The organism is Paraburkholderia sp. HP33-1, assembly GCF_021390595.1.
In the GTDB taxonomy this organism is placed as follows: Bacteria; Pseudomonadota; Gammaproteobacteria; order Burkholderiales; family Burkholderiaceae; genus Paraburkholderia.
This window is the reverse complement of record NZ_JAJEJR010000002.1, coordinates 343920-401590: the sequence shown is the minus strand read 5'-3', so window position 1 is coordinate 401590 and position 57671 is coordinate 343920. Positions and strand designations below refer to the sequence as shown.

Genomic DNA, 57671 nt, shown 5'->3' with positions numbered 1-57671 from the left:
CCTCCATCGCGTCGCGGCTGCCGGCCGTGCGCTGCTGCGCATTGCGAGTCACCGGAATACCCTCGATGATGCCGACCTGATCGCCGGGCTTCAGCCGCTTCGCCAGATAATCGCCGACCTGCTTTGCGCCGTTGCGATTATTCGGTCCGACGAAAGGCACCGTGATGCCGGCGGCCGCTTGCGCCGCGTCGTCGAGCGGGTTGTCGATCGTGATCGTGATGATGCCGGCCTTGATCGCGCGCGCGACCACCGGAGTCAGCGCCTTCGAGTCGGTCGGCGCGATCACGATCGCGTTCATCTTCGCCTTGATCATCTCGTCGACCATGCGGATCTGCGCGGCGGTGTCGGTCTGTTTCACCGTGCCCCGAATCGTCAGATTGAATTGCGACGAGAAGTGATTCTGGTAATTGCGCGCGGCGTTGACCATCGCGACCGTGAACGGGTCCGACATCGATTTGAGCACGAGCGCGATCTTCGGCTTCGTGCCGGGCGGCACTTCGGCGCGGGCGACGCTGGCAAACCGCGCGATGCCGCTGAGACCGGTTGCGGCCAGCGCGCCCGCGAGCAGCACGCGGCGGCGCAGGTTCTGCGTCATGGCTTGACTCCTTCGCAGACGTGCCGATCGAACGACGCGACGCTGGCAGCGATTTCGTCGAAGAGCGGCCGGCTGTCGATGTCTTCGCTCAGACAACGCGTCTTCAATGCGGTGAGTTGCGCGGCGACGCGCGGTTCCGTATCGAGCCCATCGACCGCATTGCAACGCTCGAGCAACTCTTCCAGCAGACAGCCATACGCCCTCACTTCGAGCCGCTGCAATGCGACACCAAGCTCGCGATCGCCAACGTCATAAAACGATGCTGCGCCGAAATCGCCGAGCAGCGCGCGCTCCGCGCCGCCGTGCAGGATATTGTGGGCGTAGAGATCGCCATGCATCACGCCACGCCGATGCAGATGACTCGCGGCGTTCGCGATGCCGCTCGCTATACCCAGCACCGTCGCGAGGTCGAAGCTTGCGTCATCGCGATAGATATCGCGCGTGCACGATGCGAGGCTCGGCGGACCGGCGAGACTAGCGAAGCGCGGATCGATCAATCCCATCACGAGGCCGTGCGTGTCCGACGGATGCCCGATCACTTTGCCGAGCACCGGGATCAGGTTCGCATGCTCGCCGCCGCGAATGCAAGCGGCCATTTCGCAGTCGGGCAAACCGTCGCTCGTCACCGCGCCCTTGAACAGCTTGACGGCTACCGCACGCGGCGCAGGCTCGTTTTCCAGCTGCAGCGTCGCGCGATAGATCACGCCCGATGCGCCCATGCCCAACGGCTGTTCGAGCCGCAACGCATCCCAGCGGATGCCGCTGATCGGCGTGTCGCTGAGCGCCGCCTGTTCGAGCGCCGCGTCGAAAGGATTGCCCGCATACGCGAGCCACGAAAGCCGCGGCAGACGCAGCAGCCAACGCGGCAATACGTCGAAACGATTCGCCGCGAGCCGTAGCAATTCGAGCCGCGTGCATGCGGCCAGCTCCTCGGGCAGCGCGCGCAGCCGGTTGCCGGCGAGCATCAGCTTCTGCAGTTGTGTGCAACCGCCAATCTCCGCCGGCAAGCGCTCGATGTCGTTGTCGGTCAGGATCAGCCAACGCAGTCGCGGCGGCAACGCGCGCCCCGGCACTTCGCGGATGCGATTCGCCTTGAAGCCGATCATGCTCAGATGCGCGCATTCGCCGAGTACGGCGGGCAGTTCGGTGAACGGGTTGTCGGACGCGAACAGAATGCGCAGTTTGCGCAGGCGTGGCAGATCGTCGGGCAGCGAAGTCAGTGCATTGTTCGACAGGTCGAGCACTTCGAGCGTGTCGGCGAGATCGAAAATCTCGCGCGGAAATTCGCTCAGGCCGCACGCGAGCTTGAGTTCGCGCGCACCCGCCAGTTGCCCGGCCCGCAGTTGTTCTAAAGTCGTGGTCACAGTCGTGGGAAAGTAGATCGGGTTACGCATACGGCGCGTTGTTCCGAAGCTATCGATTTTACTGAGTCGAAGGCCTTCTGGGGTTCTCTGCGGTACAGTGACGTGAGCGGCGCGATGATCACAATCATCGCGGCCATGTCGAATGCGAATGAGACAGCAATATCCGGAGTGCGTTCAGGCGACGCGAGCCAGACACTATCGGATAACGGCGCAGCCTTCTTGCAGCTTTGCGCCTCCACCCTGTCAGGAGCCTGGAAAGTGACGTACGCATACAAGTTGATCGATTCGCCGGTCGGTCAGTTAAAGCTCGTGGCAAAAGGCGAACGCCTTGCCGCGATTCTGTGGGAGCACGACAAGCCGAACCGCGTGCGACTCGGCGAAATGACCGAAGCGAACGAACTGGCGGTGCTCGTCGAAACGGAGAGGCAATTGCGCGAGTACTTCGCGGGCACGCGGCAGACCTTCGACCTGCCGCTCGACTTTCAGGGCACCGAGTTCCAGAAGCAGGTGTGGCACGCGCTGCTGACCATCCCGTTCGGCCAGACGCGCAGCTATGCGGAGATCGCGCAGCAAATCGGCAACGTCAATGCCGTGCGCGCGGTGGGCGCGGCAAATGGCCGGAATCCGATTTCGATCGTCGCGCCATGTCATCGCGTGATTGGCGCGTCAGGCGAGCTGACGGGATTCGCCGGCGGCCTCGCGAACAAAATGCTGCTGCTTTCGCTGGAAGCGGGGCAGACGTCGCTCGAAGCAGCGGCGGATGACACGCAACGGCACGCTCCAGAGCGGGAAGCGACACAAGCGGCTCAAGACGATGCACCCGCGAAACCGTCGCATCACCTGCCCAGCCGAGGAACGCAAGGTTCGCTGTTCGGTATCTGACGCGAGACGCATGCCGCACTCAGGAACGACTGCCCGATAGCTCCAGCAGCATCGAAGCGGCGGCCGTCGCTGCAACCTGGCAGCCGAGCACGATATGCTCCTCGGCCGTGTCCTCGATAAAGTCGTGACTCACGCCGCCGATGCTCGGCACGAACATCATGCAGGCCGGCATGCAACGCGCGATCACCTGCGCATCGTGCGCGGCGCCGCTCGGCATGCGCAGCCACTGCCCGGGCGCGATCGCTTCGGCGGCTCGCGCGATGTGCTCCGCGAGCGTGGCGTCCATGCTGACGGGCTCGATCGGCTGGTCGATGGTCTGCAATTCGACGCTCACCGCGCTGTTTGCGTTGAAGTCGCGCACCAGCCCGGCGAGCGCCTGTCCCATTGCCAGAAGCCGCGCCGGGTTCGCGTCGCGGAATTGCAGGTACATGTCGGCCGCGCCCGGCACGACGCTCATCGCGCCCGGGTCGAGATCGATGCGGCCCACGGTCCAGACGGTATCGGCGTCAGCCAGCTTCGCGAACGCGTCGTTCATCCGCCCGATGAACGCGACCAGCGCCGCGCCCGCATCGCGGCGGATCGCCATTGGCGTCGTGCCCGCGTGATTGCGCTGCCCCGTGAAGCGCAGCCGCGATTCGCGCAGCCCGACGATCGTCGTGACGACACCGATCGCTTTGCCGATCGCTTCGAGCCGCCCGCCCTGCTCGATATGCGGCTCCAGATACGCGAGCTGGCGCCCCGCCTCGAATCGCGCGCGCGGCCTTCCCGCGAGTCCCGCGGCATCGAGCACGTCGGTGAGACGCTCGCCCTGCCGGTTCGTCGCGCCGCGAATCGATTCGTCGACCGCCTCGCCGGCGAAGCTGCGGCTACCGAGCAGGCCCGAGAACGTGCCCTCCTCGTCGATCCACGACGCGACGTCGACGGCGAGATGCCGCGTCGCCTCGTTCTCTGCGAGCGCGCGGGCGATTTCGAGCCCGTACATCACGCCCATCGCGCCATCGAGCCAGCCGCCGGTCGGCTGCGTGTCCGTATGCGAGCCGATCACGAGCGCGGGACCGCGATTGCGCGAGCGTCCGAACACGGTGCCCACGCCGTCGATGCGTGCGTCGAGCCCCGCCTCCGTCATCCTGCCGACCAGCCATTCGCGCGCCGCCAGATCGACCGGCGACAACGCCAGCCGGACCACGCCGGGCCCCGTCGCGCCAAAACTGCGCAGCCGTTTGAGGTCGGCCATCAGCCGGTCGGGATCGATCTTCACCACGTTGTCATCTCCTTGAATGGATTGCCGATGCCGCCGCGCGAAAATCGCCCGGCGACATATCTTAAGCATGCCTGAGCGTCAGATCGCGCTGGTTCCATCGTGTGCGCCCGCATGATAGCTGCGCCTGGCGACACCGTCATGAGCCTGCTGCCAGCGCATCAATGGGGCGCGGTCGCGAGCGGCGCCAGCAATTCCTCGGCTCTGGACAGGAACAGCTTCAACACCGGCGACGCGTTCGAGCGGCTGTACCCGATCACGAGATCGACGCTCGGCGCGTCGCCTGCGAGCGGCCGGCTCACCACCGACCACGGCAGCAGGTTGCGCGCGTACTCCGGCATCAGCGCGAGCCCGCGCGTCGACGCGACGAGCGACATCGCCATCGCGAGATTGTCGACACCATGTTCGACGGACACGTGCACACCGCTCTCGCGCAGGTAACGCTCGATCACGTCGTGCAGCACGCGCGCCTTGTTCGACGCCATGATGAACGGTTCGCCGACGAAATCGCGCGGACTGATCGCCGTACGCTCGGCGAGCGGATGGTCGCTTGGCATCAGCACGATCAGCTTCTCGCTGCTGACCACGCGGTAGTCGAGATCGAAGCCCGGCTCGGCCCGCAGAAACGCGAGGTCGAGCTTGCCTCGCGCGAGCGCATCGGCGAGGTCCGGCGAATAGTGGCTCGACACCGTGACGTCGGTGTTTGGCAGCTCGTCGCGCAGCAGTTGCATTGCGCGAGGCAGCCACGTCATTTCCTGGCCGGTCAGAAAGCCGAGCGCGAACACCTGACGCGCCGGCCGCGCGGCACGGCGCGCGGCCTCGATGGCGGCATCGACCTGGGTCAGCGCGAGCCGCGCGTGATCGAGAAAGGCCTTGCCCGCCGCGGTCAGTTCGACGCCGCGCGCGCTGCGGCTGAACAGTTCGGCACCGACCTCGTCTTCGAGATCGCGAATCTGCCGGCTCAGCGACGGCTGCGACGTGAACAGGCGCTGCTGCGCGGCCACGGTCAGACTGCCCGTTTCGGCCACGGCCAAGAAATACCGCAGATGTCGAAGCTCCATGCGCCTCCTCGTGAGTCATGCCTGGCAGGCATGCCCATGAGCCTACAAAGTCTTTTTCCAGCGCGCAAGACCTCACTACATTACGACTCATGCAGCGGCGCATCAGATTTCAGATACCGCCCGCTCCATGCCTCTCATCTATAGCGCAAAGGAACCGGACATGAACTCCCCGACCGTTTCAGACGACGTCGCAGTCGTCCGCCACACCCACCAGACCGCCCCGACCCAATACGTCGAGGCGAACGGCATCCGCTTCGCGTATCGCCGCTTCGGTAAGCCGGGCGGCGTGCCGCTTGTGTTCAACATCCACTTCACCGGCACGATGGATCACTGGGACCCGGCCGTGACCGACGGTGTCGCCGCGGATCGCGAAGTGATCCTGTTCAACAACGCCGGTATTTCAAGCACGTCCGGCGAGGTACCGGAATCGATCGAGGAGATGGCTGCGAATGCCGCCGCGTTCATCAAGGCGCTCGGCTTGACGACCGTCGACGTACTCGGCTTTTCGATGGGCGGCCTGATCGCGCAGACGCTGGCGATCGCTGAACCCGCGCTGGTGCGCCGCGTGATTCTGGTCGGCACCGGCCCACGCAGCGGCGAGGCGATGAACTCGCTGACGCCCGAAGCGCAGGACATTTTCGGCGCGACCTATGCAAACCCCGACGATCTATGGCTGCGCGTGCACTTCTCGCCGTCGGCGGCGAGCCAGGCAGCCGGGCGCCGTTTCCTGCAGCGCTTCCGTCTGCGCAGCGAAGGACGCGATCCCGAGGCCAACGACAAGGTCGCGCCGGCGCAGCTCGCCGCGCTCGCGAAATGGGGCGAGCCGCGCGCCAACCCGTTCGACTACCTGCGCGCGCTGAAGCAGCCGACGCTCGTCGTCAACGGCGATCACGACGTGATCATCTACTCGATCAACTCGTGGATCCTGCAGCAGAACCTGCCGAACGCGCAGTTGATCATCTACCCGGACGCGAACCACGGTTCGCAATATCAGTATCCCGAACGATTCGTCGCGCACGTACGCGAGTTCCTGGGCGAGCGCGACTGATCGACTCCCGCAAACGCACATACATCGAGCACACCCCGTTCACTGATCGCCTTCAAAGGAGCATTGCCATGAACAACCTCAACGGAAAGACCGCGCTCGTCACGGGCGCATCGCGCGGTATCGGCCGCGCCACGGCCCTCGCCCTCGCGCTCGCGGGCGCGCAGGTTCTCGTCCACTACAGCAGCGGCGAGCAGGAAGCGGAGCAGGTCGTCGCCGAAATTCGCGCGGCCGGAGGCAACGCGCAGAAGATCGCCGCGAATCTGCGCGACGCGGACGGCCCGCATGCGCTCGCGAGACAGGTCCGCGCGGTAGTCGGCGAACGGCTCGATATCCTGGTCGCGAACGCGGGCATTGCAAAAGCGGCCACGATCGAAGAAACCAGCGTCGCCGATTTCGACAACCTGTTCGCGGTCAACGTGCGCGCGCCATACTTCCTCGTGCAGCAGCTGCTGCCGGTGCTGCACAAGGGCAGCAGCGTGATCCTGCTGTCGTCGCTCGCGGCGCGCGCGGCCGTCGGCACGCTGCCGGCATATGCAGCGACGAAGGGTGCAGTCGATACACTCGTCAGGCATTTCGCGGCGGCGCTCGGCGAGCGCGGCATTCGTGTCAACGCGGTGGCACCGGGCGTCGTCGAGACCGATATGTCGAGCTTCACGAAGACCGACGCAGGACGCGAACTGACGCTGAGCATGCAGGCGTTGAAGCGGGTCGCGCAACCGGACGATATCGCCGGCGCGGCGGCCTTCCTGGCTTCGGACGCTGCGCGCTGGATTACCGGCGAGACGCTGCACGTCGATGGCGGCTCGAAGCTGTGAGCAGCCAGTTGCGCGCAAAGAAGCATGCCGGGTAAGCCCGAAACACGCTGCATAAGAAAACGGCCGCGCTGCAAAGCGCGGCCGTGTCACGAAAGCGCCACGACGGCGGACACCCTCATGAAGCGGACAAGCCGTCCGCTTCCGCCATTCACCAGCTCACTTCCACAGCGTGCGGCCGAAGAACGTCAGCGTACGATCCCACGCCTGTTGCGCCCAGACCGGATCGTATTGCGTCGCCGCAATGCGGCCCGGCCCGACCGCCTCTTCGTTCGCGAACGCATGACGCGCGAGATAGCGATGAAACTCGATCTCGACCTTCGCGTCGGTCAGTTTCTTTTCGAGCGCGTCGACGGTGTCGGCGGCAAAGAACTCGTCCTGCAGACCCCAGTGACCCATCACCGGCACCTTGATCTTCGACGCGTCGATATAGTCGAGCGGCGGGCAGCCATACCAGACGACGCCGGCCGCCGCTTCGGGCACATTGCACAGCGCGAGCAGCGTCAGCGCGCCGCCCATGCAGTAGCCGGTCACACCGACCTTCGCCGCGTGCTGCTGCAGATACTGGACCGCGCCGCGCACGTCCTGCGTCGCGGCGTCGCCGAAGTCGAGGCCGCTCATCAGATGGTTTGCCTCTTCCTGTTCAACCGTCGACTTGCCGCGATACAGATCGGGCACGAGCGCGAAGTAGCCGGCCTTCGCGAGGCGGTCGGCGACGCCGCGAATCTGGTCATTCAAGCCCCACCATTCCTGAATCACGACGACCGCGGGCGCGCCCGCGGTTTTTTCAGGCTTCGCGAGATAGCCCTGTAGCTGCTTGCCGTCGGGACGGTTGAACGTGATCATCGAACCTGCGTACTGTGTCATCGGTCGCTCCTCATGTGGACGAAACCGTTAGCATAGCGCCACCGCCCCGTCTTCTGTTCTATCGCAGTCGCCTCGCCGCAAGCGCGCTCCCGCTGATTCCGCGCGTTATTTCAATCCAACAATATGAGGATAAACCTACGGAAAAGTTTACTATTCCGTTCGTCGACGAGTGGTTTCACAAAATCGCTTTGCGACGTTATACTCAGCGCCATGCTTTCTGGTTCAACATCCCGATCGAAGAGCTATCGGCGAAACGGGTCATCAATTTTCTGTTGAAAAGCGTCGTTAAAGCGCGCGCAGATCGATCCATGCGTCGCGGCGGCAACCCGAAACCCCCTATTGGCGCCGCTTTGCGGGCCCATGTCTCTCAGGTTCTGGCAATCACCCTCGGATGCCAGAATCTTTAGGCCGACACTTTGTGTCGGCCTTTTTTTATTCGCGACGCCTTGTAATTTCGAACCGCGTGATATTTAACAATTCACGGTGCGCATTAAAAAATGTACGTGACATATATCAATAAAATAGGCATGCACCCACCTGATTTAACACACGCATGTAAGCGCTTTTATCCAATTAGTGGGTTAGTCCGGCTAAATCCATGGCGTATTGCGATGTGCGCTAGAAACGCTCCACCACGCCGAATTGCACGCCGGCAACCGGTGCGCCCGGATAGGCGACCGGTAGCCCGGTGACGTTGACGCCGCGCAGCGTGAAGCTCGAGTCGTCGTGATTCGCGAGATACGCGGCGCTGAAGTACAGCAGCAGCGTGGGCGACATGTTGTATTCGAATGCGGCGCTGAACTGGTCCGCGCTGCCGGCCGGCGTCGTGTAGTCGCGCACGTGCGCATAGCCGAGCGACGCGCGCGCGCTGGTCGAAAAACTGTACTGCGCCGACAGCGAGCCGCCCGCGCCGTGATAGACCGGCGTGCCGCCATCGCCGTTGAAAAAGGACAGCCAGACGCGCAGCTTGCCGAAGGCGTAATTCGCGCCGCCGAGATTCGCGCGCAGCGCACCGGCCCCGTGCGTCTGCTGATGCGCGTATGACAGGCGCAATGCGTCGAGCCGATACGACGTGGTCAAGTAGTAACCGTCGATGCCGTTGCCATCGTGCTCAGACGGATCGCGCGTCGCCATCATCAACGTCGTGCTGAAGCCGGCGATGCGCGGCGACAGATACGCGAGCGCGTTGTTCGCATAAGGCGTGATCTTCGACAGGTTGTTGAGCCCCGAGGCTATCGTGCCGGCGCCGAACGCGTCGAGATCGCCCTTGAACGGAATATAGATCGGCGAGTACTGGCGGCCGAAGCGCAGTTCACCCCAAATGCCGCTCGCACCGATCCATGCCTGCCGATTGAAGATCGAGCCGGGCACCTGCTGGGTGCCGTCGGTCGAGCTGAAGCCGTTTTCGAGCGTGAACACGATCGCGTTGCCGCCGCCGAGCGGCTCCGCGCCATGCAGTCCGACGCGCGAGCCGCGATACGCGCCGGAGTCCATGCGCGGGGTCCAGCCGGAACCGGGGTCGGTGATTTCGAGGCTCGTATCGATCACGCCGTACAGCGAGACGAAGCCGCTGTTGACTCCGTTGGCGACGTCGGTGCTGGTATCGATGTCGGTGGCGGCGGCCGCGCCGTGCGCGTAGAGCAGTAGCGCCGCTCCCCATGCGCACACCGGGATCGTCAGGGCTTCGCGGACTGTGTTGAGCGAGCAAACCGGGGCGTGACGCAGGATGAGGTCCTCCTCAGGCACATCGATCGGATATTGCGCGAGCGAACTTATCACGTTCGGGCCAGCCCGTGCGGCCTGTCCCGTTCGCTGGCGCACATGTGAACGATGCGGTTTTTTTTTGCACGACGGACAGTTTTAACTAAGGGAAAACCCGTATAATCCATCAAGAGGTCAGACAACTTGCGTAAAATCGCGATGATCCTGACCGCGAGCCGCCGTGCAGCGTCCAACCCGAACCGCCTTCCGCCCGATCCGTGAATTCCACCGCCTCCGCTAGTCCCGCCGTTTCTGCCCTGCCGTTTCGCCACGCGTTGTACGCGATGCTCGGCATCGGCCTCGTCAACATGCTGGTCGCGCTCGACCAGACCGTCGTCAGCACTGCGCTGCCGTCGATCGTCGCGGAGCTGCACGGCTTCGAATATTTCGCGTGGATCGCGAGCGCGTATCTGCTCGCGTCGGTAGTAACGGTGCCGGTGTTCGGGCGGCTCGGCGACTACTTCGGCCGCAAGCGCTTCGTGATCGCCGCGGTGATCACGTTCACGGTCGCGTCGGTGTTCTGCGGCCTCGCCAACAGCATGCTGTTTCTCGCGATGGCGCGCGGGCTGCAAGGCATCGGCGGCGGCATGATGGTCGGCACCGCGTTCGCGTCGATTCCCGATCTGTTCCCTGACCCGCGCACCCGCGTGCGTTGGCAGGTGGTGCTGGCCGCGGCCTACGGCATCGGCACGGCGGCCGGCCCGTCGCTCGGCGGCTGGATGACGGAGCACCTCGGCTGGCGCTCGACGTTTCTCGTCAATCTGCCGGTCGGCGCGGCGGCGCTCTATTTCATCTGGATGCATCTGCCGAATTTCCGGCGGCCGCACGAGGGCGAAGTCAAGATCGACTGGCTCGGCGCGGGGCTCGTCGCGGGCGTGCTCGGCGGCTTGCAGGCGTTTATCGAAGCGGTGCCGAAGAACGGTCTGACGGTGGGCAACCTCGTGCTCGGCGCGTGCGTGATCGCCGGCGCGGTCGCGCTCTATATTTGCGAAAAGCGCGCGACGCATCCGATCCTTCCGCTCGATCTGTTCAAGGACGCGCAGCTCGTCACGCTATTCACGCTCGGCATGCTGTCCGGCTTCGTGATGTTCTCGCTGATTTTCTTCGCGCCGTTGCTGCTGCAAGGCGGCTTCGGCCTGTCGCCGCAGCAGGCCGGCCTGCTCGCGACGCCGATCGCCGCGTGTATCGCGCTCGGCAGTCTGCTCAACACGCGCATCGTGATTCACATGAAGAAGCCGACGCGCATTCTGACGATCGGTTTCGGCCTGCTGATGTTCGCGTCGATCGCGCTCGCGTTCGCGAATCCGGACACGCCGCACCTGCGCATCGTGCTGCCGATGGGCGCGGTCGGCATCGGCCTCGGTTTCATCCTGAACAATCTGAACGTGTTCGGCCAGGAGATCGCCGGACGTGAGCGTTTCGGCATCACGACCGCGCTATTGCAATCGACGCGCATGGTCGGCGGCATGCTCGGCACCAGCATCGTCGCGACCGTCGCGCAGCATCACTATCGCAACGTCGTCACGCGCACGATGAGCGTGCTCGGCGAGCCGGCCGCATCGCAATGGCGGCCGCGTTTCGTCGATCTGCACATCCTGATCGACGACGCGTCGCGCACGCAGCTGATCGCGGATATGAAGACGTCGGGGCTCAATACGCTCGCGCTGATCGACAGCGCGCGCGATGCGCTCGTGCAGTCGATTCATATCGGCGTGTGGCTGACGGCGGTGGCGTCGCTGGCGGCCGCGCTGCTGGTGCAGCGGATCTCGCATGTGGTGTTTCGCAAGAGCTGACCATTCGAATAAAAAAGTTCTTCGCTGATTTGCGGGGAGGCCGCTTGCGGACAGAACAGCTTCGTGTTCCCAGCGGGCCACGCGACGTTGAGGGCCCGGCGCTCAGTTGCCTTTTTAGCGAACATCGCTGGCAATTCGGACTCCAATAGTTACTGAGTTTCAGGCGGCGCTCAACGCTCGAGAGTCGCCAGATGAAACGGAGGTAAGTGTGCGGTGATCGCCTACACTTGCTAATGGCATTCGGGTTCCATCGTCGCACGCCGTCACGCAACGCCAAGGAAACAGGATGCCATCCTGGCAATCGATTCGCGCTCGTCCCGCGTACCGCTGCCCCCAACGGCGAAACTGCGCGTGGGGCGCCTTACCTAGGTCGCGCTAACGAAAAGATCAGCGAGGCAATCGATGAGAGTGAACCAGCCAGCGCGTATGGAGTTGCCCGGGCAAGTCGTACTCGTCTTTCAGGGTGGTGGCGCATTGGGCGCGTATCAGCTGGGTGTCTACCAGGCGATGGACGAAGCGGGCATACAGCCGGATTGGGTGATCGGCACCTCCATTGGCGCGATCAACGCAGCCTTGATCGCCGGGAATCCACCGGAGCGCCGTTATCGACGGCTGGCGGAATTCTGGAACCAGGTGACCGACCGCACCCGCCTGGACGTGCCCGCTGCCTTGCCAGGCTGGGACAAAATCTTTGCAAAATGGATGATCATCGCCGGCGGCATCGAGGGATTCTTCCAGCCCAATCCGGCATCCTGGCTCGGGCCGCTCGCCCGGCTCGGCGTGGATCGAGCGTCGTATTACCTGATTGCGCCGTTGCGCGATACGCTTAGTTCGCTGGTCGACTTCGATCTGCTCAACGCCGGGCATCCGCGACTGACCGTGGGCGCAGTTCACGCCTGCACGGGCGCGATGCGCTACTTCGACTCGCGCGACCAGCGGCTGAATGTCTCGCACATCATGAGCTCGGGCGCGCTGCCGCCCGCGTTTCCGGCAGTGCGGATTGACGGAGAACCGTATTGGGACGGCGGCGTCTATTCCAACACCCCGGTCGAGGTGGTGCTGGATGACAAGCCCCGCAAGAGTTCAGTCATCTTCTCGGTACAGGTGTGGAACCCGATCGGCCCAGAGCCCGAAAGCATATGGCAGATCTCGGAACGGCAAAAGGACATCCAGTACGCCAGTCGCACCGACAGTCACATCGAGCGTCAGCAGCAGATACACCGTCTGCGCCATGTGATCCGCGAACTGGTTAAGCGCTTGCCGGAAGCCGAGCGCGCCTCGTCCGAAGTCCAGGAGCTTGCCGCCTGGGGGTGCCAGACCACCATGCGTATGATCAAACTTGCCGCACCCCGCCTGGGCGGGGACGACCAGTTGAAGGATATCGATTTCACCCCAGCCGGCATTGCTTCCCGACAGCGCGCGGGCTATGAAGCAGCAATGCGGGCCATTGCCGCACACCCATGGGACGCACCGATGGACCCAATAGAAGGATTGACCGTCTACAGCGCGGATGTAGACGTAACCGATAAAAGACGAGTTTGACGCCTGCCCAGATAAGGACCCTGAATGACCGCCCGCGCAAGGAGCCGTCGATATATGGATATGTCGGTAGACCGCTTCGGGTCGCCTTCTGCCGGATGCAGCCGGGGAGATAACGATAGTCCCCGTCGTCGGATCAGCATCGGACCGTGTACAGCCAGAAGCGGCCGTTCGACATCCATTACCGCTGGAATGGAATATGATCTTCACATGTTCCCAAGGCGAGCATTGGAGGCCCCAACACCATGGCTCAACATCGTTCAGTAGGCGGGCTTTTCACTTTGGAGCCGGAGGAAACGGTCACCTGGACCACGACAATCGGCAGCGGGCTCGACGGAGGTGTCGTTGTTCAAGCTCCAAACATCATCGACGATGTGATCGGCAGCGACGTGCTCGTGATCGTCAATCAGGGTGTGATCGCGACCAATAACGGTCTGAATTACACGATTACGATCACCAATCCCGGTCCAAATCCCGTTCCGCATAATTTGAATGTCCAGGACTGGTTCTGAAATGTCGAAAATCACGGTCATCAGCCAAAAAGGCAGATTGGTAGGAACCTGGATACCGCCGCAGAACCCCATATCTGGGGTGCCGGTTTCAGCCCCCGTAGCGGGACCCGATCAGACTCTTCACGAACTCGATATAGAGGACCCGGAATCCTTCGTGCGCCGGAAAGCTCTCCCTGAGTTGCATAGGTTGGTCAGGCAGCGTTTGGGGCTCAAATAAACTGACCGTCCTGCCAGATCCAGTGCGTGTCGATCGCGGTGATCTTGCCGGGCGCCGCGGCCGCGACGTGCGTGAACATCGCGAGCGAAATGTCGAAGTGGGTGTTCGAATGCGAACCCCACGTGAGACCCCATTCGTCATGAAAAACACCCCAAAGGTTGGATCGGTGTCCAACTTTTGGGGTGCAGTTCATCTAGTCAGGGCTTTTTTTAATCGTCAGTTACCCGACGATCATCTCTACACCAACGACTCCGTTATTGTGCTGCAGCTGCAGTCTGGCCCGGCCACGTCTGACCCGAAGGCGACGACGTGCCAATCCCGGGGAAATCGACAAACGCATTCGAGCAATCGACCGTGTAAGTTGAAGGCACTGCATTCGTAGTCGTACCCGTGATGTTCACACGATTAGCCGTCGATTGGAAAATCGGGAGGTTCGTGTTGTTAGCTACGATGTTTGCGTCCGACGAGGTCGTCGCGATGGTATTCGGCGAATCAGCCAGCACGTTGTTCAGCGTCAGACCGAGCGGGAACTGCGGGTTCGTCGTGCCATCTGCCCACGTGTAGCCGTTGTTCGCCTGGAAACCCTGCAGCGTCAGCGCCGTCGAGCCCATGATCTTGATGTCCGTCATTGTGATCGCGGTGAAGTTCGGATACAGCGGAGCAACACTGCCACTAGCGCCACCGTTAGCAGCACCAGCACTCGGAAGAGCCTTCGTCGAGTAGTACGGGGTGTCGAGGATAGCCGTACCAGCGTTACGGATACAGATGTCGTGGTAGTCGATGTTGTTCACTTGACCACCGCGCGCCCAGTCCGACTTGATACGCAGAGCCGTTTCACCACCGTCAAACGAGTTGTCATAGACGTGCATGTTACGCACGTTCGAATTCGTTTCGCTGCCGATCGAGACGCCATGACCATAGTAGATATGGTTGTGAGCGATCACAAAACCGTACTTACGATCCGTAGCCTTGTTGCGGTCACCGTCGATGCCATAGCCTGTCGCTGCGGTCGAAACACCGTCGAACGTACCGTAGATAGGATTGTTATTCGAATCCTTGAACGACGTGAACGACGTGAGAGGGTTGTTCGAACCCTTCGGGCTCACGTTGTCATCGCCTTCGCTGAGGTAGTTGTACGCGATAACCGTGTTCTTCATGTAGCCGTCGAACGTCACGGAGCCAGCAGTCGAGTAGTTGTTCTTACCGCTACCGATCATCAGCTTGTTCAAACCCGGCTTGCTCATCGACGCAGGGTCGATACCATCGGTGTTCTTCGCCGTCGTGATAGTCGGGAGCATACCCAGGTAGTTCGGGTTCCCGTTACCAGCTGGGTTAGCCGTTGCCGAAAGCGACGGGGTCTGAATCTTCGCACCCCAGACGGTCAGACCATCAACACCTTGCGGCACGAGGTGATAGTTCGCGCTGTTGTTCATCGTCACGCCAGCAACCGTCAGGTTCTTGACATACGAGAACACCATCATTTTGAAAACAGACTGCGAACCAACGCCAGTCTCGCCGTTTTCGACCATGTTGCCGAGCCATGCCAGATCCCACCACGACATGTGGCGAGCATCAGACGTCAGGTCGACAGTCGTGCCGCCGTCATCACACGGGGTGCCGTTCGTTGCTTGCTGACCCAGGTTGTACGAGTAGTACGTGTTCGTACACGTCAAGTCGGCGCGCATCAGCGGATACAGAGCGTCCGTCGAAACGATTTCCGAAGCACCACGGCTGTCGATGTTACCGCCACCCATAACTGCCGAGTTCACGAGGTATTCACCGCTGATCAGCGCAGCACAGTTCGACGACGAACCGCTCGACATGTTAGACGACGAGCTTGCGTTCGCGACATTCGACGGCGTTGCTACGTTCGCGCAGTACTTGCCAACCGAAGGCTGAGCAACAGTAGGGGCTGTCGGCAGGCCTGCTGCCAGCGTGCCATTCTTGTATGGCAAGCCAGGCATATAGGCCATCACGTCACGCGTAGCGTACATGGTGACCCCGGTGTCGATCACGAGCGTGACGCCAGACGGCAGCGTGAGCGGGCCTGTGATGAACGAGTTACCTGCCCCGTTGTTCGAAGCGTGCAACACGACTGCGAACTTGTCTGCGTGGAACTGCGATGCATTCAACGTCTGAGCCGACGAACCAGCAGGGATAACAGCATTCGACGCCGAGACTGCGGGCTCTGCTGCTGCGTCCGAAGCGTCTTGAGTAGCAATTGCCGCCCCGACCTTGCTGTCTACGTATGCACCGCACGCGTCGAGAGCAGCTTGAATACGCGCCTGGTCAGGGTTGTACCCGGCAACAGTTTCGCTGACACCGCTAGCCAGCGAAGCTGCAGCCACTGCAGTCTTGCCATCGTCCATTTCAGGGGTCAACGAACCATCCGGTTGACGCACGAGGTAATTGCTGGCGTACAGGTCACCACCAGCACAAGTCTGTGCTGCAGTCGGCAACTGGGGAGCAGCAGGCAAATCTGCATCGCTTGTCGTGACGCCTACCTTGTAGATTGCAGGTGCCGGGGCTGACGCTGCAGCAGGCGCGGCAGCCGTCGAATTCGAATTACTGCCACCACAAGCGGCTGTAAGCACAGCGACTGTGCTTACAAGCGCTGTCAGGCGCATGGACGTCAAAGTCATTACTTTTCCTTTCTAGTTGAAACCTTTTGGTGTTGTACAACCGCGCCTATAGGTCTTACAAGAATGCTTCAGCTAAAACATCTTGGTGACATATCACGAGATGTCTTACAAATTACATGAATTCGTTACAAGAATGCAAATTGTTCAGAGTAAGTGTTTCTATCTATTAACTTACGCGGCGCAATGAGCGTGAATCTCCTGCTGACACGTTTTCGCGGGCACGACGTGGGCTTTGGAGAGCAGCGCCTGAAGACCGTTGATCTTCTGCTGGTTCTCGACGAGCAGCGTCTGACATTGGGCTTCCACGCGGTCCAGTCCCTGATGATCCAAAATCGTACGGATGACGGCCTCCCCTTCACTGCACCTACGGCGGCAGGCCAGCACGCAAATGCGGAGCTTTGGGCTGACCGAATTCAAGACATGTCCGTGACGATCGACAACAAACCTGTCACCAACATCAAGGCGTATCAGGTCGCTACCCGCCAATTCTCATTTACCGTAGGGGGACCGCACGCCACCCTTTTTACAGGTCCGGAGACGCGCTAATACGATGTTTCCGTTTAGCGCTCAATCTTCGCTTCTGGTCTGCTACGAAATTCAAAGGGCTTTAATAGGTAGCGGCGCACGCAGGAACAAAGTGCTTGACGCCAGTCGGTCGCGATCATGTTGGTCGCCGTCGGCAGGCCGGTCGCGCGGCGGAACTAGGCCATCACTTCGCGGCCCGAGTAGCCGTTCTCCGCGCCGCACGGATCTTCCGCGTACGCGAGCACGTCGTGCTTGCCACGGGCAAGAGTTGAGTATTCGAATCAACGCGAATCGACGCGAATAAAAACACTCCCCGATCCGGATGAGAGAACGGGGAGCAAATGGGTTGGACGAAGAGACCTGACGCCGTCTCATCAGGCTCTTTGCCGCATCCCAAGGATGACAGACGTGATTCGGTCGCTTACCGAATGGTTGCTTTCGCTCTAAGGTTCTTCACCATTCTGTCGACGAGTTCGGCTTGTGCCTGCTGGTACAGCATCGGCTTCATTTCTTCGAAAGACGGAACCTGCAACGGGCGCGTGTCATCCACTTCGATGACATGAAAGCCGTATCCGGTCTTAACCGGAGCCTGGGTATATTCGCCCTTGTGCAAATGCGAGACTGCGTCGGCGAACGGTTTGACCACCTTGCTGGACGTGATCCAGCCCAGATCTCCGCCGTTGTATCTTGAACCGGAATCGATTGATTCCTTCGCGAGGTCGCTGAACGACGCCCCCTTGTTGAGCTTCGCAATGATGTCTTTTGCCTCACCTTCATCTTTGACGAGGATATGGCGGACCTTGTATTCAGTGCTGCCGCCTTTCGACTTCATGTCGTTGTACATCGCCTTCAATTGATCGTCACTCACAGGGTTCTTCTTCAGAAAGTCCTGCATGTACGCTCTGACGATCTCGATCTCCCACGTCGCCTGCGCCTGAACGAGAATCTTTTGCCGGGCCGCCTCGGCACGTGCCGCGACTTCCGGGTTCCGGTCGAAGCCAACTTTCTGCGCCTGCTGGAAGACGACTTCGCGCCGAATCAGTTCGTCCCGGACATGGTCGGTCAATTGTGGGGAATCGGAAAAACCTTGGGCATGCGCCTGTCCGATATACAAATCAGCGTCTGTCTGAGAAACCGGTTTGCCGTTGACCGTGACGAAAGGTTTCTCTGTCGCCCCCGTCGCCAGGGAGAGCGTTGCACCGAGCACAAGTGCGAACGTCCATCGTGATAGTACTGTCATTGAGCGGACCACTTACGTTGGTTCGAGCACTTTAGCGAGCGACCGCCAAAGGCACAGGTGTCGCGCCAGGTCTGATCAGGAATCACACCTGATCAGACTCTGGCGAACTAAACGACTTTATTGGGTAATGGTTCCCGCAAGAGTCAGGCTGCGTGACGAGTTGCCGATATACACCGAGTAAGAACCAGTCGGGGTCGTCCACTGCTGCGAATCTTTGTTCCAGGTACTGAGCGGATGATTCGGCGCGGCGGGATCGATGGTGATCGACACCGTCTGCGTTCCGCCTGCATTCAGACTAACCTTCTGGAATCCCACCAGACGCTTAGGCGGTTCTCCCGCCGAGGTCGGCAGCGCGATGTACACCTGCGGAACTTCGGCGCCCGCGACAGAACCCGTGTTTTTCACGACCGCGCTAACCGTATAAGTGCCGTTTGCTCCAGTACTGACGGTCGGGTTGGTAATCGTGAAGGTCGTGTACGAAAGACCAAAACCGAACGGGAACGCCGGCGTTTTACCCATCGCGTCATACCAGCGATAGCCTACATTGAGCGCTTCCGAGTAGGTAACCGACGGGCTTCCGTTGATCGACACGCCTGGGTATTGGTACGCCGTAATCGAATCCATAAACCCCTGGCCGACCTGAGGGAACGTCACAGGAAGCTTGCCGGACGGATTCGCGACACCCCACAGCAGATCCGCGACGATGTGCCCATCTTCCTCGCCAGGGAACCAGGTCTCGAGAATCGCGCTCGCGGCGGATGTCCCGCCGGTGAGGATCGAGGGATCCAGCGCTTCGGCGGCACTGTCCTTCAGAACGAGCACGGTGTTGCTATTGGCCGCGACGATGGTCTGCAGCAACGCGAGCGTGTTGCTGTTTTTCGCGGTACTCGAGGTCGTAATCGAGTTCGACTTCGGCGCATACCAGTCGAGCGTATTGAGGAATTTGCCGGTGTCGAGCGTCAGGCCCGTCGAGTCCGTAAAGGTCGCCTGGTCGGCCCCTTCCTCCGACATGGAACCGGCCATGAAGATCACGGCGTCAGCACCGGTCGCCGCGGTCTTGACGTCGGAAATGGTCGCAGCCGCGCCGTCAATCGTGGCGGTCGAATTGTTATCGTCCACGAGAGCCAGATGGACCTGAACGCCGGTATTACCGAGGTTGGCAAGCGTGTCCTTGATGCCCTGCACCGGCGTGACGGTGTACAAGGCGACAACGTCGGAGCTACCACCGCCTGAACCCATCGAGTTGCCGACCGAGCTGCCTCCAGCAACAGCTTGCTGGGCGTAGACCTGGGTTGTCTTGCCGACTACGAGGACGTTTCCAACCGTCTTTTTCAGCGGCAAGGTCCCGTTGTTCTGCAGCAGCACGGCCGACTGCTCGCCAATCTGCTTCGCGACCGTACCGTCAGCCGTCGCGTTAATAGCGGTCTGCGCAATGGGCCGATCGAAGATACCCGCGCGGAACATCTGCGTATATCGGCGCAGCAGCGCATTGTCGATATCCGAGGTCTGAATCTGCCCCGCGGCCAAAGCCGCATTCAGGTTCGCCGGCGACCAGTTCTGCGGAAGCGGCATCTCGTTGTCCATGCCTGCAAGCAGTGTCGGCGCGGTGCTATGAGCAGCGAAGAAGTCCGACTGCACGTAGCCTTTGAAGCCCCATTGTCCGCGCAGAACATCGGAGAGGATGTGTTTTTGCTCGCACATCGAAAAGCCGTTCACCGAGTTGTACGAACACATGACGGCACCGACGTTGCCTGATTTCACCGCCATCTCGAACGGCAGCATATAGAGCTCGTGCAACGTTTGATCGTCCACGCTCTCCTGAATCGTCATGCGATTCGTTTCCTGTTCATTCGCCACCAGGTGCTTGGCCATGGCGATCATGCCGCGGGCTTGCACGGCCTGGATTTCGGCCACACCCATCGTCCCGGTGAGGTACGGATCCTCGCCCATGTACTCGAAGTTGCGCCCACCCACGGGCAGTCTTGCCAGGTTCATACCCGGCGCTTCGAACACGTGCAGCGCCAGATTTCCTCCCTCGACACCGACCACGTTGCCAAACTGGGTTGCTACGGTAGGATCGAACGAGGCCGCCATTGCAATTGCTGACGGCAGGGCGGTCGCCTTGGCCGAACTGGAATTCGTATAGGCGGCGTAGCCTGTCACGGAAGTAGAAACGCAGTCGTTCTGGCCGATACCCACGGGCCCATTGGTAATCCGCAGCGTCGGAATAGCGTATTTCGACAGCCCGAGAATGTGCCGGGCACCGTAGCACTGCGGCAACTCAGGCAGGATGCCGGGATTTGAACCGGTTAATTGCTCTTCCTTATCGGCAAGCGTCATTGCGGGGACAAGCAGTGCCGCGCGTGCTTCGGGAGACAGTGACGTATTCATCCATGGCATCGCGGATGCCTGCGTCGTGGCTGGGGTTGAACCCGTTGCCGCTGAGTTGGGACTATCGCTTCCACCGCACGCTGCCAGAATGAACACGATACTCGCGGCAGCGGCCGTTCTCCTCTGAATGAATTTCACAGACATTGTCGTTCCTCAATTGTTATATGCACACATGCGCGACGCGCACCGGTCGTTCTAATGTGAAGGACTGCCATTCAATCTATTGCCAGCATTCCGTATGCTGTTTCCCCTGCCTTAAACCCAAGAGACATGTAGGCCTGACTGGAAACTTTGCGCCCCCCCGATGGTCACCCGAAGTCGAGATCGACGTTGAGCCATCGGCATGGAGACGTCTGCTTGCCAGTGAAGACATCGTAAGTTTTATTTCGTCATCAGACGACTGGTGTTTACACTACACCAATAAAAACAATTACTTATACGAATGCGCCGACGTCTGATGAGTGTTTATCAATTGACAAATCCGACTTTGAGCCCGGTCGTGGCGGGCGCTCAAGAGGTATTGAATATGCGCAAGCGGCGGGAGAGCATTGCGTCGCGGCATGACTCGCTTATTCGCGCATCGATAGCGCGATTCATTCATGCTTTTTTTGTAATGGTTAATCCGGTTCGGCGTTATTTGGAGAATGGCCCGAATTGCCAATGCAAAACAAAAAAGCCTGGCGGACCGCATTTTTGTGCAGCCCGCCAGGCTTTCGATTCAAGTCAAATCGCGATTAACGCACGAGACACGGACGTTTATTATCGAACTTCCAGTTCGGAATCAGATACTGCATCGCCACGCCGTCATCGCGCGCGCCGAGGCCGTGCTGCTGATACAGCGCGTGCGCTTTCTCGAGCGCGTCCATATCGAGTTCGACGCCGAGCCCCGGCTTCTGCGGAACCTTGACCTTGCCGCCGACGATCTGCAGCGGATCTTGCGTCAGGAACTGACCGTCCTGCCAGATCCAGTGCGTGTCGATCGCGGTGATCTTGCCCGGCGCCGCGGCCGCGACGTGCGTGAACATCGCGAGCGAAATGTCGAAGTGGTTGTTCGAATGCGAACCCCACGTGAGACCCCAGTCGTTACACATCTGCGCGACGCGCACCGACCCCTGCATGGTCCAGAAATGCGGATCGGCGAGCGGAATGTCGACCGATTGCAGCTGGATTGCGTGACCCATCTGACGCCAGTCGGTCGCGATCATGTTGGTCGCCGTCGGCAGGCCGGTCGCGCGGCGGAACTCGGCCATCACTTCGCGGCCCGAGTAGCCGTTCTCCGCGCCGCACGGATCTTCCGCGTACGCGAGCACGTCGTGCTTGTCACGGCACAGGCGCACCGCTTCCGCGAGCGACCACGCGCCGTTCGGGTCGAGCGTCACGCGCGCTTCGGGGAAGCGCTCGGCGAGAGCCGTGACCGCTTCGATCTCGGCGTCGCCTTGCAGCACGCCGCCCTTCAACTTGAAGTCGTTGAAGCCGTAGCGCGCCTTCGCGGCTTCGGCGAGACGCACGACCGTTTCGGGAGTCATCGCCTCTTCGGTGCGCACGCGCTCCCAGTCATCACGCGCGCCGGCGTTGTTCGCGTACGGCAGATCGGTCTTGTTACGATCGCCGATATAGAACAGGTAGCCGAGCATTTCCACTTCGTCGCGCTGCTGGCCTTCGCCGAGCAGGGCAGCGACCGGCACGCCGAGATGCTGGCCGAGCAGGTCGAGCAGCGCGGCTTCGAGCGCGGTCACCGCGTGAATCGTCGTGCGCAGATCGAAGGTTTGCAGGCCGCGGCCGCCCGCGTCGCGATCGGCGAACTGCGTGCGCACCTTGTTCAGGATCGCCTGCAGATTGCCGATCGACTGACCAACCACGAACGGCCGCGCGTCGTCGATCGTCTTGCGGATGTTCTCGCCGCCCGGCACTTCGCCGACGCCGGTATGGCCCGCGCTGTCGCGCAGGATCACGACGTTACGCGTGAAGAACGGACCATGCGCGCCGCTCAGATTCATCAGCATGCTGTCGCGGCCAGCGACGGGCACGACGCGCAGTTCGGTGACGATCGGCGTGGCGTTCGATTCGGTAGGTTTCGTGGACATGGGAAAAGCACCTGTGTGTGAAAATTGACGGCCACATGCGAGCCGTCAGTGTAGTCAATGCGCGTTGCCCTGCAACGAGTCGGGCAAAGGATCGCGATTGCCGGGCTTCTTGCGCGTCAGGAAGCCCGCCGCCGCCGCGAGCAGCGATGCCACGCCGAGACCGTACAGCCCGCCCGTGATCGAGCCCGTGTGCTGCTGCAGATAGCCGAAGGTGGCCGGCGCGAAGAAGCCGCCGAGGTTGCCGAGCGAGTTGATCAGCGCGAGCACGCCGGCGGCGACGCGCGCATCGAGGTAGCCCTGCGGAATCGGCCAGAACAGCGACGACGCGGCCTTGAAGCCGATCGCCGAGAAGCAGATCGCGACGAACGAGAACACCGGGTTGCCCGACGTCGACGCGAACAGGCCAATCGCCGCAATGACGAGCGCGACCGCCATCCAGCCCTGCTGATGACGCCATTTCGCCGACACGACCGCGAAGCCGTACATCGCGACCATCGCGATCAACCACGGAATCGCGTTGAACATGCCGACCTCGAAGTCGGTCAGGCCGCCCATCTTGCGGATGATGGTCGGCAGCCAGAAGGTGGCCGCGTAGATCGTCAGCTGGATCGCGAAGTACAGGAAGCAGAACAGCGCGATCTGCGGGTCCTTCAGCAGCTTCATCGTCGGCAGATGCGCGCCGCCCTGCGCTTCGCGCTCGGCCTGCTCGGCCGCGATCGATTGTTCGAGCACCCGCTGTTCTTCGCCGGTGAGCCAGTGCGCGTCGCGGATGTGCGACTTCAGCAACAGCCAGCTCACGGCGCACAGCACGATCGAGAACCCGCCTTCGATCAGGAACATCCACTGCCAGCCTTGCAGACCGAGACCGCGAATCGACAGCAGCGAGCCGGTGATCGGACCGGATAGCACCGACGCGAGCGCCGAGCCGGACAGAAAGATCGCCATCGCCTTGCCGCGTTCTTTTTGCGGCAGCCACTGCGTGAAGTAAAAGACGACGCCGGGAAAGAAGCCCGCCTCGGCGACACCGAGCAGAAAACGCAGCACGTAGAACGACGTGTCGTTCCATACGAACGCCATCGCGCCCGCCACCAGCCCCCACGTGCCCATGATGCGCGTGAGCCACGCGCGCGCGCCGAACTTCTGCATCAGCACGTTCGACGGCACTTCGAACAGCGCGTAGCCGACGAAGAACAGACCGCTGCCGAGCCCGTAAGCGGCCGCCCCGATGCCGAGATCGGTCTTCATGTGCGCATTGACGAAGCCGATGTTCACGCGGTCGATATAGTTCGCGATGAACATGATCAGGAAAAGCGGCAGCACGTTGCGCTTCACCTTCGAGACCGCCGATTCCAGCGGATCGAGCGCGGTGCTCAGAACTGATGTCAAGATGTGTCTCCCCTGTTGGGTGCAAAAACCCGGCTGTGGGTATGTTATGTTGTCTGACGACAGTCTACCGCGTTATTTTTGTTAAATCCAGTTAGGTGTTTACCCTGTCAATCCGAACCAAGTACCTTGAAATAAAGGCCGATTCGGCGCTTTCCCGCCTTCTTGCACGACCGAGACTCCATTCGAATTAAGACGTCTGATGTCTTTAATTCCGACGTGGCGAGTTGCGGCTGGCACACTTGCCCGACCCCGCGGTTCACTTCCGGCCCGACGCGCGGCCACACGCAAAAATAGCCCGCGCCGATGCCGCCGAACGCGGCAGAATCGAGTAAAGTCCTGTGCGATACTTTGCAGGACCAGTCAACCAGCCACAAAAATGAGCAGCCTAACTGAAAAGGTGGTGGCCACCCTTTCCGATGAAATTCGCCGCGGCGCGCTGAGGCCAGGCGACCGCATCCCCACCGAAGTCGCGATGATGAAGCAGTTGTCCGTGAGCCGATCCGTGGTTCGCGAGGCGATTTCGCGTCTGCAGGCGGCCAACATCGTCGAGACGCGCCACGGCATCGGCACGTTCGTGCTCGCACCCGCCGGCGAGAAGCCGATGCAACTGCCCGCCGCCGACCTCACGAGCATGCTCGACGTGATGGCGATCATCGAGTTCCGGATCGACGTCGAAGCGGCCGCGGCCGCTCTCGCGGCGTCGCGGCGCACCGAGCAGAACCTCAAGCAGATTCGCATCGCGCTCGATCGCTTCGAGTCGGAACTGGAGCGCGGCAGCACCGACACGCTCGCGCACGACATCGAGTTCCATCTGCAGATCGCACGCGCGAGCGGCAACCGCTATTTCTTCGACGTGCTGAGCCAGCTCGGCCGCTCGGTCAGCCCGCGCACGCGGCTCGGTTCGGCCGAGATCGCGGAGCTCGACCAGATCGAGGTTTTGCGCAGCGTGCTCGGCGAGCACATGCTGATCTATCGCGCGATCGAGCGTCAGGACGCCGACGACGCGCGCGCCGCGATGCGCATGCATCTGAGCAACAGCCGCGAGCGACTGCGCCGCGCGCATGAGCTGACGAAGGCCGGGGTGTGACGGCATGCGGGGCTGATCGGCAGCCATCCAACGCGAAACGCCGCCAGCAGCACCCGCTCATTCCCCCACGTCGAGATCCATCAACGCCGAGCTCAGCGATTTGCCATGCGCATCGAGCGCGAGCGAACGCGTGACACCGCCGCCGAGCGCATCGCCGAGCACGAAGTTGAACGCGGCTAGGCCCGGCAACTCATGGCGCACCACCTGGCCGCGCACCACGTCGCACAGATGCGCCTTGACGCGCTCGGGCGTCAGCACATCGCGCAGCCGCTCGTAATGCCGCGCGTCGTAGCAGATCACCGAGATATTGAGCGTATTGCCCTTGTCGCCGGTGCGCGAATGGGCCAGTTCACGTAGTTTCATCTCAAGCCTCCACGAGCGAGAAAGCGGGTGTCGCGTGCGCGCGCGGCAGCAGCACCGATTGCACCGCGACCACCTCGCGCGTCGACTTCGTCACGCCGCCACCGCCCGCCGGTCCGTTCGTATACAGCGTCTCGACCTCGTTGCCGATGCGTAGCGCTTGCGCGAGCGATGCCGTGCGCCCCGCCACGCGCGCGCGCACTTCGTACGGCTCGCCATGGCCGGCCGCCACCGTGTCGCCATACAGCGCGTTCACACCGATCAGATCGAAGCGCAACTCGCGCGTCTGTACGCCGGTCAGCGCGAGCCGTTCCCGCACGATGTCGAGCGCGAGCCGCGCTCGTGCGAGCGCGCCCGGACCACCGTACGAAATCTGTCCCTCGCCGATATAGCCGTCGAAATACGCCACCGACACCTTCAGCGTCGCGGTGCGCTCCGTGCCGCTACCGCCGCTCACGCGCACGCGGTCCGGCGCTTCCTGCGCGATGCGCACCTGCGAGAAATCGGCGACCACGTCGGGCTGCAGATAACAACGCGGATCGTGGATCTCGTAGAGCAACTGCTCCTTGCAGGTCGCCTCGGTCACGAGCCCGCCACTTTGCGCGAGCTTCGTGATCACCACCGAACCGTCCCGCTCGACTTCAGCGATCGGAAACCCGAGGCGCGCGAGATTCGGCACGTCCTTGAAGCCGGGGTCCGCGAAATAGCCGCCCGTGATCTGCCCCGCGCATTCGAGCAAATGGCCGATTACGGTAGCCTGGCCGAGCATCGGCCAATCGTCCATGCGCCAGCCAAATTCGTGGATCAGCGGCGCGACGAACAGCGACGGATCGGCGACGCGCCCGGTCAGCACGATCTGCGCGCCGGCCGCGAGCGCCTCGACGATGCCGCTCGCGCCGAGGTACGCATTCGCAGAAATGAGCCGGTCCTTGCACGCGGCCACCGCCTCGCCCGATTCGACGAAGCGGAAGTCGCCCGCGCGCACGACGTCGAGCACGTCGTCGCCGGTGACGGCGGCAATCTTCAGGCAGCCGAGACCCAGCTCACGCGCGATCTGCGCGGTTCTGCGCGCCGCCGCGAGCGGATTGGCCGCGCCCATGTTCGACACGATGCGCACGCCGTTGCGCGCCGCCGCGGGCAGCACCGCGCGCATGCGCGCTTCGAGCAGCGGGTCGTAGCCGAGCTCCGGGTTCTTGCTGCGCGCCTGCTGCGCGATCGCGATGGTGCGTTCGGCGAGACATTCGAACACGAGATAGTCGAGCTGGCCGTGCTCGGCGAGTTCGAGCGCCGGTTCGATGCGGTCGCCCGAATAGCCCGCGCCCGCTCCGATGCGCACGACGCGTCGAGGTTCAGTGGCTGTCATGCTGTTTCCGTTCGTTCGGTGAAGCTCAGAGTGGAAAGATCCCGAGCACGACGCACGCGATCGTCATCACGACCGACGCGCCGAACAGCAGGGGAAACGTGAATCTTTGATGATCGGCCAGTTCGATGCCGCACAGGCCGACCACGAGAAACGTCGCGGGCGTGAGCGGGCTGACCGGGAAACCGGTCGTCATCTGTCCAAGCAACGCGGCCTGGCCGACGTGCACCGCGGGCACGCCGAGCTGGCCCGCCACTTCCGCGATCACGGGTAGTACACCGAAGTAAAACGAGTCGGGATCGAACAGCATGCTGAGCGGCATCGACAGCAGGCCGAGCACGATCGGAATATGGCTCGCCATCGCCGGCGGCACGAAGCCGACCGCCGCCTGCGCCATCGCCTTCAGCATGCCGCTGCCCTGCATCACGCCGGTGAACACACCGGCCGCGAGCAGGATGCCGGCCATCATCAGCGCGGCGCGCGCATGCGCGTCGATCCGTTTGCGCTGCATGTCGACGTTCGGATAGTTGACCATCAACGCGATGCACAGGCCCACCATGAACATGATTGCCGGCGGAATCTTCTCGCCCATCACGACCATCGTGCCTAGCACGATCAGCGTCAACACGATGTTGAACCAGAAGTTTCGCGGGCGGCGCAGTGCCTGTTCTTCCGGCGTCAGCTCGCGTCGGGGCATCGGTACGGCGCCGCTCGCGGCGGTGAGGCCGAGGCGCTTCTCCTCGCGCCGCCCGAGCCAGTACGCCATCGAGAACACGAACACGAGGCCGATCGCCTGCACCGGAATCAGCGGATTGAACAACGCCGAGATCGGTAGATGCAGCGACGCCGACGCGCGAATCATCGGCCCCGTCCACGGCAGGAAGTTGATGCCGGCCGCCATCGAGACCGCCGCGGCGAGCACGCGCCGGTCCATCTTCAGGCGATCGTAGAGCGGCAGCATCGCGGGAATCGTGACGAGGAAGCAGACGGCCCCGGAGCCGTCGAGGTGGATCAGCAGCGCGAGCAGCGTGGTGCCCATCACGATGCGCGTGGGCCGCGTGCCGACCGCGCGCAGGATGCGCTCGATGATCGGGTCCAGTGTGCCGGCGTCGGTGATCGTGCCGAAGTACAGGATCGCGAATACGAACATGCAGACGACGGGCGCGAGGCTCTTGAGACCATCGACGACGAACTTGCTCGTCTGCAATCCGAAGCCGCCGAGCAGCGCTGCCGCGAGCGGCACGATGATCAGCGCGACGAGCGGCGACATGCGTTTCGACAGGATCGCGCCAAGCAGCACGACGATGGTGGCCAGCCCCAGCAATGGCAGCATGAGCTTGTCTCCAGGTTGTTTTTTAGTGTGATCGAGCGTAAGTTCGGGACAGTAATAAAACAATTGAAATGAATTGATTGCAGCAATCACAAATCATCATGGATCTGAATCTGCGGGACATCCGCGCGTTTATCGCGGTCGCGCAAACGGGTAGCTTCACGCGCGCGGCCGCGCGGCTGCATCTGTCGCAGCCGGCATTGACGGTGCAGATTCGCCGGCTCGAGGAAACCGTCGGCTTGCGCCTGTTCGATCGCAACAGCCGCAACGTCGCACTGACGCCGACCGGCCGCGAGCTGCTGCCCGTGCTGCAGAAATCGCTGCACGACATGGAGCGCGTGCTGCTCGACGCGCGTGCGCTCGGCGAAGGTGCGAGCGGCACGGTGCGCATCGCGTGTCTGCCGACCTTCGCGGCGAGCCTGCTGCCCGAACTCGTGCAGGCGCTGAGAAAGGCCGTGCCGCGCGTCGGCTTCGAGGTGCGCGACGGCGTCGCGAGCATGGTCAACACGCTGGTGCGCAACGAGGAAGCCGATCTCGGGCTGACGGGCGGCGAGCTTAACGACAGCGGGCTCGAGGTGCTGCATGCGGGCATCGACCGGCTCGTCGCGGTGTTGCCCAGGCAGCACGCGCTCGCGCGGCGGCGCCGGCACGTCACGCTCGCCGATCTCGCGAACGAGCCGCTCGTTCTGACCGCGCAGGGCACGAGCGTGCGCGCGGTCGTCGACAGCGCGTTCGCCGACGCGCAATGCGTGCCGCGCATCGCCTGCGAGCCGACCTACATGATGAGCGCGGTCGCGATGGCGCGCGCCGGGCTCGGCATCACGATCCTGCCGGCGTCGGCGCGCGAGGTGCGCGCGGAGCCCGAGCTGGTTGCGCGGCCGATCGACGAACCCGCGTTCACGCGGCGCATCGCGCTGATCAGAAAGCGCGGCAGGACTCTGCCGCCGGTCACCGAGACCTTCGTCGCAATGCTGATCGAGCGGCTCGGCGCGGATGCTGCCTTCGCACGGACACCGTCGGCGTGATACAACAGCGCTTGCGACATCCCCTTGCGATACCGTGAAGCTCGCTGCGGGAGTTGGCTCGATGCGTTAAGCATCGACCATCGCGGCGGGCCTCCCCCACCGAGGAGCGAACAGCATGAGCGCATCGAAATCCGAAGCTCAACCCGGCGCCGGTCCGACTGGCTCCGCCCCGGCTAAAGGGGGCGTGCCGATCGGCCTGATCGCGAGCGTCGTCGCCATGATCGTCGTTCTGCTGTTGCCGCTGCCCGCGACGCTGCCGCCCGCCGGCCACCGGATGCTAGCGATTCTCGCCTTCGCGGTGGTCGTCTGGTTGACCGAGGCCGTGTCGTACGAGGCGAGCGCCATCATCATCACTTCGCTGATCGCGTTCCTGATCGGCACCGCGCCGACCATCAAGGACCCGAGCGTCGTCTATGGCACGTCGGCCGGGATCGGCATGGCGCTCGCCGGGTTTTCGAACTCGGCGCTCGCGCTGGTCACCGGCGCGCTGTTCATTTCCGCGGCAATGACGATCACCGGTCTCGACAAGCGCATCGCGCTCGTCACGCTGTCGCTGATCGGCACGACCACGCGACGCATTCTGATCGGCTCGATCGCGGTGACGATCGTCCTGTCGCTGGTCGTGCCGAGCGCGACCGCGCGCAGCGCCTGCGTGGTGCCGATCATGATCGGCGTGATCTCGGCGTTCGGCGTCGACAAGCGTTCGAACATCGCGGCCGGCATCATGATCGTCGTCGCGCAGGCGACCAGCATCTGGAACGTCGGCATTCTGACGGCCGCCGCGCAGAATCTGCTGACGGTCGGCTTCATGGACAAGATGCTCGGCGCGCGTGTCACGTGGCTCGAATGGCTGATCGCGGGCACGCCGTGGGCGATCGTGATGTCGGTCCTGCTGCTCGCGATCGTGCTGAAAATGCTGCCGCCGGAAAGCGATCAGATCGCGGGCGGCAAAGAGGCCGTGGCGCGGTCGCTGCGCGAACTCGGACCGATGACCGGGCCGCAGAAGCGTCTGCTCGGCGTCGCGATCGGCCTGCTGTTCTTCTGGGCGACCGAAGGCAAGCTGCATCCGTTCGATACCACGTCGGTCACCTATATCGGCCTCGTGATCCTGATGCTGCCGCGCATCGGCGTGATGGACTGGAAGACCGTGCAGAACCGCATTCCGTGGGGCACGGTGATCGTATTCGGTGTCGGCATCAGCCTCGGCACCACGCTTCTGACGACCACGGCCGGGCAATGGCTCGGCGATCTCGTCGCGCATCACACCGGGCTCGATCGCGCGGGCACGTTCACCGCGTTCGCGATCCTGGCGGCGTTTCTGATCGTGATCCACCTTGGCTTTGCGAGCGCGACTGCGCTGACGTCGGCAATGCTGCCGATCCTGATCGCGGTGCTGCAATCGATGCAAGGCGACTTCAGCCGGCTCGGCATGACGATGCTGCTCGGCTACGTGGTCAGCTTCGGCTTCGTGCTGCCGATCAACGCGCCGCAAAACATGGTGTGCCTCGCCACCGATACCTTCACAGCCCGTCAGTTCGCGCGCGTCGGCATCGTGCTGACGATCGTCGGGTATCTGCTGCTGCTTCTGTTCGCGGCGACATGGTGGCGCTGGCTCGGCTGGTTGTGATGCTTCAGCGGGAAGCCGTTGGAATCGGAGCACGCGCCTCGACGCGGCATAGGGCCGCATAGCGTCGATCTGCACATCGCGCGCGGCCCCTAATTTTCACGATACGAAACGATCCCGCGCTTCGTAAAAAATCATGGTGCGTGGCACAAACCGGCCATTTCACGATGCCCGGCGACGTTGCACATCGCAAAATGAAACGCGCAACTCATTGTTTTTACGCAAATATTTTAAATATAAAGAACGGTTTGACGCCCGCTTGCCAGCCGATTCGCTGACGTAGACTCTTTTACAAGAGCACGCGCTTCACGCAGTCGGATTCGAGGGGTCTTACGACACGGACCACCCAAATCCCACAGATTGCGAAGAAGCCGTCACGAACCGCGGTTTTTTATTGGCAACTGGGAGACTAAAAATGAAAGGCTTTCGCTTTGGTTCGACACAGGGAGCGTTCTACATTCTGCCGGGTCAGGACGGCTGGGAAGCCACCTACGGCAACGAAACGCTCGGCGAATTCTCAAGCCCGCAACAGGCCGCTGACGACCTCGCGCGCGGCCTGAGCTGCGAGCATCTGGCCGAGCTCGATACGTCCACGCTCGAAATTCCGGAGAAACTCGCCGATTGGGAAATCGTCCACGTTTGAGGACGACTATGACCGACGGCGGCGTAGCACCGAAAGCAGAAACGACAATGGCGCCCGAAGGCGCCATTGTCGTACTTGCGGTTCTGATCGCGGTGGGAAAGCGCGCTTACCGCGTGGCTTCGATGGCCGCCGCAGCGCTCACCGCATCAGTCGCCCGCGTGGCTTCAGGCCAGCGAATCGACGATCGCGTTCAGCGTCGCGCTCGGGCGCATCGCCTTGCCGGTCAGCTCGACGCTCGGACGGTAGTAGCCGCCGATATTCACCGGCTTGCCCTGCGCCGCGCCGAGTTCCGCGACGATCTTCGCCTCGTTGTCGGCCATCGCCTTCGCGACGCCCGCGAACTGCGCCTGCAGCGCCGCGTCGTCGGTTTGCGCGGCCAGTGCTTCGGCCCAGTACATCGCGAGGTAGAAGTGGCTGCCGCGGTTGTCGATGCCGCCGACCTTGCGCGCCGGCGACTTGTCGTTGTCGAGGAACTTGCCGGTCGCCTGATCCAGCGTCTTCGCGAGAACCTGCGCCTTCGGGTTGTGGTACGTCGTGCCCAGATGCTCGAGCGACGCCGCCAGCGCCAGGAATTCACCGAGCGAATCCCAGCGCAGGAAGCCTTCCTCGACCAGTTGCTGCACGTGCTTCGGTGCCGAACCGCCCGCGCCCGTCTCGAACATGCCGCCACCGGCCATCAGCGGAACGATCGACAGCATCTTCGCGCTGGTGCCCAGTTCCATGATCGGGAACAGGTCGGTCAGGTAGTCGCGCAGCACGTTGCCGGTCACGGAGATCGTGTCCTTGCCCGCGCGGATGCGCTCGACCGAGAACTTCGTCGCTTCGACCGGCGTCATCACGCGGATGTCGAGACCGTTCGTGTCGTGATCCTTCAGGTACTGCTCGACCTTCTTGATGATCTGCGCATCGTGCGCGCGCGCCGCGTCGAGCCAGAACACAGCTGGCGTGTTGGTCGCGCGAGCGCGGTTCACCGCGAGCTTGACCCAGTCGCGGATCGGCGCGTCTTTGGTCTGGCACATACGGAAGATGTCGCCCTGCTCGACCGGCTGTTCCAGCAGCACCGCGCCGGCTTCGTCTGTCACGCGGACCACGCCGTTCGCCGGGATCTGGAACGTCTTGTCGTGTGAACCGTATTCTTCGGCGGCTTGCGCCATCAGGCCGACGTTCGGCACCGTGCCCATCGTGACCGGATCGAACGCGCCGTGCTTCTTGCAGTCCTCGATCACCGCCTGGTAGACACCGGCGTAGCAACGGTCCGGAATCACCGCCTTCGCGTCGTGCAGCGCGCCGTCGGCGCCCCACATCTTGCCCGACTCGCGGATCATCGCCGGCATCGATGCGTCGACGATCACGTCGCTCGGCACGTGCAGGCTCGTGATGCCCTTGTCCGAGTTGACCATCGCGAGCGGCGGACGCTGTTCGTACTGCGCCTTGATGTCGGCTTCGATCGCCGCGGCCGTTTCAGCCGGCAAATCTTTCAGACGCGCGTACAGATCGCCGATACCGTTGTTCGGGTTGAAGCCGACCTTGGCCAGCGCGTCCGCGTGCTTCGCGAGCACGTCCTTGTAGAACACCGACACCACGTGACCGAAGATGATCGGGTCCGAGACCTTCATCATCGTGGCCTTCAGGTGCACCGAGAACAGCACGCCGTTCGCCTTCGCGTCGGCGATCTGCGCTTCGATGAAGCTGCGCAGCGCGTTCTTGCTGAGCACCGACGCGTCGATGATTTCGCTTGCCAGCACCGGCGTCTTCGCCTTCAGGACCGTGGTCGTGCCGTCGGCGGCGGCCAGTTCGATCTTCACGCTACCGGCTTGCGCGACGAGCGCCGACTTCTCGCTGCCGTAGAAATCGCCGCCGTTCATGTGCGCGACATGCGACTTCGAGTCCGCGCTCCACGCGCCCATCTTGTGCGGATGCTTGCGCGCGTAATTCTTCACCGACAGCGGCGCACGGCGATCCGAGTTGCCTTCGCGCAGCACCGGGTTCACCGCGCTGCCCTTGATCTTGTCGTAGCGAGCCTTGACGTCCTTCTCGGCGTCGGTCGTCGCGACGTCCGGATACGCCGGCAGCTTGTAGCCCTGGTCGCGCAGCTCGGCGATCGCGGCCTTCAGTTGCGGCACCGACGCGCTGATGTTCGGCAGCTTGATGATGTTCGCTTCCGGGCGCGTGGTGAGTCCACCGAGCTCCGCCAGATCGTCGGAAGCCTTCTGTTCCGCGGTCAGGTAGTCCGGAAATGCGGCAATGATCCGGCCGGCGAGCGAGATGTCACGCGTTTCGACGAGCACGTCGGACGAGCGCGTGAACGCCTTGACGATCGGCAGCAGCGAGTACGTCGCCAGTGCGGGCGCTTCGTCGGTCAGGGTGTAGATGATCTTCGGCGGTGTGGACATGATTGATGCTTTGCTAGGGAGTGGTAGACAGAGCGTTGGCGGTCGTTGCCAGCGCAAATCGTGGCGCGACGGCGACGGCGTCGGTTCGGCACGACGCAACCCCGCGACCTTCGTTTTGCGACACGACCGAGAGTATATGCGCGTTTGCCACTAAATGTGACTAAACAAACAGGTCGCGAGACCCCGCTCAAAGGGGTCGAGCCCCGCCACATAAGGCTTTGCGGTCGATTGACCGGGTCTTAAGACAGATATCTTATAGAGGACTTGCGGCATCCTGTTTTTTGGTTAAATGCGAATCTCTCGCATTGACAAGTCACAAATAGCCACTACGCGGCGCGCGCTACGACGTCCTGCGCCGGCATCGTCGACGGACGGCGCACGAGCGTCCACAGCAGCGTCGCGCCGATCAGATCGCCAAAACCCAGCGCGACAAAGAACGGCGTATAGCCGATGCGGCTCACGAACCAGCCCATCGTCATCGTGAACGCGAAGTTGCCGAGCCCCGCGACGAGCGCGGCAAGTCCGGTCACCGTGCCGACTTCGCGGCGCGGGAACAGATCGGCCGACATCGAGATCACCGTGATCGACAGCGTCTGATGCGCGAAGCCGCCGAGGCACAGCAGGAACACCGCCATCGCCGGGTTGCGGACGAAGCCGACACCCGCCATGCCGATCATCAGGAATGCGGCCATCGTGAAGGCGATGCGCTTGCCGTTGACGATCGGCACGTCGAAGCGGCGCTTGAGCCACGCCGACAGGGGACCGCCGACCATGCAGCCGACATCGGCCGCGACGAACGGCAGCCACGCGGTCAGTGCGATCGCCTTCAGATCGAAGCCGCGCGCCTGGTAGAGGTAGAGCGGCATCCAGTAGACCAGCGTGCCCCACACCGGATCGGCGCAGAAACGCGGCAGCGCGATGCCCCAGAAATTGCGCTGTTTCAGGATCTCGAACACCTTCGGACCCGAGCCTGTCGCGGTGCGCAAGCTGGCTTCCTGCGTCGCGCCGATATAGCTCGCCTCCTCCTGCGACAACGCCGGATGACGGTCCGGATGGCGATACAGCAGCAGCCACAGCACGGCCCACGCGAGTCCCAGCCCACCGACGATCAGAAACGCGACATTCCAGCTGTAGTGCAGGATCGACCACGCAATCAGCGGCGGCGCGAGAATCGCGCCGGTCGACGTGCCGAGGTTGAACACCCCGGCAGCCGTGCCGCGCTCGTGCGACGGAAACCAGTACGCGGCCACGCGCATGCCGCCCGGAATGAACGAGGCTTCCACCAGCCCGAGCATGCCGCGCAGCACGAACAGCCCGACCCAGCCCGACGCGAAACCATGCGCCATGCAGATCAGCGACCAGGCGACGCCGCACAGCAGAAAACCCATGCGCAAGCCCACGCGATCCATCAGATAGCCGGTCAGCGGCGCGCCGATCGGATACATGACGAGAAACGCGCCCGTGATCCAGCCGTACTCGTGCGTCGAAATGTTCAGATGTTGCAGCACCGTCGGCGCGGCGACGCTCAGCGAACTGCGCGCGAGGTAGTTGGTGATCGTGCCGAGCGTGAGCAGCCCGATCATCCACCAGCGCAGTCCTTTTACCTTGGTAGTCATGGGTGACCTCGTGTCTCCGTTCGTCGCGTCGCCGCCCGCCGCGCGTCGAAGCGCACCGTGCTGTGCACGAATTCTTCGTGCGGCAGTTTGCCTGCCGCGTCCGGTTCCAGCCAGCGCAACTCGGCGGCGAGCCGTCCTTGCACCTGGGGTGCGCCGGTTAGTATAGGAAACCGTTATCCTTTCGCCAGCCGATTGCGCCTGCGTCGTTCATCGATGAAGGAACCCACCTCCATGAAGATCGTTTCCGTCCGCGTCACACCCATCGCCATCAGCGACCCGCCGCTCCTGAACGCGAGCGGCGTGCACGAACCATTCGCGCTGCGCTCGATCGTCGAGATCGAGGCCGACAACGGCCTGATCGGCCTCGGCGAAACCTATGGCGACAAGCCGGTGCTCGACGGGCTGCTACGGGTGAAGGACCGCCTCGCCGGGCTCAGCCCGTTCAATCTGAACGGCGCGGCACACGCGGTACGCGCGGCGCAGTCCCCGGACACGGCGCACGCAAACGCAGTGGAAATCGACCTTGCGCCCGGCTCGCAACTCGACAAGGCCGAGCAGAAGGTGTTCGGCGCGTTCGAAGTTGCTTTGCTCGATCTGCAGGCGCGCTCGCTCGGCGTGCCGCTGCATGAACTGCTCGGCGGCGCGGTGCGTCGCCAGGTGCCTTTTTCGGCGTACCTGTTCTTCAAGTTCGCGAGCGACGTCGATCCTTCGTATCGTCCCGACAGCTGGGGCGAGGCGCTCACGCCGGAGAGAATCGTCGGGCAGGCGCGCACGATGATCGATCGTTATGGCTTCGGCAGCATCAAGCTGAAGGCCGGTGCGCTGGAACCGGATATCGAGGTCGCGAGCCTGAAGGCGCTCAAGCGCGCCTTCCCGAATCACCCTTTGCGAATCGATCCGAACGCGAACTGGTCACTCGAAACATCAATCAGGATCGCCAAAGAACTGGCAGGCGATCTGGAGTACTACGAAGATCCGACGCCTGGCCTCGAAGGCATGGCGCAGTTACATCGCTCGACGGGCCTGCCGCTTGCGACCAACATGGTCGTCACCAGCATGGACGAGTTCCGTCGCAACGTCACGCTCAATGGCGCGCAGATCGTGCTGTCGGACCATCACTACTGGGGCGGACTGCGCGCGACGCAGACACTCGCAACGATGTGCGATACGTTCGGACTCGGCCTGTCGATGCATTCGAATTCGCACCTCGGCATCAGTCTGATGGCGATGTCGCATCTGGCAGCGGCGGTGCCGAACCTCACCTATGCGTGCGATACGCACTATCCGTGGCAGGAAGACGAAGTGCTCAAAGGCGGCAAGATCAAAATCGAAGGCGGCTGCGTGACGGTGACCGATGCGCCGGGGCTTGGCGTCGAACTCGATCGCGACGCACTGCGCGTGCTGCACGAGCGCTATCTGGAATGCGGCATTACGCAGCGCAACGACGCCGCGCAAATGCGCAAGCTGCGTCCCGGGTGGACGGCGAAGAAGCCGCGTTATTGATGTTGCGCCGTAGCGCCAACGCCAACGCCAACGCCTGCGCTGCGCGTTGCGGGCGCGGCGTTCGCCTTTACGCTTTCCGGCATAACCGATATTATTAAGAAATCACTGGAAAACGTTATCCTCTGCCGATGAAGAAGGGTGCCACCATTCGCGATGTCGCGGCCGCAGCGGGCGTGTCGGTCGCGACCGTTTCGAAGTACATGAATGGAACCCAGCGCTTTACTCCGGCCGTCGAAGCGCGGCTCAAGGCGACGATCGAGCAGCTCGGCTACCGTTCGAATCCGCTCGCGCGTTCGATGATCACCGGGCGCACGCGCACGATTGGTCTCGCGATTCTCGACATCCGCAATCCACATTTCACCAACATCGTGAAGGGCGCCAATCGCGTCGCGCTTCAACACGATTACACGCTGCTGCTCGTCGATACCGAAGAAAGCCAGGAGCGCGAAAAAACGCTGATCGAATCGCTCGCGCAACGCGTGGACGGCATGATCGTCAGCTCGCGCATGCCTGACGATTCGCTGCAATGGCTACTCGAAATCGGCAAACCGGTCGTGCTGTTCGGGCGCAACTCGCGCTTTCCGATTTCGAGCGTCGGCACCGACAGCAATCTTGCCGCCTATATGCTCGCGAACCATCTGGTCAAGCTCGGTCACAAGCGCATTGCGTATCTGGGCTTTGGCCGTTCGCGCTGGAACGACGAACGGATTCGCGGCATTCGCAGCTGCCTCGACGAACACGGGCTGCCGCTCCACATTCACGACGCACAGAGCCCGTCGGCCGCGGCCGGCGAGCGCGCCTGCTCGGGACTGATGCTCGGCCCGAAGCGTCCGGACGCCGTGATCTGCTACAACGACCTGATCGCGCTCGGCTTCATCAAGGAAGCGCGCGAACTGGGCTTCTCGTTGCCGCGCGATGTTTCGGTCGCCGGGTTCGATAATGTGCCGTATGGCGAGTACGCGTCGCCGGCGCTGACGTCGGTGGATTTTCAGAGCGAGAAGATGGGCGAACTCGCGATGACGAAGCTGATCGACAAACTGCACGGCAAGGGCGAAGAAAGCGCGAGTTATTCGATGCTTGATCCGCATCTGGTGGTGCGGGAGTCGACGCTCAGGCGGGGGGCGGGAGACGAGGCTGCGAGTGGGGATGCCCGCGCCCGCAAGAACGTGAGTCGGATGCCGACGCCGGAGTGATGCCGGCGCGCTGCGCGTGTCGGCTGGCGCAAGTCGGTCACTCGAACGACGCGCCAGCGGCCCGCAACGACAACCCGGTTTATGCCTGGCGCCCCAGGAACTCGACCACCATCCGGTTGAACTTGTCCGCATGCTCCCACTGCGCCCAATGCCCGCAGCGGCCGAACACATGCAGATCCGCGTTCGGCATACCGGCGACGAGTTTCAGACCGATATCCATCGGCACGAAGCGATCGTCGCGGCCCCAGATCACCAGCGTCGGCGCAACCACTTCGCCGAGGCGCGGACCGAAGTCATTGAACTGCTTCGGATTCGCAGCGAGGCTCGCGACGAAGTTCTCGAGGTGATCGCGGCGAGCCAGCATGTTCGCGAGCCGCGCCTGCATCAGGTCTTCGGTCAACGCCTTCGAGTCGAACACGAAGACGCTCATCATGCGCTGCAGGTTCTCGATGGTCGGGTTGCGGTACAGCCCTTGCAGCAGCTTGATGCCTTCGGTCGGCATCGGCATGAACTGGCTCGGGCCGCCCGTGCCGCCGCCCATCAACACGAGCTTGCCGACGCGTTGCGGCTCGGCGAGCGCGAACGCGACCGCGCTATGCCCGCCCATCGAATTGCCGATGATGTGCACACGTTCGATATCGAGCGCATCGAGCAGCGCCTTCAGGCAGCGTGCGTTGAGTTCCGAGCGCGATCCCTTGCAGACGATTGGATCGCTCTTGCCCCAGCCGAGGCAGTCCATCAGGATCACGCGATAACCGGCCGCGACGAGCGGCTCGACGTTGCGATTGAAGTTGGCCCAGCCGGTCGCGCCCGGTCCTGAACCGTGCAGCATCACGACCGTCTCGGCACCCTGCCCCACATCGTTGTAGTGGAGCTGCATCTCACGTCCGTCTTCTGTGATCCGGGCGAACCGGCTGGTTGCATCTTCCGTGACCGCCACTGCCTGCGTGTTCGTGTTGCTCATGTCGAATTCCTTTGTTTCAAAGGTCAAGTGATTGCGGGCCGCCGTCGACGGCCGAGTACCTGCGTTATGCGGAGAAAGTCGCGCGGACGCTGCCGAGACCGTCGATCTGCGTGCTGAAGGTGCCCGGCTGCGTGACCGCGACCATCGGGCCTAGAGCGCCCGTCATCAGCACGTCGCCGGCACGCAGGGGCGTGCCGAGCCGGACCATGCGGTCCGCGAGCCATGCGGCGGCGTTCAGCGGATTGCCGAGACACGCGGCGCCATTGCCGCGCGACAACACTTCCGAATCCTTTGAGAGCGTCATCGCGCAAGCCGCGAGATCGATGTCGCGCAGCAGTACGGGGCGGCTGCCGAGCACGAAGCGCGCGCTCGACGCGTTGTCCGCGACCGTATCGACGAAGCGGATGTTCCAGGCGTCGATCCGGCTGTCCACCACTTCGATCGCCGCGACCGCATAGGCGCTCGCGCGGATCAGATCGGCGTACGTGTGGCGCTCCTGCAGCAGATCGTGTTCGAGCACGAGCGCGATCTCCGCTTCAACCTTCGGCTGGATCAGTTCGTTAAGCGGAATCGGCTGGCTGTCGCCATACGCCATCGATGCGAACAGCGCGCCAAAGTCAGGTTGGTCGACGCCGAGTTGACGCTGCACCGCCGGTGACGTAAGCCCGATCTTGCGGCCGACGATACGCTCGCCCGCCGCGACGCGCGCGGCCACGTTGGCCTGTTGCACCGCATACGCAAGCTGCTCGGCATCGGCCGGGTTCGACAGTTCGGCGAAGCGCGCGTCGTCGCGCAACGGCGCGATTGTCTGACGCGTACGTTCCGACTCGCGCAGGCGCAGGGCCAGCGCGTCGGCATTGCTCTGAGTGTTCATAGCGGGTTCCTGATTGGGTTAGACGTGGGACATCACGGGTCGCGCGTGCATCGCGCCGAAGCCCGCGATCCATTCGGGGATCGGACGGTAGTAATCGAGCGACGCGTGATACGGGCCGCTTGCGTTCAGTGCGCCGAACGCGGCGATCCACGTGCGAATTTCGTGCGCGGACTTGCCGGCGTCGCGCGTGATCGCGTTGTTGGTCAGGCCGTCGAGCGCGGTAAGCTCGCCGTCTTCGAGCAGCTTGAGGAACGCGCGGTCCCATTCGGGATTGAGCGGATGCAGATGGCTGTCGCCCGCCGTGAAAGCGCGCGCCGCCGCGATCGTGCGCGCCTGACGCGCCGCGCGTGATTCGGCCGACGGATTGCGGCCGGCGATCAGACGCTCGGCGACTTCCTCGCTCGCGCCGGCCAGCTCCGGCACGGGCGGCTCGTGCGAGATGCCGCCCGAACCGATCACGAGCACGCGCTTATTCGAGCGTGCGAGCGCGCGGCCCAGTGCATCGCCGAGCAGACGTGCACGGCGGCACGAAGCCATCGGCGCCGCCACCGAATTGATAAACACCGGCACGACCGGATAACGATCAAGGCCGCCCGTCAGAATCTCGAGCGCCTGCGCGCAACCGTGATCGACCTGCATCCGGTGCGACAGCGCGACGTCGACGTCGCTCGCGAGCACCGCTTCGGCGAGCTCGAGCGCGGTATCGGCGGGCACGTCGAGCGGACCGGCGAGGCTCTTGAAGTCACCGATCGCGCTCGCCGATGCGCCGATGCAGAACGGCGGCATCACGTCATAGAAGAAGCCGTTGTAGTGGTCGGGCGCGAACACGACGACCAGTTCGGGATCGAACTCGGCGACGCGCGCACGCGCCGCCGCATGCACGCGCTCCACTTCCGCGACGACTTCGGGCGCGGGATCGTAGTAGCCGTGCAAGGGCGTGTGCGACAGACATTCAAGCAACATCGGCATGTCAGATTCCGGCTGTTTCAGTGGTTAAGCAAGTGCCGACGCCATCAGGCGCGAACGCCGCTTCGAGATGCAGCTTCTGCGCGAGCTCGGCGATCAGTTGCGACACTTGCTGCGGCGAGCCCATGCCCGCGACGAAGCGATCGGGGCGCAACAGAACGACCGATTCAGGCACGCGCGCAAACCAGTCCTTCAACCGTGTGTTCACATCGCCGATTGCGATTACGTCCTCGGGCACGTCGTCATGGAAAGACAATTGCGTGTCCGGCTTCGCGACTACGAAGCAGCCGCCGAGCCGCTGCCAGATCGCACGCGCTTCCTCCGACAAACCGAAGGTCGGCTCCGCGCCCCAGCCGACAATCGCGAAGCGGTTGCCGAGCACGTCGTCGAGCCGCACGACGTTGCCGCTCACCGTGCGTACGCGCGGCTGAATGAACATGCGGCCGACTGGCGAATGACAGTGCGGGTCGCGTCCATACACGAGGCGGCCAAGCCGCGACTCGCGCTTCTCGCTCATCAGACCGAGCAGACGACCCGGCGCCGAATGGCCCGAGCGTTCGAGCACGCGAGCGAGCCAGCCATGCTTGCGCGGCGTGCGTGCGAGCAGTACGACGCCGCTTTCATAGCGCGGCATCGGCTTGAAACGCATCTCGACGAAGTAGCGCTTGACCGCCGGAAACCAGTTGAACGTGCGCACGAATGCGTCGCGAAACTTGATGCCGAAACGGCTCGTCGGCGCGAAGATGTCGCCCGCGACTTCAGAGAGGTGAATCATCGAGCGCGCATGCGAACGACGCTCGGCGGTGTAGGTATCGAGCAGCGCATCGCCGGCAACACCCTTGACCACCATCGCGAGTTTCCAGCCGAGGTTGCTCGCGTCGCGAATACCGCTGTTGTAGCCCTGGCCCTGCCACACCGGCATGATGTGGGCGGCGTCGCCGGCGAGCAGCACGCGGTTCACGCGGAAGCTGCTCGCGAGCCGCGCGTTGTGCGTATAGACGCGCTTGCGGATGTAGTCGACCTTCTCCGGATCGGCGACGACCTTGCGGATCAGCGCCGCCATATTCTCGGGCTTCGACAACTCTTCCTCGGTCTCGCCGGGCATCACCATGAATTCGAAGCGGCGAATACCGTGCGGCAATGCGGCCGACACATACGGGCGCCGCGAATCGCAGTGCAGGTACACGTGCGGCGAGCCGATCGGGTCATTGCGTACGTCGACGACGATCCACTGATTCGGCTTCGTACGGCCTTCGAACGGCACGTCGAGCGTACGGCGCACGAAACTGTTGCCGCCGTCCGCGCCCACCATGTACGACGCACGGATCGTGCGGCTGCCGCCCTGCACGTCTTCGGTTTCGATCGTGACGCCGCTGCCGTCCTGGGTGAACGAATTGACCGTATGGCCGAACAGCACCTCGACGTGCGCGAAGCGCTGCAGGCCTTCGTACAACACCTGATCGGCCAGCGGTTGAATGAACGCGTTGCGGCGCGACCAGCCGAATTCGTCGGTGCGCGGTTCGATCGATGCGAAGCAATGACCCTTGCTCGTAAAGCGCATCCAGTGATCGGGGGTGGTGTGCGGCAGCAATGCATCGGCGAGGCCGACGGACTGAAACACGCGCAATGCTTCATCATCCAGACCGATTGCGCGCGGATAGTCGATGATCTTGTCGAGCTTTTCGATCAGCACGACGCGAACGCCCTGCAGGCCGAGATAGTTGGCAATCATCAGACCGACAGGGCCGGCGCCGATGATCGCAACGTCGGTGGTGACGGTTCCGCTGTGGCCTTCGATGGCCACCGTGTCGCGCGGTTGGGGCATGTTGTCTCCTTGTGTCGACCAGTGTCAGTGGATCGAGATAATCAGGAGCGCAAAGGCGGGAACCGGCCGTCGCCACGGCGAGAATATCGCCAGCGGACAACCGCTTGCGTCTCCATGAAATCGTTGATTTGCTGGCAGTCTAGGGCCGCCCCCTCCGCACGCTCAACAAAATCTGGAAATTGTGCATAGAATGCACATAGTTGATTTAATTGGGGTTTTACGTGACCAAATACACGAATGTACGAGGTCTGTCGCGTGGATTGCAGGTGCTGCAGGCGCTCAACTCGATGGACAGCGGCCGCGCGACGAGCCAGCAGATCAGCGAGCTGACCGGCCTGCATCGCACCACCGCGCGGCGGCTGCTCGAAACGTTGATGGAGGAAGGCTTCGTGCGGCGCAGCGCGTCGGACGACAGCTTCCGGCTCACGCTGAAGGTCCGCGCGCTGAGCGAAGGCTTTACGGACGATGAACGGATTGCGACCATCGCGCCGCCGGTCATGGGGCGTCTGCTGCAACGTGTCGCGTGGCCGTCCGATCTGACCACGCCCGACGGCGACGCGATGATCATCCGCGAGACCACGCATCGCTTCAGTCCGTTGTCGTTTCATCGTGCGATGGTCGGCCGGCGTCTGCCGATGCTGCTAACCGCGGCGGGCCGTGCGTACTTCGCGATGTGCCCCGACGAAGAGCGCGAGGACATCCTTGATCTGCTGCGCGCGGGCGCGGGCGGCGAGGAGCAGAAGGCGCTCGCATCGAACGACGCGTTGATCCGCAGCCTGGTTCGGCGCGTGCGCGCGGATGGGTTCGGTTCGAATCACGGCGACTGGGCGGACCAGGGCAAGATCGGTGCGGTCGCCGTCGCGATCGTGTTCGAGGAGCGTGTGCTCGCTAGCCTGAACGTGGTGTTCCTGTCGCGCGCGGTGTCGCTCGCGGAAGCGAAACGGCGCTATGTACCCGAGTTGCAGACGGCCGCACGCGAGATGGTCGAGGAGCTTGCGGCGGAGTCTTAAGAAATTCATCCATTACAGCAACTTTCAATTCAAACCTTAACAGCGACTTAAGGCCCACTGAAAATAGAAAAAATATAGTTCTCAAGCACTCTCGAACGACGCCGATAGACAGAGCGCAGTACCCGTTTTTAACCAGGAGAAAAAATGTCTATACAGGCAGTGAGCCAAAGCACGGCAGGGTCGACAGGCTCGGCCGCCGCGTCGAGCTCGGGATCCGCATCGAAAGTGTCCACATCCAGCACGAGCGGTTCATCGTCGGCAGGATCGACGAGCGGCACCGCCTCGGCGTCATCGGTCGTCAGCATTAGCAGCGCGGCGCGCGCCCTGCTCGCTGAAGCCACCGAAACGTCGGTTCAAACCGCGCAGGAAGCGGCAAAGGGCGATCAACAGGCTCAACGTCTGCTCGCGAAGGAAACGGCGGCCAAGGCCGGTTAACTACGCCAACCAGTCTGCGGCGTAAAAGCAGACCGCCGCGCCGAACTGGCGGCGGTCTTTTCAGCAATTTCAGCTCGCGGCAAATGCTTCGCGCGGTTCTTCCTCGCGCAGAATATAGCCGAGCCCGCGCAGCGTCATGATCTTTGCAGTAGATGCCGCGAGATGCTTGCGCAGCCGGTGAATATAGATATCGATCGCATCGGCGCTCGGCTCTTCGTCGAGCGTAAAGATCTTGTCCATCAGCGTGGCTTTGGAAACGGTCTTGCCCTGCTTCAGCATCAGCGCTTCGAGGATCGCGTGTTCGCGGCGGCGCAACGGCATGCGTTCGTCCTGCAGCACGAATTCTCGCGAATCGAACAGATAGCGCAGATTGCCGCATTCGATCGACTGCCCTCTGTCGCCGGACACCTGCCGGCGAATCAGCGCCTTGATGCGGGCCACCAGTTCGCGCGCATCGAAGGGCTTGACGACATAATCGTCGGCACCGGCCGAAAAGCAGGCCACCTTGTCGTCGGTCGAGCCATTCGCGGTCAGCATCAGCACCGGCACGTTATCGCGCTTGCGGCGCAATCTCGCGAGTAACTCCTTGCCGCCGATGCCGGGCAGGCGCATATCGAGCAGCACCGCGTCATAGCATTGCAGACCGAGCAGCGTCTGCGCACTTTCGCCGCTCTGCGCCCAGTCAATCGAGAATTGCTCGACCTGCATCAGGTTCATCACCCAGCGCGCGAGGTCGGCGTCGTCTTCCACGAGCAGCAGTTTCATCGTTGTCCTTTCGATTGCGAGTCGCGCGGCGCGTCAGGTCGCGCTCATCCATAAGGGCATCTCGACGGTCGCGACAAGGCCCGCGCCGCCGTCATTCGATTCGAGCGTCACGCTGCCGCCCTGACGATGCGCAATCTCGCGCACGATCGGCAAGCCGAGTCCCGTGCCTTCCGCATGAGCGGACGCTCGATAGAAGCGCTCGAACACCCGTTCACGCGCTTCCGCCCTGATGCCGGGTCCGTTGTCGATCACGCGCACGATCGCCATCTCGTCGCGCCGCTGCGTCTGCACGGTCACGCGACCGCCTGCCTGCGTATAACGCAGCGCGTTGTCGACCAGATTGGTCACGAGCGCAGCCGTCAATGCTTCGTCGCCGGTCACAGACAGGCCGTCTTCCAGCTCCGCGCCCAGATCGATTTCTCGCGACTGCGCAAACGCGATCAGTTCCTCGAGCACGCCCGCGATCAGCGCGCTCAGATCGATCCGCTCGCCGGCATTGGCCGGCGCGGCCGACTCGGCCTGCGCGAGCAGCAACAGTTTGTTGGTCAGCGTGGTCAGCTTGCGGCTGCTCTTGTGCATGCCCGCGAGCGCTTCGCCAAGCGGGGCGTCGCGGCTATCGCGTTGCCGCGCGAACTGGATCTGTGCGGCCAGCAGCGCGAGCGGCGTGCGCAACTGATGCGCGGCATCGGAGATGAATTGCCGCTGGGTCGCGGCCTGCTGGCCCATTCGCGCGATGCACTGGTTGATCGCCTCGACGATCGGCCTCAACTCGACGTGCAGACGCGCGACGCGGATCGGTTCGAGTTGCGACGCATTGCGGTCCGCGACGTCGTCCTTTACCTTCATCAACGGCCGCAGTTCGAAGGTCAGGCCGAGGTAGACGAACACCATTGCAAGTACCAGCGTCAGTACTTCGCCGGACAATTGCGGTCGCAGCAGACGCCACACCATTGCGTCGCGCGAGCCTTCCGTCTTCGCGACCGCGACGATCACTTCCTCGGTATGCCCCGAATCGTAGAGCTGCCTCGCGTAAGCGACCGCACGCGCCGGGCTGCCATCGGCGAAATGCGTGGAATAAAGCGTGGGACTGTCGCTCACATGCGGCGGTAGCGGCAGGTCCGGACTGCCCGCGAGCAGACGATTGCCCTTTGCCTCGACGCGATAGAAAACCGTGTCCTGTTCCGGCGATTCGAACAGCTCCAGCGCGGCCGGCGGAATCTGGATCGACACGGAACCGTTGTCCCAGTCGATATCCTCGCCGATGATGCGCATCGACGAAAGCAGCGCATTGTCCTGCACCAGGTCAGCCGTGGTATGCGCGAAACGATATGAAATAACGACGGAAATGGATACGAATGCTGCCAGCGGCAAAAGCAGCCACCACAACAAACGTCCGCGCAAACTGCCTGAAAACACGATGTGTCGATCCTTTTGTGCTCGAAGCAACCCTCGCGGTCAGCCCGCTTTCAAGGCTTCACGTCATTGACGAACTGGTTGGTAAACGTGCGCGACAGATCGATGTGCCGCCCCTTCACCGCCGGATTGAAACTCGACAGTACCCTGAGCACGGTCGGCGGACCGTCGGCGGGCATCTTGCCGTCCGCGGTGTACATCGGCAACGAGGCCTGCAACGCGCTGATATACAGCGCCCGGTCGTTGCCGATGTCTTCTTTCGGCATCTGCGCGGCAATCTGTTCCGCGCTATGGGTGTGCATGTAGCGCAGCGTTTTCACGAATGCGCGTGCGAGTCTTGCGGCTTCGTCGGGATGCGCGTCGAGCCACGTGCTTTGCACATAGAGGCTCGACGCCGGATACGTGCCCCCGAGCGCCGCGCGCGTGCCGTCGACATTGCGCATGTCGACGAGCACTTTGGCGTCACCCGCTCTCAAGAGTTGCGTGACGGTCGGCTCGGTCGTCATACCGGCGTGAATGCGCCCTTGCCGTATTGCCGCGATGAAACTGCTGTCAGCGCCGACCGGCAGCAACGTGTATTGCGTGGACGGCACCCCTGCGCGCTGCGCGAGGTATTGGGTCAGAAAACTCGTCGACGAGCCGAGCCCGGTCACACCGAGCGTTTTGCCGCGCACGTCGGCCATGCTCTGGATCGAACCAACCGATTTCGCGGCGACCAGTTGCACTTCACCGGGCACCTGGCTGAACACGACGATCGTCTTCACTTCCTTGCCGCGCGTCTGCAGATCGATCGTGTGATCGTAGAAGCCGACCACGGCTTGAACCGCGCCGGCGAGCATTTCGTTTTCGCCTTCGATGCCGGTCGGCTGCGACAGCAGTTCGACGTCGAGCCCTTCCGCCTTGAAATAGCCGAGCTGTTCGGCAAGACGCGCCGGCAGATAAATGAGCTTGTTGGTACCGCCGACCATGATCGCGAGCTTCTCCGGCGCGGCGGCGTGCGCGGGCGTCGCGAGTCTTGCGAGCGCGCACAACGCGAGCGACGCCGCGACGGCGGCGTAGGCCGCGCGCGAGAAACGCGTCAAGGAAGGCTGCATTGCGGGTGTCTCCGTTATCTTGCTTCTGGGCGCTACACGGGTCGCCTGCCCGTGATTCTGAAGGGGCGAACCCTTCCCGATGCTTTCAGGCATGCGTGTTTGGCGCGAACCTCGGGTTTATCCCGATCACTTCGGCGTCGCGCGCGGAAACGTCACGGCGATATCCACGCCCTTGCCGCCCTCGCCCGCCTTCAGCGCGATCTCGCCGTGATGCGCGTCCGCAATTTCGCGCACGATCGCAAGACCGAGGCCCGTGCCCTCGGTATCCGTCGACGCCCGAAAGAACGGCTCGAACACGCGGCTGCGCGATTCGGCCGGAATGCCGGGACCGTTGTCGATCACGCTCACCGTCACGGTATCGGCGGTAGCGCTGACGGCAACCGTCACGTGACCGCCGCTGCCCGTATAGCGAATCGCGTTCTCGGCGAGATTCGCGATCAGCGCCTGCAACAGGCCGCGATGGCCGAGCACCGGCGCCGTGCCATGCAATTCCGCGCCGAGATCGATCTCACGCGCCTGCGCGAGCAGCGCGAGATCTTCGACGACCTCCATCGCGAGCGGCACCAGATCGACTCTTTCCATTGCAAGTTGCGAGTTGTCGGCGGCCTCGGCCTGCGCGAGCAGCAGCAGCTTGTTGGTCAGACCGACCATGGAGCGATTGCTTCGATGCATCGCGGCGAGCGCCTCGTCGAGCGCGGGATTGAGGCCCTCCTGCTGCCGCGCGAATTGCAATTGCGTGCCGAGCAACGTAAGCGGCGTGCGCAACTGATGCGCGGCATCGGCAATGAAGCGCCGCTGCGCGGCCACCTGCACGCCGAGCCGCGCGATGCACTGATTGATCGCATCGACGATGGGCCGCAATTCCGAATGCAGACGCTCGACGCGAATCGGTTCGAGCTGCATCGGATCGCGGTCGGCCACCTCGTCTTTCACCTTCATCAAGGGGCGCAATTCGAACGTGAGTCCGATGCAAACGAGGGCGACCGCCAGCGCGATCATTTCGAGCTGGCGCACGAGTTGCGGCCGCCATAGCTGTTGAGTCATCGCATCGCGCGAGCGCACGGTCTTGCCGACCGTCACGCGCACGGGGCGGGTCGCGCCGTTGTCGTACATGAGCCGCACGATGTCGACCGCGCGCACCAGTTGGCCGTGCAACTGCGTGTCGTATGAGTCCGGCACGTCGGGCGCCAGCACCGGACGTGCCGGAAGATCGGGCGTGCCCGCCAGCAGCCGCCCATCGTCGGCCCGCACGCTATAGAACACCTGGTCGCGATACGGCGACGCGAAGATCTCGAGCGCGGCGGGCGGCACATCGACGCGCAGAAAGCCGTCCCGCCATTCGACCTCGCCCGCGATCATCCGCGCCGAGGCAACCAGCTGATTGTCCTGCACGAGATTCGCGGTGCGCCGCGCGTTGTCGTACTCGGTCTTGCCGGTCACGAACACATAGAGCGCGAGCGGCACGAGCAGCCACCACAGCAGGCGTATGCGCAGGCTATTGGACATCGTTACTGGTCGTCTTCCCGCTTGCGCAGCAGATAGCCGAGCCCGCGCAGCGTGACGATCGCGGCCGAGCTGCCATCGAGCTTCTTGCGCAGACGCGAAATGTAGATCTCGACGGCATCCTCGCTCGGCTCGTCCGCGAGCGTGAAGATCGCATCGACGAGCGCGGGCTTCGTCACCGTCTTGCCGAGGCGCAGGATCAGCGCTTCGAGCACCGAGCGCTCGCGCGGCGTCACGTTCAGCGGCGCGCCCTTCAGCGTGAACTGGCGCGTGTCGATGTCGAACGACAGATCACCGCACACCACCTCGCTCGCCTTCGACGGTGACTGCCGGCGAATCGCCACCTTGATGCGCGCGATCAACTCTCGCACTTCGAACGGTTTCACCAGATAGTCGTCGGCGCCGGCGCCGAGCAGTTCGACCTTCTCGTCGATCGAGCCGCTCGCGGTGAGGATCAGCACCGGCGTCGCGTCTCCACGCTGACGCAGCCGGCGCAGCACGCTCTTACCCGAGAGTTTCGGCAGATTCAGGTCGAGCAGGATCACGTCATAGTGGTTGGTACGCAGCAGGCGGTCGGCTTCGTCGCCGTCCTGTACGGCGTCGAGCGCGAAGGCTTCCTGCTCCAGCATCTTCGCGAGCCAGTGCGCAAGCGTGGGGTTGTCTTCGATCAGCAGCAGCTTCATGGCGGCAACGGCAAAAGTCAGGTCGTCGATTGTGCCTTAAAACAAAGGGTCTGCGCGCGTGCTGCGTGATTTGCCGCATACGCACGGCGCCTGCCGCGAGCGCAGCGGCAATACGCGCGCGGTTTCGGCGCACCGTCGGCGCACCGTCGGGTTAACACCCATGTTTTACGCCAAACCCCGAAAGCTGGCAGAAGGTTTCGCGTTTCTATAATCGCCGCCATCCACCCAGAAAAGCGCCGCCATGCCTCGGCCGCGGCGATCACACTTTAGGAGACTGTCTCATGCGTACCTTGCGCCAGATTGCCGCTGTGTCAGGTGTTGCGTTCGCCCTTGCCGCCGCTTCGGCCGCCGCGCACGCCGAGAAGATCACGATCATGGTCGGTGGCGCCACCAAGATCATCTATCTGCCGGCCAAGCTCACCGAGCAGCTCGGCTATTTCAAGGATGAAGGCCTCGACGTCGAGATCCTGTCGCAACCGGCCGGCGTCGATGCGGAGAACGAACTGCTCGCGGGTGCGGTCCAGGGCGTGGTCGGCTTCTACGATCACACGATCGATCTGCAGAGCAAGGGCAAGGAAGTGCAGGCGCTCGTCATCTTCGGCCAGGTGCCGGGCGAAGTCGAAATGGTCTCGACGAAGTCGGCTGATTCGCTCAAGAGCATGGCCGACGTCAAAGGCAAGACGCTCGGCGTGACCGGCCTCGGTTCGTCGACGAGCTTCCTCACGCAGTACCTCGCGCAGCGCGCGGGCGTGCCGTCCACGCAATACACGATGTTGCCGGTCGGCGCGGACAACAGCTTTATCGCCGCGATCAAGCAAAGCCGCATCGACGCCGGCATGACCACCGAGCCGACCGTCTCGCAACTGCTGAAGACCGGCGACGCGAAGGTGCTGGTCGATATGCGCAACGTGGAAGGCACGCGCGCGGCGCTCGGCGGCACCTACCCCGCTTCGAGCTTCTACGTGCAGCGCGCCTGGGTCGAAGCGCACAAGGACGATGCCGCGAAACTCTCGCACGCATTCGCGAAGACGCTCAACTTCATCGCGACGCATAGCGCCGAGGACATCGCCGCACAGATGCCCAAGGACTACTACGGAAACAACAAGGATCTGTACGTGAGCGCGCTGAAGGCGTCGCTGCCGATGTTCACGAAGGACGGCAAGATGCCCGCCGACGGCCCGGATACGGTGCTGAAGGTGCTCTCCGCATTCAATCCGTCGGTGAAGGGCAAGCACATCGATCTCGCCAAGACCTACACCAACGACTACGTGTCGGCGCCGGTCAAGACCGCGTCGAAGTAACGCTTTTTTATATTCACAGAACTGCGAGGCAACCGCCGATGAATCAACCTATGTCACGCGAGACGCCAGCGATCGAGATGCGCAACGTTTCGTGCCGTTTCATTTCCCCGGACGGCAAGGCCACGATTGCGCTGCGCGACTTCAGCATGTCGGTGGCACGCGGCGAATTCGTCGCGGTGGTCGGCCCGACCGGCTGCGGCAAGTCCACCACGCTCAGCATGATCACCGGCCTGCTGAAGCCGACGACCGGCGAAGTGCGCGTGATGGGCGCGCCCGTGGACGGCATCGATCCGCGCATCGGCTTCGTGTTCCAGGCCGACGCGGTGTTCCCGTGGCGCTCGGTGCTCGACAACGTCGCGGCCGGTCCGCTCTATCGCGGCCGCTCGAAGTCGGCCGCCTACGACGAAGCGAACGAATGGCTGCGCCGCGTGGGCCTCGAGAAGTTCGGCAAGCACTATCCGCATCAATTGTCCGGGGGCATGCGCAAGCGCGTCGCGCTTGCGCAGACCTTCATCAACAAGCCGGAAATCCTGTTGATGGACGAGCCGTTCTCGGCGCTCGACATGCAAACGCGCACGCTGATGCAGGACGAACTGCTGCAATTGTGGGGCGGCGTCGGCTCGGTCGTGTTCGTCACGCACGATCTCGAAGAAGCGATCGCGCTCGCCGACCGCGTGTTCGTGCTGACCGCACGGCCCGCCACGCTGAAGAAAGTCTACGAAATCGATCTGCCGCGACCGCGCGTCACGTCGGAGATCCGCTACGACCCGCGTTTCATCGAAATTTCGCGCGATATCTGGCACGACCTGCGCGAAGAAGTGCAGATCGGTTAATCAAGGAACGGCAAACATGTCTACACCCTCTCAACAGATGATGCCTTCGGGCATCGACCCCGCGTCGCTCGCTCACGTCGAGCGTATCGCGCAGAAGAAGATCCGCCAGCGCCAGGTCCTCGTGATTTCGCTGCGCATTCTCGTGCTCGTGGCCGTGCTCGGCGGCTGGGAACTGTCCGCGCGCCAGAAGTGGATCGACCCGTTCTTTTTCTCGATGCCGAGCGCGATCTTCGAACAGATCGTCGACTGGTTCGTGAACGGCACTTCGCAAGGGCCGCTGCTCACGCAGGTATGGGTCACACTCGAGGAAACGGGGCTGGGCTTCATCATCGGTTCGGTCGCGGGCATCTTCTGCGGCATCGTGCTGGGCCGCAACAAGCTGCTCTCCGACGTGTTCAGCCTCTACATCAAGATCGCCAACTCGATTCCGCGCGTCGTGCTCGGCTCGGTGTTCGTGATTGCGCTCGGGCTCGGCATGGCGTCGAAAGTCGCGCTCGCTGTCGTGATGGTGTTCTTCGTCGTGTTCGCCAACGCGTTCCAGGGCGTGCGCGAAGCGGACCGTTACATGATCGCCAATGCGCAGATTCTCGGCGCGTCGCGCCGCCAGGTGACCACCTCGGTCGTGATTCCGTCCGCGCTGAGCTGGATTCTCGCAAGCCTGCACGTGAGCTTCGGCTTCGCGCTGGTCGGCGCGGTGGTCGGCGAGTTTCTCGGCTCGAAGCAGGGTATCGGCTTGCTGATCTCCACCGCGCAGGGCGCGTTCAATGCGAGCGGCGTGTTCGCGGCGATGATCGTGCTCGCGGTGGTCGCGCTCGCCGCCGACTATCTGTTGACCGCCGTGGAGAATCGTTTGCTGAAGTGGCGGCCGAGTTCGGTTTAAGCCACGGCAACACGAGTCACCCTACAGAAGTTCGCTTCACGAATGCCGCTCAGTCTTCCGGACTGAGCGGCATTTTTTATGGTTCTTATATGAACGCGCCCCGTCTTGCCAGGTAAACGCCAGGGTCAAGCTTGACAAGGGGTTGGTTGCAGACTTATATCCGGCCTCATCGTGCAGGCCATGCCTGCGGGCCCTGATGGAATTCGCCAGGAACGCCCTCATCTTCGCGACGTGCTCGAAGCACCAGAACCAAAGCAGGCTTGCGCTCTTGCGGTCCAACCTGTCACGCCATCATCAGTACGCTTACCATCGCAACCTGCTGAGGAGCATTCGTCGCGCCAGATCAGTGGCCGCGCATCAGAGGAGCCGGGCCTGGAGCTACGCCGGCTTCATTGACGCGTGGTCCTTTTCAAATTCAGTTCCGTGCGCCAGTAGCGCCCAGGCAGTGCGAACCATTTTGTTCGCTATCGCCACTGCTGCGACGTTTGCTGGTCGTCTCTGACGCAGATGCTCGCACCAGAGTCCCTTTTCTTTCGATCGGAATAGCACGGTGCGCGCTCCGTGAATCAACAAGGTGCGCAGGTATACATCGCCGCGCTTGCTAATGCCTCCGAGTCGGACCTTACCCCCTGTTCCGGTTTGGCGTGGTACCAGGCCGAGGAAGGCGGCCAGTTCCCGTCCCGACTTGAAGGCTTTGGCGTCTCCAACTGTAGCAACCAGCGCAGTTGCCGTGAGCATGCCAATGCCTGGGATGGCGGCGATCGTTTGACAGTCCGCCTAGCGCTTCTGGCAGTCAGTCAATTGCCGCTCCAGACCAGCAATCTGCTTGTCCAGGTCATCGATGCGACTGAGTTGGTCGAGCATTGGGTTAAACAGACAGCCGGGCACCACTTCTTCGACCTGGTCAAGATGCTGCCGGATTTCCGCCAGGCCAGCTCTGCGCCCGGACTTGAAATGTGTGCCGTACTCATACAGCAAGCCGCGTAGTTGATTGACTTGCATGGTGCGCATTTTGACCAATAGTGCGCGCATACGATGTAGCGACAGGACCGCCTGCTGATCCTCGGTCTTGGGTTCCACCGTTCGCATGGCTGGTTGCTGCGCCGCAGTCCAGATCGCTCGCGCGTCAGCAGCGTCCGTCTTGTTGGTCTGGACAAATGGGCGCACGAACCTGGCATGCAGTAACTTGACCTCGTGGCCCAGCGACGCGATTCGGCGAGCCCACCAGTGAGCGCTGCCGCAGGCCTCCAGTGCCACCTGACCCGGCTTGCGCTGGCTGAGGAATTCGATAAGTGCCTGTTTCCCAAAGCGCCGGCTCCCAATCTCGCCGGTCTCGCCGTCCACCCAGTACAAGTGGAATACGTACTTTGCGATGTCAAGGCCGTATGTCGTAACATTCATTTCGGGTCCCTCCGTTCCTCTAGTGGTGGCGACACCTACCACTCTGGCACATCGATGCCGTTCGGTTCGGGAGGGACCCCATCAGATTCATGATGGCCACAGCCTTCCCGCCCGACGGTTCCGGGCGAGGCGCGTTCATACCATCTTTGCGGATTCATGTCCTCATTGCGCCAGGCACGCGCTGGATTGAAAATCCGAGCCCACGCGTCTTTTTGAAAAACCACCGCTCGAACAATGAGGCATCCGTTGCGACCGGCTGTCGCATACAGCATGCTCATAAACAACTTATAGTTGATCCGTCTGGGGCGGCCCTTTCCTCGCAGTCCAATCCCGGTCGGCAAGCACGATCTCGCGGCGGTGTCCGGCCTTGCCGCATTGCGTCCCGACGTGCCGCTGACGGAGATTCGGCGCTCCTATCAGCTTCGTCGGTTCCTGGTTGCACCATCAAAAAGAGGTAACTGTGAAATACATCAACCGCATCGCAGCGTCTGCAACGCTCGTGGTAGTCGCTTTCGGTCTCGCAACGTTCGCCCAGATCAAGTTCTTTCCGAAGACCGCCGACGACAACCCGGTCGCACGTATCGTCCTCAACATCGGGTCCTGGACCGGCTAGTGCCCCGACGCGGCTGCGCGCGGACTGGTTGAGCCGTGATTCCTGGAAACCCAGCGCCGCAAGCATGACGAAGCGCTTATAAACCTGTTTTCCCGAAAGATCATCGAGCTTCGAGAGCGTGGGGGACTTTGGCCCGGTGACGACCAGCTCGCGCACAGGCTTGCGATCGCGCGTGCGCGGCCTTTGTCGACAAAATCGAGCGTCCGACTGTAGGGAATAAGAAACCGGATCGCGCGGCGGTAAGCGGTCGTTTGTTGTCTCATCCCCCCCAACACCGTGTTGCCTTGCTTCGTGCCGACTCCTACATTGTGAAAGTATCCGCGGGACGTTCGTCGACACGCCGCTTACGTGAATAGTTGGGCATGGGCAGGCGAAAATGGACCGATCGGCACCCTCGCGTCGTTCGAGGACAATTCAGAAATACCAATGCGTCTTCGCGCGTTTTGAGATCGAGACCGTACGCCGTTACGGAGGCAAAACATGTGTCCTGTAATCGTCGATGTCGCAGAAGAAAGGCGCCTGAACGACGCGCGTACCGCGCAAGTACCCTGGAAGAAGTGGGGGCCGTACCTCAGCGAGCGACAGTGGGGCACGGTCCGCGAAGACTACAGCGAAGACGGCAACGCCTGGAACTATTTCACCCATGATCATTCCCGCTCGCGCGCCTACAGATGGGGGGAGGACGGGCTCGGTGGACTGTGCGACGATCAGCAGCGGTTGTGCTTTGCGCTTGCACTATGGAACGAGCGCGACGCGATTCTCAAGGAACGCCTCTTCGGCCTGACCAATAGCGAGGGCAATCATGGTGAAGACGTGAAGGAATATTACTTTTACGTCGACAGCACGCCCACGCACTCGTACATGAAGTATCTGTACAAGTATCCGCAGCGGGAATATCCGTACCGGGATCTGGTCGAGACCAACCGGAAACGATCGCGGGACGAACTCGAGTACGAATTGCTCGATACCGGCGTCTTTGATGACGACCGGTATTTCGACGTGTTCGTCGAGTATGCGAAGGCAGGTCCGGAAGACATCTTTCTGCACATCCGTGTGCACAACCGCGCACGGGAAGGGGCACGGCTACGGGTCCTGCCGACTTTATGGTTTCGCAATACCTGGTCGTGGGGCTACGACGATCGCAGGCCATTGCTATGTGAAGCGGGCCCGGGCGTCATTCACGCGACGCATCATGAGCTGGGTGACTACTGGCTCTATTGCGACGGCGCAACAGAACTGCTATTCACGGAAAACGAAAGCAACGCACAGCGTCTGTGGAATCACCCCAACGCGTCACCCTATGTGAAGGACGCGTTCCACGCGTACGTCATTGCGGGGCAGCGCGAGGCTGTGAATCCCGCCAGGACGGGAACCAAGGCGGCGGCCCATTACGTGTGCGACGTACCAGGCGGCGGCAGCGCGACCATCCGGTTGCGCCTGACGGCAGTCAAGCAGGGCAATGTCTTCGACGACTTCGAGAACACCTTCAATGAGCGCATCGCCGATGCGGACGCGTTCTACGACCGCATTACCCCAAAGTCGCTGACCGAAGACCAGCGCCAGGTGCACCGTCAGGCTCTGGCAGGCATGCTGTGGGGCAAGCAGTACTACTACTTCGATCTCGAGCGGTGGCTGCGCGAGCACCGGAGCCATCCATTGCTCGAAGCCACCCGGCATGATGTGCGCAATATCGAGTGGTTTCACATGTTGAATGCCGACGTGATCTCCATGCCTGACAAGTGGGAGTATCCGTGGTACGCGGCCTGGGATCTCGCCTTTCATACGGTCGCCCTGGCGCTCGTCGATTTCGATTTTGCCAAGGAGCAGTTGCTGCTGATGCTGCGCATCCTGTATGTCCACCCGAGCGGCCAGATCCCGGCCTACGAGTGGAACTTCAGCGACGTCAATCCGCCCGTGCATGCGGCCGCCACGCTCTGGCTCTACAAGTATGAGAAAGCGCTGGGACGCGCTGACCCGCGCTTTCTCGAACGCTCGTTTCAGGGGCTGTTGCTCAATTTCAACTGGTGGGTGAACCGTAAGGACCCTTCAGGTCGCAACGTCTTCGCCGGTGGCTTTCTGGGGCTGGACAACATCGGTGTATTCGATCGCAGCGCGCAGCTTCCGACCGGCGGATCCCTTGAGCAGGCGGACGGAACAGCATGGATGGCGTTTTATTGCCAGACCATGCTGGAGATGGCAGTCATTCTGACTGAGTACGACCCGATGTACGAGGAGATCGCCTTCAAGTTCGTCCAGCACTTCATGTGGATTGCCTATGCGATGGACCGGCGTGGCGAACATCCGGACGATATGTGGGACGAGCAGGACGGATTTTTCTATGATCTGCTGCGGCTCCCTGACGGCCAGACCATGCGCCTGAAGGTGAGGTCGATGGTGGGGTTGTTGCCGCTGTGCGCGTCGACGGTTTTCGAAGCCGTTAGCGTCTCGCGCTGTCCGAGACTGCTGGAGCTGATTGCGCAATTTCGGAACCGTTACCCGGAGCTGGTTGAGCATGTGGCCCCGAGCGATGCCGGCTTCATCGGCCATCGGGAACGCAGGCTCCTGTCGATCCTGAACAGGCACAAACTCGAGCGCGTGCTCGGATACCTGCTTGACGAGAACGAATTCCTTGGGCCGCACGGCATTCGTTCGCTCTCTCGCTATCATCTCGCCCATCCGTACGTGCTCAATGTCGGTGGGCTGGACTACAAGGTGCAGTACCTGCCCGCTGAATCGAATACCGGGATGTTCGGCGGAAACTCCAACTGGCGCGGTCCGGTGTGGATGCCGGTGAATCTGCTGATTGTCAGGGCGCTGATGAATCTCTACGGCTTTTTCGGTGATGAGTTCAAGGTTCAATGCCCGACGGGGTCGGGGCCGCGCATGACGCTGTTTGAGGTGGCGCAGGAGATCGTGCGCCGCCTGACCGGTACGTTTCTGCGCAACGCCGACGGCAGGCGCCCTGTCTACGGCGGGACGGACAAGTTCCAGGACGATCCG

General features: G+C 62.6%; 46 protein-coding genes and 3 pseudogenes (2 of these 49 cut by a window edge). 20 read left to right on the top strand and 29 right to left on the bottom strand.

Going from position 1 to position 57671, the window contains the following annotated elements; genetic code table 11:
- Window positions 1-595, bottom strand: the 5' portion of a protein-coding gene (locus tag L0U81_RS17820) for a substrate-binding domain-containing protein (protein ID WP_233804861.1). It extends 386 nt beyond the left edge of the window; 595 of the gene's 981 nt are visible here — the first part of the coding sequence; the start codon lies at window positions 593-595; the stop codon falls past the left edge of the window.
- Window positions 592-1959, bottom strand: coding sequence for a leucine-rich repeat-containing protein kinase family protein (locus tag L0U81_RS17815; protein ID WP_233807812.1), 1368 nt, complete (start codon window positions 1957-1959; stop codon window positions 592-594). The genes L0U81_RS17820 and L0U81_RS17815 overlap by 4 nt, the downstream gene beginning before the upstream one ends.
- A gap of 258 nt (window positions 1960-2217) precedes the next feature.
- Between L0U81_RS17815 and L0U81_RS17810 the strand changes: the two genes are divergently transcribed.
- On the top strand, window positions 2218-2841 hold the full coding sequence (locus L0U81_RS17810; protein WP_233804860.1) for a methylated-DNA--[protein]-cysteine S-methyltransferase: 624 nt from the start codon (window positions 2218-2220) through the stop codon (window positions 2839-2841).
- A gap of 19 nt (window positions 2842-2860) precedes the next feature.
- Here L0U81_RS17810 and L0U81_RS17805 read toward each other — a convergent pair whose 3' ends face one another.
- Both L0U81_RS17805 and L0U81_RS17800 read right to left on the bottom strand, forming a co-directional pair.
- Window positions 2861-4102, bottom strand: a complete 1242-nt coding sequence (locus tag L0U81_RS17805; RefSeq protein ID WP_233804859.1) for a Zn-dependent hydrolase — start codon at window positions 4100-4102, stop codon at window positions 2861-2863.
- A gap of 158 nt (window positions 4103-4260) precedes the next feature.
- Entirely contained in the window at window positions 4261-5160 is a 900-nt protein-coding gene (locus tag L0U81_RS17800) for a LysR family transcriptional regulator (RefSeq protein WP_233804858.1), read from the bottom strand.
- A gap of 160 nt (window positions 5161-5320) precedes the next feature.
- On the opposite strand from L0U81_RS17800, the gene L0U81_RS17795 reads away from it, so the two are divergent.
- Both L0U81_RS17795 and L0U81_RS17790 read left to right on the top strand, forming a co-directional pair.
- On the top strand, window positions 5321-6208 hold the full coding sequence (locus tag L0U81_RS17795; RefSeq protein WP_233804857.1) for an alpha/beta fold hydrolase: 888 nt from the start codon (window positions 5321-5323) through the stop codon (window positions 6206-6208).
- Window positions 6209-6276: 68 nt separating this feature from the next.
- Window positions 6277-7023 (top strand): SDR family NAD(P)-dependent oxidoreductase, encoded by a 747-nt coding sequence (locus tag L0U81_RS17790; RefSeq protein ID WP_233804856.1) that lies wholly within the window; start codon window positions 6277-6279, stop codon window positions 7021-7023.
- A gap of 156 nt (window positions 7024-7179) precedes the next feature.
- Here L0U81_RS17790 and L0U81_RS17785 read toward each other — a convergent pair whose 3' ends face one another.
- Window positions 7180-7887 carry a dienelactone hydrolase family protein gene (locus tag L0U81_RS17785; protein ID WP_233804855.1) on the bottom strand — a complete coding sequence of 236 codons (708 nt, stop codon included), beginning with the start codon at window positions 7885-7887 and terminating at the stop codon, window positions 7180-7182.
- Between the two features lie 14 nt (window positions 7888-7901).
- On the opposite strand from L0U81_RS17785, the gene L0U81_RS17780 reads away from it, so the two are divergent.
- Window positions 7902-8294 carry a hypothetical protein gene (locus tag L0U81_RS17780; RefSeq protein WP_233804854.1) on the top strand — a complete coding sequence of 131 codons (393 nt, stop codon included), beginning with the start codon at window positions 7902-7904 and terminating at the stop codon, window positions 8292-8294.
- A 211-nt stretch (window positions 8295-8505) separates the two neighbouring features.
- Here the strand turns inward: L0U81_RS17780 and L0U81_RS17775 are convergent, their stop codons facing one another.
- Window positions 8506-9666: a porin gene (locus L0U81_RS17775; RefSeq protein WP_233804853.1), complete on the bottom strand. Its 1161-nt coding sequence runs from the start codon at window positions 9664-9666 to the stop codon at window positions 8506-8508.
- 266 nt (window positions 9667-9932) lie between these two features.
- On the opposite strand from L0U81_RS17775, the gene L0U81_RS17770 reads away from it, so the two are divergent.
- From L0U81_RS17770 to L0U81_RS17755, 3 genes are all read left to right on the top strand, one after another.
- Complete coding sequence (locus L0U81_RS17770; protein WP_233807810.1) at window positions 9933-11441, top strand: MFS transporter; 1509 nt, start codon at window positions 9933-9935, stop codon at window positions 11439-11441.
- Window positions 11442-11843: 402 nt separating this feature from the next.
- Window positions 11844-12983, top strand: coding sequence for a patatin-like phospholipase family protein (locus tag L0U81_RS17760; protein WP_233804852.1), 1140 nt, complete (start codon window positions 11844-11846; stop codon window positions 12981-12983).
- A gap of 242 nt (window positions 12984-13225) precedes the next feature.
- Entirely contained in the window at window positions 13226-13492 is a 267-nt protein-coding gene (locus tag L0U81_RS17755; RefSeq protein WP_233804851.1) for a hypothetical protein, read from the top strand.
- Window positions 13493-13704: 212 nt separating this feature from the next.
- Here L0U81_RS17755 and gudD (L0U81_RS17750) read toward each other — a convergent pair.
- Together gudD (L0U81_RS17750) and L0U81_RS17745 are read right to left on the bottom strand one after the other, a co-directional pair.
- Window positions 13705-13848: pseudogene (gudD, locus tag L0U81_RS17750) on the bottom strand (glucarate dehydratase); the annotation flags it as partial.
- A gap of 115 nt (window positions 13849-13963) precedes the next feature.
- Window positions 13964-16351 (bottom strand): glycosyl hydrolase family 28 protein, encoded by a 2388-nt coding sequence (locus tag L0U81_RS17745; protein ID WP_233804850.1) that lies wholly within the window; start codon window positions 16349-16351, stop codon window positions 13964-13966.
- 183 nt (window positions 16352-16534) lie between these two features.
- Here L0U81_RS17745 and L0U81_RS17740 point away from each other — a divergent pair, with 183 nt between their 5' ends.
- Entirely contained in the window at window positions 16535-16897 is a 363-nt protein-coding gene (locus L0U81_RS17740; RefSeq protein ID WP_233804849.1) for a hypothetical protein, read from the top strand.
- Between the two features lie 95 nt (window positions 16898-16992).
- On the opposite strand, the pseudogene gudD (L0U81_RS17735) reads toward L0U81_RS17740, so the two are convergent.
- The 5 genes and pseudogenes from gudD (L0U81_RS17735) to L0U81_RS17715 form a co-directional block, all read right to left on the bottom strand.
- Window positions 16993-17142, bottom strand: a pseudogene (gene gudD, locus L0U81_RS17735) (glucarate dehydratase); the annotation flags it as partial.
- A 155-nt stretch (window positions 17143-17297) separates the two neighbouring features.
- Entirely contained in the window at window positions 17298-18116 is an 819-nt protein-coding gene (locus tag L0U81_RS17730) for a peptidylprolyl isomerase (RefSeq protein WP_233804848.1), read from the bottom strand.
- A gap of 117 nt (window positions 18117-18233) precedes the next feature.
- Entirely contained in the window at window positions 18234-20507 is a 2274-nt protein-coding gene (locus L0U81_RS17725) for a beta-glucosidase family protein (protein WP_233804847.1), read from the bottom strand.
- A 734-nt stretch (window positions 20508-21241) separates the two neighbouring features.
- Window positions 21242-22591: a glucarate dehydratase gene (gene gudD, locus L0U81_RS17720; RefSeq protein WP_233804846.1), complete on the bottom strand. Its 1350-nt coding sequence runs from the start codon at window positions 22589-22591 to the stop codon at window positions 21242-21244.
- Window positions 22592-22645: 54 nt separating this feature from the next.
- Window positions 22646-23977 (bottom strand): MFS transporter, encoded by a 1332-nt coding sequence (locus tag L0U81_RS17715; protein ID WP_233804845.1) that lies wholly within the window; start codon window positions 23975-23977, stop codon window positions 22646-22648.
- A 376-nt stretch (window positions 23978-24353) separates the two neighbouring features.
- Here L0U81_RS17715 and L0U81_RS17710 point away from each other — a divergent pair, with 376 nt between their 5' ends.
- Entirely contained in the window at window positions 24354-25064 is a 711-nt protein-coding gene (locus L0U81_RS17710) for a FadR/GntR family transcriptional regulator (RefSeq protein ID WP_233804844.1), read from the top strand.
- 57 nt (window positions 25065-25121) lie between these two features.
- Here the strand turns inward: L0U81_RS17710 and L0U81_RS17705 are convergent, their stop codons facing one another.
- Genes L0U81_RS17705 through L0U81_RS17695 form a run of 3 tightly spaced genes read right to left on the bottom strand, consistent with a single transcriptional unit; the run spans window position 25122 to window position 28117 of the window.
- A complete protein-coding gene (locus tag L0U81_RS17705; protein WP_233804843.1) occupies window positions 25122-25427 on the bottom strand; it encodes an AtuA-related protein in 306 nt (101 codons plus the stop codon).
- A 1-nt stretch (window position 25428) separates the two neighbouring features.
- Window positions 25429-26787 carry an acyclic terpene utilization AtuA family protein gene (locus L0U81_RS17700; RefSeq protein WP_233804842.1) on the bottom strand — a complete coding sequence of 453 codons (1359 nt, stop codon included), beginning with the start codon at window positions 26785-26787 and terminating at the stop codon, window positions 25429-25431.
- A gap of 25 nt (window positions 26788-26812) precedes the next feature.
- Window positions 26813-28117: a CitMHS family transporter gene (locus tag L0U81_RS17695; protein WP_233804841.1), complete on the bottom strand. Its 1305-nt coding sequence runs from the start codon at window positions 28115-28117 to the stop codon at window positions 26813-26815.
- 98 nt (window positions 28118-28215) lie between these two features.
- On the opposite strand from L0U81_RS17695, the gene L0U81_RS17690 reads away from it, so the two are divergent.
- The 3 genes from L0U81_RS17690 to L0U81_RS17680 all read left to right on the top strand — a co-directional run bounded on the left by L0U81_RS17690 (window position 28216) and on the right by L0U81_RS17680 (window position 31406).
- Window positions 28216-29139 carry a LysR family transcriptional regulator gene (locus tag L0U81_RS17690; RefSeq protein WP_233804840.1) on the top strand — a complete coding sequence of 308 codons (924 nt, stop codon included), beginning with the start codon at window positions 28216-28218 and terminating at the stop codon, window positions 29137-29139.
- A gap of 115 nt (window positions 29140-29254) precedes the next feature.
- A complete protein-coding gene (locus L0U81_RS17685) occupies window positions 29255-30766 on the top strand; it encodes a DASS family sodium-coupled anion symporter (RefSeq protein WP_267957060.1) in 1512 nt (503 codons plus the stop codon).
- Between the two features lie 412 nt (window positions 30767-31178).
- Window positions 31179-31406 carry a hypothetical protein gene (locus L0U81_RS17680; protein ID WP_008920027.1) on the top strand — a complete coding sequence of 76 codons (228 nt, stop codon included), beginning with the start codon at window positions 31179-31181 and terminating at the stop codon, window positions 31404-31406.
- A gap of 164 nt (window positions 31407-31570) precedes the next feature.
- Here L0U81_RS17680 and L0U81_RS17675 read toward each other — a convergent pair whose 3' ends face one another.
- Both L0U81_RS17675 and L0U81_RS17670 read right to left on the bottom strand, forming a co-directional pair.
- Entirely contained in the window at window positions 31571-33799 is a 2229-nt protein-coding gene (locus L0U81_RS17675) for an NADP-dependent isocitrate dehydrogenase (RefSeq protein ID WP_233804839.1), read from the bottom strand.
- Window positions 33800-34125: 326 nt separating this feature from the next.
- A complete protein-coding gene (locus L0U81_RS17670; RefSeq protein ID WP_233804838.1) occupies window positions 34126-35415 on the bottom strand; it encodes an MFS transporter in 1290 nt (429 codons plus the stop codon).
- A 231-nt stretch (window positions 35416-35646) separates the two neighbouring features.
- Between L0U81_RS17670 and L0U81_RS17665 the strand changes: the two genes are divergently transcribed.
- Window positions 35647-36918 (top strand): glucarate dehydratase family protein, encoded by a 1272-nt coding sequence (locus L0U81_RS17665; RefSeq protein WP_233804837.1) that lies wholly within the window; start codon window positions 35647-35649, stop codon window positions 36916-36918.
- Window positions 36919-37046: 128 nt separating this feature from the next.
- Window positions 37047-38111: a LacI family DNA-binding transcriptional regulator gene (locus tag L0U81_RS17660; protein ID WP_233804836.1), complete on the top strand. Its 1065-nt coding sequence runs from the start codon at window positions 37047-37049 to the stop codon at window positions 38109-38111.
- A gap of 79 nt (window positions 38112-38190) precedes the next feature.
- On the opposite strand, the gene L0U81_RS17655 is transcribed toward L0U81_RS17660, so the two are convergent.
- From L0U81_RS17655 to L0U81_RS17640, 4 genes are all read right to left on the bottom strand, one after another.
- Complete coding sequence (locus L0U81_RS17655; protein WP_233804835.1) at window positions 38191-39075, bottom strand: alpha/beta fold hydrolase; 885 nt, start codon at window positions 39073-39075, stop codon at window positions 38191-38193.
- 64 nt (window positions 39076-39139) lie between these two features.
- Window positions 39140-39949: a 2-keto-4-pentenoate hydratase gene (locus L0U81_RS17650; protein WP_233804834.1), complete on the bottom strand. Its 810-nt coding sequence runs from the start codon at window positions 39947-39949 to the stop codon at window positions 39140-39142.
- An 18-nt stretch (window positions 39950-39967) separates the two neighbouring features.
- The gene (locus tag L0U81_RS17645) at window positions 39968-40918 is read right to left on the bottom strand and encodes a 3-carboxyethylcatechol 2,3-dioxygenase (RefSeq protein WP_233804833.1); all 951 of its coding nucleotides are present in this window, start codon (window positions 40916-40918) and stop codon (window positions 39968-39970) included.
- A 1-nt stretch (window position 40919) separates the two neighbouring features.
- Window positions 40920-42740, bottom strand: a complete 1821-nt coding sequence (locus L0U81_RS17640) for a bifunctional 3-(3-hydroxy-phenyl)propionate/3-hydroxycinnamic acid hydroxylase (protein WP_233804832.1) — start codon at window positions 42738-42740, stop codon at window positions 40920-40922.
- A 221-nt stretch (window positions 42741-42961) separates the two neighbouring features.
- Here L0U81_RS17640 and L0U81_RS17635 point away from each other — a divergent pair, with 221 nt between their 5' ends.
- Window positions 42962-43750, top strand: coding sequence for a DNA-binding transcriptional regulator (locus tag L0U81_RS17635; protein WP_233804831.1), 789 nt, complete (start codon window positions 42962-42964; stop codon window positions 43748-43750).
- A gap of 128 nt (window positions 43751-43878) precedes the next feature.
- On the opposite strand, the gene L0U81_RS17630 is transcribed toward L0U81_RS17635, so the two are convergent.
- The 6 genes from L0U81_RS17630 to L0U81_RS17605 all read right to left on the bottom strand — a co-directional run bounded on the left by L0U81_RS17630 (window position 43879) and on the right by L0U81_RS17605 (window position 49643).
- Window positions 43879-44055, bottom strand: coding sequence for a hypothetical protein (locus L0U81_RS17630; protein ID WP_233804830.1), 177 nt, complete (start codon window positions 44053-44055; stop codon window positions 43879-43881).
- Between the two features lie 199 nt (window positions 44056-44254).
- Window positions 44255-44950: a response regulator transcription factor gene (locus L0U81_RS17625; RefSeq protein WP_233804829.1), complete on the bottom strand. Its 696-nt coding sequence runs from the start codon at window positions 44948-44950 to the stop codon at window positions 44255-44257.
- Between the two features lie 33 nt (window positions 44951-44983).
- Entirely contained in the window at window positions 44984-46366 is a 1383-nt protein-coding gene (locus L0U81_RS17620; protein WP_233804828.1) for a sensor histidine kinase, read from the bottom strand.
- 50 nt (window positions 46367-46416) lie between these two features.
- Window positions 46417-47457 carry an ABC transporter substrate-binding protein gene (locus L0U81_RS17615; RefSeq protein WP_233804827.1) on the bottom strand — a complete coding sequence of 347 codons (1041 nt, stop codon included), beginning with the start codon at window positions 47455-47457 and terminating at the stop codon, window positions 46417-46419.
- Window positions 47458-47583: 126 nt separating this feature from the next.
- Window positions 47584-48963: a sensor histidine kinase gene (locus L0U81_RS17610; protein ID WP_233804826.1), complete on the bottom strand. Its 1380-nt coding sequence runs from the start codon at window positions 48961-48963 to the stop codon at window positions 47584-47586.
- A gap of 2 nt (window positions 48964-48965) precedes the next feature.
- A complete protein-coding gene (locus L0U81_RS17605) occupies window positions 48966-49643 on the bottom strand; it encodes a response regulator (protein ID WP_230561616.1) in 678 nt (225 codons plus the stop codon).
- Between the two features lie 281 nt (window positions 49644-49924).
- On the opposite strand from L0U81_RS17605, the gene L0U81_RS17600 reads away from it, so the two are divergent.
- Genes L0U81_RS17600 through L0U81_RS17590 form a run of 3 tightly spaced genes read left to right on the top strand, consistent with a single transcriptional unit; the run spans window position 49925 to window position 52657 of the window.
- A complete protein-coding gene (locus L0U81_RS17600; protein ID WP_233804825.1) occupies window positions 49925-50944 on the top strand; it encodes an ABC transporter substrate-binding protein in 1020 nt (339 codons plus the stop codon).
- A gap of 38 nt (window positions 50945-50982) precedes the next feature.
- Window positions 50983-51777 (top strand): ABC transporter ATP-binding protein, encoded by a 795-nt coding sequence (locus tag L0U81_RS17595; protein WP_233804824.1) that lies wholly within the window; start codon window positions 50983-50985, stop codon window positions 51775-51777.
- A gap of 16 nt (window positions 51778-51793) precedes the next feature.
- Window positions 51794-52657, top strand: coding sequence for an ABC transporter permease (locus L0U81_RS17590; RefSeq protein WP_233804823.1), 864 nt, complete (start codon window positions 51794-51796; stop codon window positions 52655-52657).
- Between the two features lie 378 nt (window positions 52658-53035).
- Here L0U81_RS17590 and L0U81_RS17585 read toward each other — a convergent pair.
- Window positions 53036-54058, bottom strand: a pseudogene (locus tag L0U81_RS17585) (IS110 family transposase).
- Window positions 54059-54518: 460 nt separating this feature from the next.
- Here L0U81_RS17585 and L0U81_RS17580 point away from each other — a divergent pair.
- Window positions 54519-54671: a hypothetical protein gene (locus tag L0U81_RS17580; protein WP_233807970.1), complete on the top strand. Its 153-nt coding sequence runs from the start codon at window positions 54519-54521 to the stop codon at window positions 54669-54671.
- Window positions 54672-55151: 480 nt separating this feature from the next.
- Window positions 55152-57671 carry the 5' portion of an MGH1-like glycoside hydrolase domain-containing protein gene (locus L0U81_RS17575; RefSeq protein WP_233804822.1) on the top strand. 219 nt of this gene lie beyond the right edge of the window, so 2520 of the gene's 2739 nt are visible here — the first part of the coding sequence; the start codon lies at window positions 55152-55154; its stop codon lies off the right edge, out of view.

Coding starts and splice junctions, on each gene's coding strand:
- L0U81_RS17800 (WP_233804858.1), bottom strand. CDS start 5,160: ATGGAGCTTCGACATCTGCGGTATTTCTTGGCCGTGGCCGAAACGGGC.
- L0U81_RS17795 (WP_233804857.1), top strand. CDS start 5,321: ATGAACTCCCCGACCGTTTCAGACGACGTCGCAGTCGTCCGCCACACC.
- L0U81_RS17790 (WP_233804856.1), top strand. CDS start 6,277: ATGAACAACCTCAACGGAAAGACCGCGCTCGTCACGGGCGCATCGCGC.
- L0U81_RS17785 (WP_233804855.1), bottom strand. CDS start 7,887: ATGACACAGTACGCAGGTTCGATGATCACGTTCAACCGTCCCGACGGC.
- L0U81_RS17770 (WP_233807810.1), top strand. CDS start 9,933: ATGCTCGGCATCGGCCTCGTCAACATGCTGGTCGCGCTCGACCAGACC.
- L0U81_RS17760 (WP_233804852.1), top strand. CDS start 11,844: ATGAGAGTGAACCAGCCAGCGCGTATGGAGTTGCCCGGGCAAGTCGTA.
- L0U81_RS17755 (WP_233804851.1), top strand. CDS start 13,226: ATGGCTCAACATCGTTCAGTAGGCGGGCTTTTCACTTTGGAGCCGGAG.
- L0U81_RS17745 (WP_233804850.1), bottom strand. CDS start 16,351: ATGACTTTGACGTCCATGCGCCTGACAGCGCTTGTAAGCACAGTCGCT.
- L0U81_RS17740 (WP_233804849.1), top strand. CDS start 16,535: ATGAGCGTGAATCTCCTGCTGACACGTTTTCGCGGGCACGACGTGGGC.
- L0U81_RS17730 (WP_233804848.1), bottom strand. CDS start 18,116: ATGACAGTACTATCACGATGGACGTTCGCACTTGTGCTCGGTGCAACG.
- L0U81_RS17725 (WP_233804847.1), bottom strand. CDS start 20,507: ATGAATACGTCACTGTCTCCCGAAGCACGCGCGGCACTGCTTGTCCCC.
- gudD (WP_233804846.1), bottom strand. CDS start 22,591: ATGTCCACGAAACCTACCGAATCGAACGCCACGCCGATCGTCACCGAA.
- L0U81_RS17710 (WP_233804844.1), top strand. CDS start 24,354: ATGAGCAGCCTAACTGAAAAGGTGGTGGCCACCCTTTCCGATGAAATT.
- L0U81_RS17705 (WP_233804843.1), bottom strand. CDS start 25,427: ATGAAACTACGTGAACTGGCCCATTCGCGCACCGGCGACAAGGGCAAT.
- L0U81_RS17700 (WP_233804842.1), bottom strand. CDS start 26,787: ATGACAGCCACTGAACCTCGACGCGTCGTGCGCATCGGAGCGGGCGCG.
- L0U81_RS17695 (WP_233804841.1), bottom strand. CDS start 28,117: ATGCTGCCATTGCTGGGGCTGGCCACCATCGTCGTGCTGCTTGGCGCG.
- L0U81_RS17690 (WP_233804840.1), top strand. CDS start 28,216: ATGGATCTGAATCTGCGGGACATCCGCGCGTTTATCGCGGTCGCGCAA.
- L0U81_RS17685 (WP_267957060.1), top strand. CDS start 29,255: ATGAGCGCATCGAAATCCGAAGCTCAACCCGGCGCCGGTCCGACTGGC.
- L0U81_RS17680 (WP_008920027.1), top strand. CDS start 31,179: ATGAAAGGCTTTCGCTTTGGTTCGACACAGGGAGCGTTCTACATTCTG.
- L0U81_RS17675 (WP_233804839.1), bottom strand. CDS start 33,799: ATGTCCACACCGCCGAAGATCATCTACACCCTGACCGACGAAGCGCCC.
- L0U81_RS17670 (WP_233804838.1), bottom strand. CDS start 35,415: ATGACTACCAAGGTAAAAGGACTGCGCTGGTGGATGATCGGGCTGCTC.
- L0U81_RS17665 (WP_233804837.1), top strand. CDS start 35,647: ATGAAGATCGTTTCCGTCCGCGTCACACCCATCGCCATCAGCGACCCG.
- L0U81_RS17660 (WP_233804836.1), top strand. CDS start 37,047: ATGAAGAAGGGTGCCACCATTCGCGATGTCGCGGCCGCAGCGGGCGTG.
- L0U81_RS17655 (WP_233804835.1), bottom strand. CDS start 39,075: ATGAGCAACACGAACACGCAGGCAGTGGCGGTCACGGAAGATGCAACC.
- L0U81_RS17650 (WP_233804834.1), bottom strand. CDS start 39,949: ATGAACACTCAGAGCAATGCCGACGCGCTGGCCCTGCGCCTGCGCGAG.
- L0U81_RS17645 (WP_233804833.1), bottom strand. CDS start 40,918: ATGCCGATGTTGCTTGAATGTCTGTCGCACACGCCCTTGCACGGCTAC.
- L0U81_RS17640 (WP_233804832.1), bottom strand. CDS start 42,740: ATGCCCCAACCGCGCGACACGGTGGCCATCGAAGGCCACAGCGGAACC.
- L0U81_RS17630 (WP_233804830.1), bottom strand. CDS start 44,055: ATGCTGACGACCGATGACGCCGAGGCGGTGCCGCTCGTCGATCCTGCC.
- L0U81_RS17625 (WP_233804829.1), bottom strand. CDS start 44,950: ATGAAACTGCTGCTCGTGGAAGACGACGCCGACCTCGCGCGCTGGGTG.
- L0U81_RS17615 (WP_233804827.1), bottom strand. CDS start 47,457: ATGCAGCCTTCCTTGACGCGTTTCTCGCGCGCGGCCTACGCCGCCGTC.
- L0U81_RS17610 (WP_233804826.1), bottom strand. CDS start 48,963: ATGTCCAATAGCCTGCGCATACGCCTGCTGTGGTGGCTGCTCGTGCCG.
- L0U81_RS17605 (WP_230561616.1), bottom strand. CDS start 49,643: ATGAAGCTGCTGCTGATCGAAGACAACCCCACGCTTGCGCACTGGCTC.
- L0U81_RS17600 (WP_233804825.1), top strand. CDS start 49,925: ATGCGTACCTTGCGCCAGATTGCCGCTGTGTCAGGTGTTGCGTTCGCC.
- L0U81_RS17595 (WP_233804824.1), top strand. CDS start 50,983: ATGAATCAACCTATGTCACGCGAGACGCCAGCGATCGAGATGCGCAAC.
- L0U81_RS17590 (WP_233804823.1), top strand. CDS start 51,794: ATGTCTACACCCTCTCAACAGATGATGCCTTCGGGCATCGACCCCGCG.